We start from the raw sequence: 55,758 nt of genomic DNA, 5'->3' as shown, positions 1-55,758 counted from the left end.
GCCGCCCCGCTTTTGTGTGCCGGCGTCACCACCTACAACGCCCTGCGACACACCGACGCCCGGCCGGGCGACCTCGTCGCGGTCCAGGGCGTGGGCGGGCTGGGCCACCTCGGGATCCAGTACGCCCGTGCCGGCGGCTTCGAGACCGTGGCGATCTCGACGAGCCCCGACAAGGAGCCGGCAGCCCGCGAGTTCGGCGCCGACCACTTCGTCGACGCGAGCAGCGATGACCCCGGCGAGGCCCTCCGGGAGCTGGGCGGCGCGGACGTCGTCCTCGCCACGGCACCGAACGCCGACGCCATCGCCAGTGTCGTTCCGGGCCTCGACACGGACGGGGAGGTAGCCGTCGTCGGGGTGCCGGACGAGCCCGTCGAGGTCCCCGCCGGGCACCTCGTCGGGAGCCGCAGCGCCGTCCGCGGGTGGGCCTCGGGCCACGGCCGCGACTCCCAGGACGCCCTGGAGTTCAGCGCACTGCGTGACATCACCCCCGAGGTCGAGACCTTTCCCCTGGAGGAGGCGCGCGCTGCGTACGACCGGATGGACAGCGGCGAGGTGCGCTTCCGGTCGGTGATCCTGCCCTAAGAACTGTGGGGTCGGACCGTTTACGCGAGCCCGTCCGCGGCTACGAGCGCACTCGCGAGGATGGCCAGGTGCAACAGCTTCAGCCCGGCGAGTGCCAGTCCGGAGCGGTCCATGTCCTGCCTTTGCGGCGGAGGGCATTATATCCACGGCGCCGGGTCCGGGCCGACCGCCGCGGCTCAGAACTCCTCGACGTGCGGGCGCAGGTCGAGTTCGAGCGTCCACGAGGAGCGGTCCTGCTCGACCAGGTGCCAGTAGGAGTCGGCGATGGCGTCGGGGTCGAGCAGCTCGTCGGGGTCGGCGCCCGCCTCGAGCGCCGCCGGGGTAGCGATCCCGCCGTCGATGACGACGTGGGCGACGTGGACCCCCTCCGGGCCGAGTTCGCGGGCCAGCGACTCCGCCATCCCCCGGACGGCGAACTTCGCGGCGCTGAATCCCAGGGCACCCTCGCGCCCGCGGACCGCGGAGGTCGCGCCGGTGAAGATGACCGTCCCGCGGGTGCCCTCCGGCGGACCGTCCTCCTCGGTGTCGCGCATGTCCGCCAGCGCCTCCTGGGTGCAGTGGAGACTGCCGACGGGGCCGACCTCCAGGCTGTGCCGGAAGTCCGCGGGGTCGACGTCGGCGCCGTCCCAGGTGGCGCCGCTGGCGTGGTTGACGAGCACGTCGACGGGCCCGAAGGCCTCCCGGACAGTCGCGAAGGCGTCGGCGACGGCCTCGCGGTCGGTGATGTCGGCGGACGCGGCGACGGCGTCGCCGGGGTACTCGGTTCGGATGTCGGCCGCGAGCCCCTGGACGAACGACTCGGTGCGGGCGAGCAGCCCGACGTCACACCCCTCGGCGGCGAACCGGCGGGCCAGCGACGCGCCCAGACCGGGGCCGACGCCGGCGATGACGGCTGTGTGTGCCATGCCTTCCAACAGTCCCCCGAACTGAAAAGTGTGAGTTATTCTCGAACCACCAATCATTAAGACGGGGTGTCTCTACAGTTGGGGTGTATGCCGGAATGCCAGAACTGCGGTGCCTTTGTAACCGCCGACTACGCACGTGTTTTCACACCGAACGGCGTCGACAAGCCGCGGGTCTGCCCCCAGTGTGAGGACAAGATCCGCGACGGAGCCGACGTCCGACAGGCCCGGTCGACGCGACGCGGCTAGCTTACATCCCTTCTGGCGGCCGACAGCAGCGACTCCGCATCGGCGAGTAGCCCTTCAGCGCCCTCCTCCGTTCGTGCCTCGGCAGTCAGGCGCACGAGCGGCTGGGTGCCGCTGGCCCGGACGAGGGTCCACCCCTCCTCGCGCTCGACGCGCACGCCATCAAGCGTCGACACCGTCTCCTCGTCTTCCTCCCGCGTGACTCGCTCCCGAACCCTGTCCATCACCGCCGCCTTGTCCCCGACCTCGACCGACCGGCGGCGGATCGAGTAGGTTTCGACGGCCGCTGCACGCTCGGCCAGCGGCCGGTCGGCGGCCAGTTCGGCCAGCTTGCAGGCCGCCAGCGGGCCGTCGGGACACAGCGTCTCGTCCGGCCAGACCCAGGCCCCGCTGGGCTCGCCGCCGAAGGCCACGCCGGGCTCGCTGGCCGCGGCCGCGACGTGGACGTCCCCGACCGGCGTCCGCGTGACCCCGACGTCGGCCTCCTCGAGGTGGTCCGCGACCGCCAGGCTCGTGTCGACGGGCACCGCGACGGTCTCGCCGGCCTCGGCGGCGGCCCGGGCGAGTATCGCCAAGAGGACGTCACCCGAGAGGAAGTCACCGTCGGCGGTGACCGCACGCATGCGGTCGGCGTCGCCGTCGTGAGCGATGCCGAGGTCCGCGTCGGAATTGCGCACGAGGGTAGAAAGGGAGGTACAGTGCTCGGCGGTGGGTTCGCTGGGCCGGCCGGGAAAGGAGCCGTCGGGCTGGGCGTTCAGCGTCTCGACCTCGCAACCGAGGTCCTGGAGCGCCCGGGCAGTGACCCCGCCCGCCCCGTTGCCGACGTCGACGACCACGGAGAGGTCGCGGGCGGGGTCGACCGCCCCGACGAGTGCCTCGCGGTGGCGGTCGGTCGCGTTCGCGGCCGTCCGGCCGCCCAGCCCGTCCCAGGCCGCGAGGTCGGGTTCGCCGGCACGGACCCGCTCTGCGACCCGCTCGCGCATCGGCGCGTCGAAGGCCTGGCCGCTTCGCTGCCAGAGTTTGATCCCGTTGTCGGCCGGGGGATTGTGCGAAGCCGTGACCGCCGCGCCGGCGTCGGCGCCCTCCCAGGCGACGGCGCGGGCGACCGTCGGGGTCGCCGCCAGCCCCAGGTCCACGACGTCGGTTCCACACTCCCGCAGGCCGGCGGCCAGCGCGTCCGCGAGGAGCCGCCCGCTCTCGCGGGGGTCCCGGCCGACGACGACCCGGTCGGTCTCGGCGCCCAGCGCCCGGCCGACATCGAGTGCCAGCGCCGCCGTCACCTCCTCACCGACCGGCCCGCGGATGCCGCTCGTTCCGAACATACCCGCCCGGTCGGGTGCCACCCCCTTCGGTATGTCGTCTCTATCCCCGGCGGGCTCCACCGACGGCCGACCAAGGCTGAAGTCACCCGGGGGTGTACGGCGGGTATGGGAACCATCTTCGTCGCGTACGGGGGGCTGCCCGAGGAGCGAACCGCCGTGCTGGAGTTCGCGGCCGAACGCGCCGCTGCCAGCGGCGACGGCCTGTTCGTCTACCACGCCCGGGAAGTTGCGGACGAGCCCGCCCGGGACCTCGAGGCGGAGGTCCGTACGACGGTCGACCGGGTCGACCCCGACATCCCCCTGGAACTCGACCTGAACGTCGAGACCGACGACGCGGAGGCGGCCGACGTCTCGAAACAGACGCGGCTCACCGACGCCATCCTGGAGTCCGGTCGGGAGTTCGAGTACGTCGTCATGGGCGAGGTCGAACAGGGACGGATCGAGGAGCTCGTGCTCCCGAGCATGACCGAGGCCGTCCTCAACACGCACAGAGTTCCCGTCCTGCTCGTCCCCGTCTAGCCGAGGTCGGCCCGCTCGAACCGCCAGTATCCCAGCGCCAGCGGCACCAGCGTCCAGAACGCCAGCACGGCGAGCATGGCGGCGTCGCTCAGAAAGACGCTGTCGCTGGCTGCCGGTCCGCCGGGCAACAGCGACCCAACGACGCTGTCGTACAGCCGTCCGAACGCACTCGAGGGCGGGAACGACTCCAGGAAGAGAAACCAGTCCGGCTGGGCCCCGCCCTGCAAGGGGAGTTCGAGCAGGACCCGAACCGCGAGCAACAGCGGCGACCAGAGCACCACGGTCAGCACGAAGAAGGCGACCGCGAGCGCCACCGCGCGGGCCCGACTCCCGACCGATGCGGAGATACCGACCGCGATACCCACGAAGGAAACACCGAGCAGACAGGTCAACGCGGCCGTCCCGAGGACGACGTCGACCGGGACCGTCCCGTAGACGAGGAGGCTGGCGACCACCCCGAGCGCGAAGGCGAGCAGGATGCTCGCGACGACCAGCGCCGCGCGGGCGAGGAACTTCCCGAGGACGACGTCGCGCCGCGAGGGCGGGAGGCTGAGCAGGATCCGAAGCGTCCCCGACTCGCGTTCGCCCGCCACCGAGAGGTAGGCGGCGACCAGCGCGACGATAGGGACGACGGTTCCCACCGCCTGCGTGGTCGCCTCGAAGGCCAGCCGGGCCGAGAAGTTGCCCACCAGCCCCGGGATGGCGACGATCAGGACGACCAGGGCGGCGAGGACGCCGGCCACCCCCCAGACCAGGTACGCCCGGGCGGCGTTCTCGAAGTCCTTCCGGGCGACCGCGAGCCACCTCATCGTCGCTCCCCCGTATAGGCCGCGAACAGCTCTTCGAGGGAGGCTTCGCTGGTCGTGATGTCCCGGACCGTGGCGCCGGCCTCGCGGACCCGGTCGATGACTGCGACCTTCGCTGCGGGGTCGGTGCAGGTGGCGGTGACCGACGACTCGCCGAAGGAGACCCCGGAGACCCCCTCGAGTTCGGTCAGGTGGAGGTCGGTCGGGAGGGCGTCGACCTCGAGGGTGATCGTGGCGGCGGTGCCGACCTCCGCGCGGAGGCCGTCGATGGTGTCGACGGCCACGAGCGCGCCGTCGTCGATGATCCCCACCCGGTCACAGACCGCCTGGACCTGGTCGAGGATGTGCGAGGAAAAAAAGACCGTCGCGCCGCGGTCGACCTCCTCGCGGACGATGGCGCGCATCTCGCGGGCGCCGTTGGGGTCGAGCCCGTTGGTCGGCTCGTCGAGGACGAGCAGGTCGGGTTCGCCGACCAGCGCCATCCCCAGCGCGAGGCGCTGGCGCATCCCCTGGGAGTAGCCGCCGGCGTTGCGCCGGCCCGCCTCGGCGGAGAGTCCGACCCGCTCGAGTATCGCGTCGGGGTCGTCGTCGGCGTCTTTCAGGTCGACCGCGAGGTCGACGTGTGCCCGTCCGGAGAGGCGGTCGTAGAGGTCGAACCCCTCCGGAAGGACGCCGATGCGCTCGCGAACCGCGGTGCTCTCGGTCTGGGCGTCCCGACCCAGGACTGTGGCGGTGCCGGCGGTCGGCCGGACGAAATCCAGCAGGACGTCGATCGTCGTCGACTTGCCCGCGCCGTTGGGACCCAGGAAGCCGAACACCTCCCCTTCCTGTACTGTGAGGTCGAGGTCGTCGACGGCCGTGAGGCTGCCGAACCGTTTCGTGAGACTCTCCGTCCGTATCGCCGTCATGAGGGGACCATCTCGACCGACCCCTCGGTCCGGGTGGAAATAAAAGGTCGCCAGCAGCCTCGCCTGCCCGGAAAGCCGTCCTCACCCCGAACGGACGGCGGACTCAGGCCTCGATATCGACGGTGTGGGAGGACTGAACCCAGGCGTGCTCGTTGGTCCGGTCGTAGATGACTGTGTCGCCGTCGCCCGTCTCGATGGACGCGTACTGCTCGTCCCCCTCGGTCGCCTGCTCTGGTTCGCCGTTCATGTTGTATCTACGGGCTTTTGTCGCCCTTCTATTCAACATCAGCCGTATTACTGTATAAATGTATCGTTTATCGGCTTATTTTTGTTCATGTTTGTTCTATACTGACCGAGGACCCGGAGGGGCTCCGGGACCCCCGGTCCGGATAGGTCGGTCCCGGCGCGGCGTATCCCACCGCTGATTTGTACGACCCGGTTGTACGTCCGTCCATGACACGGAAGGCTGCACCCGTCACGCCGCCGGTCGTCTGTACCGTCGCCGGCAGCGACTCCGGCGGCGGCGCGGGGGTCCAGGCCGACCTCAAGACGGTCGAGGCCGGCGGCGGCTTCGGCACCAGCGTCGTCACGAGCGTCACCGCACAGAACACGACGGGCGTCGAGAGCACCCACGTCCTGCCGGTCGAGGAGGTCGACGCCCAGGCGACCGCAGTCTTCGAGGACTTCGACGTGGCAGCGGTCAAGACCGGGATGCTCGCCACCGCACCCGTCGTCGAACTCGTCGCGGAGCGGGTCGCCGGGCTGGACTGCCCGGCGGTCGTCGACCCGGTGATGGTCGCCGCCTCGGGCGACCGTCTGCTCGAGCCAGCGGCCGAGGACGCCTACGAGGAACTGGTCGCCGGGTCGACGCTCGTCACGCCCAACGTCGACGAGGCGGAGGTGCTCACGGGCAGGGAGGTGACCGACCCAGAGAGCGCTACCGCAGCCGGCGAGGACCTGGTCGGGATGGGAGCCGACGCCGCCCTCGTCAAGGGCGGCCACCTCGGCGGCGAGGACGTCGTCGACGTGCTCGTCACCGCCGACACCGTCGAGACGCTGCGGCACGCGCGCGTCGACACGACCGCGACCCACGGTTCGGGCTGTACGCTCTCCTCGGCCATCGCCACCCGGCTCGCCCACGGCGACGACCTGCCGGCGGCGGTCCGGTCGGGGGTGGACCTGCTCGCGCGGGCGGTCCGGTACAACGTCGACGTCGGCGGGGGGCCGGGCGCGGTCCACCACGCGGTCGCGCTCCGGGACCGCGCGGCCCGCCAGCCGACCGCCGAGCGCGTCGAGTGGGTCCTCCGGGACCTCATCGAGCGCGACGTCTCGCCGCTCGTTCCCGAGGTGGGTATGAACGTCGCCGGCGCGACTCCCTACGCCGAAACCGCGGGGGAGTGTGCGGCCGTCGAGGGACGGGTCACGCGGACGCTCGACGGCGTCGCCTCCCCCCGGGGGGTCCGCTTTGGCGCCTCGACCCACGTCGCCGGCGCGCTGCTCGCCGCCCGCGAGGCCGACGCCGACCTGCGCTTCGCCGCGAACTGCCGGTACGACGACGCTATCGCGACGGCGCTCTCCGACCTGGAGGGGGCGGTCGTCGAGTACGACCGGGAGGACCACGCGGACGGGGACGGGCGCGAAGACGGCGCCGCTCCGGTCGCCATCCGGCGCGGCGTCGAGGCCGCAGTCACCGGCGCCGACCGGAGTCCCGTCGCGGCCGTGGGAACGGGCGGCGCGAGGGAACCGCTGGTCACGCTGTTCGCGCCGGGCGCGGGAGCGCTGGTCGACCGGGTTACGACACTCCTCGACGCGGTCTAGCGGTCGAGGGCGAGCGCGCGGGCCACCGCGAGCACAGCAGCGACCGCCAGAACGACGCCGGCGACCCCGAAGCCGGGCGTGGCGCCGCCGGCCGTGGCGTCGCCGCCCGACCCGCCGGTCTCTTCACGCCCCCCGGCCGTCGTCTCACCGTCCCCGCCGGTGACGGTCACCGACCGGTCGCCGGCGGTGATCCGGTGGCTGCCCTCCGGGACCCGGACGCTCAGGGAGACGGTTCGCACGCCGCCGGCGTCCAGGCGGAGGGTGCGGCGGTCGACGACCTGGCTGTCGCGGGCGACGGTCAGAGCCGTCTCCCCGGGCCGGTCGGCACCGTTGCGGACGGTCGCGGTCACGGTCACCGACGCACCGGGCTCGACCCGCCCGCGGTCGACAGCGAGCTCCGACACGGTGAGGGCGGCCGGCCGGCGCACCTCGACGGTCCGGCGTGCCCCCTCGACCGCCAGCGCGTAGGTGCCGGGCTCTCCGAAGGAGGCCGCGACCGGCACCGCGGCGGTCCCGTCGGGGTCGAGCTCGCCGGTCGCGTAGTCGACGACCCGGCCGTCACGGGTCAGCGTCAGGTTGTACGGCCCTGTGCGGCCGCCGACGTTCGTCGCCGTCGCGTTCACGCCGACCGACTCGCCGGTCACGAGCCGGACCGTGCCCGAGGCCGACAGACTCCCGTTGCGGTAGGGACCGCGGACCGCGAGCCCGTCGATGGCGTACCGCATGCGCGCCGGGAGCGGGCCGAAGGCCTCGCCGTGCTCGGTGGCCGACCAGACCGCGGGGCGGTCGGTCGTCTCGGCGTACCGGCGGGCCCGCTCGGCCACGGCGTCGCCCCCGGTCCCGCGGACTATCCCGAGGAACTCGCGGCCGGAGGTGGCCGTCGAGCGCTCGTTGAGCCGGCGGAACACCGCCTGGAAGGTGCTCGCGCTGTCGGTCGCCAGCCGGGTCCGCCGGTCAAGGTCACCGACGACGAGCGCGCCGACGTGGTAGTTCGCCGTCGACCACGTCGCCGGGTTCGCGAGCACCGCCTCCGAGAAGCGGCTGTCGGTCCCGCGGCGGAGCAGGCCAGCGAACTCGCGGAAGCCGACCCGGTCCTGCCGGAGGGTCAGCCGGGCGGCGTAGTACTGGGCTGTCGCCTCCGCCAGCCAGGTCGTCTCCGCGGAGAGGTTGAACCGCTGGCGGGTGTGGACGTACTCGTGGAGCCAGGTGTTCTCGGGGGTGTCGACGCCCTCGTCGGCCGTAACGTAGAGGTCGCGGTCACCGCGCTGGAGCCCCTCGACCCCCCAGTCGACGGTCGTCGGCGCCGCGACCATCAGGACCTGCGGGTCCCGGTCGCCGACCCGAAGCGTGTCCGAGGCGGCGGTCACGCTGTCGAAGACCTCCTCCCTGGAGGGCGCCAGGTCGGCGGCGTCCGGGACGACCAGCCGGAACCGCTGGCCGTGTGCCGAGCGAGTGTACTCCTCGTGGGCGCCCAGAAAGACCATCGCCCGGCCGGCGACGCCGGGGCCGGCGGTGACGTTTCGCTGCTGGACGGTGATATCCGTATCGCCGCGGTAGGTGTAGCCGAAGGGGACGCCGTCGTTTCCGGCGACCGCCCAGTCGCCAGTGTCGACGAAGACGTACTGGCCGTCGGCGCCCTCGGGACCGGGCACCTCTCGGGTCTCGTTGACCGGGACGGTGAACGTCAGCGACGGCGTCTCGGTCGTCCCGTCCCACTCGTAGCTGGTGCCGGCAGCAGGCGTGAACCCGTCGGTTCGAGGGTTCACAGCGTCCGCCGGGACCCGCGGGCGGACCTCGGAGACGGCCTCCGGGATGTCGAACTCCCAGCGGACGTCGATGTATCCCGGGCGGTCGGGCATGAGCCGGAACTCCTGGGTGACGACGACGGTCTGACTCGTGTCGTCCGTCTGGGCCCCCCCGCCGGGAGCGGGGACGGTTCCAGCCGCCGGGGCGACGGCCGCCCCGAGCGCGAGGACGACGACGAGTGCCGCGGCGAGTTCGCGGACGGCCACCATGCGCTCGGGTACGGGGCCGGGAGGATAGGTCTACCGGCCGCGGGGAGCCGGGCCACGTCCACCCCGGACCCACAGCGTTTTAGCCGGGCAGGGTCCCAGGGGTGGGTATGACCGGGGAGGGTATCGTCGGGGAGTTCTTCTCGCTGAAGGAGGGGACCGACGCCGACCTGCTGGCGATGCAGTGTGGCGACTTCTACGAGTTCTTCGGCGAGGACGCCGAGACGGTCGCCGACGAACTCGACCTCAAAGTATCGGAAAAGTCCTCCCACGGCTCGTCGTACCCGATGGCCGGCGTGCCCGTCGACGACCTCACCCCCTACCTCCGGGCGCTGGTCGAGCGGGGTTACCGGGTCGCGGTCGCCGACCAGTACGAGACAGCGGGCGGCCACGCACGGGAGATAGAGCGGGTCGTCACGCCGGGCACCCTCCTCGAGACGACTGACGCCGACAGCCAGTACCTCGCGGCGGTCTGTCGCGACGGGGCGTACGGGCTGGCCTTCGCCGACGTCACGACCGGCCAGTTCCACGTCGCCACCGCGGCAGACGCCGACGGGGCCCTCTCGGAGCTGTACCGCTTCGCGCCCGTCGAGGTGCTGCCGGGGCCGGACCTGCGGGCCGAGGAGGGACTGCTCGGGCGGGTTCGCGAGCGGACGGACGCGACGGTCACGCTGCACGCCGCGGAGGCGTTCGCGCCCGGCCGGGCCCGCCACCGCGTCCGCGACCAGTTCGGCGCGGAGGCCGTCGAGAGCGTCGGGCTCGAGGCCGACGCCGCGGTCCGTGCCGCGGGTGCGGTGCTTTCCTACGTCGAGGAGACCGGCGCCGGCGTGCTCGCCTCGATGACCCGCCTGCAGTCTCACGCCGCCGGCCAGGGGGTGGCGCTGGACGCGACAACGCGGCGCAACCTCGAACTCGTCGAGACCATGCGCGGGGAGAGCGAGGGGAGTCTCTACGACACCGTCGACCACACCGTCACCAGCGCGGGCGGCCGGCTGCTGGCGGAGTGGCTCCAGCGCCCCCGGCGCTCGCGGGGCGTCCTCGAGACCCGCCAGGCCGCGGTGGCCGCCCTCGCCGAGGCCGCCATGGCCCGCGAGAACCTCCGCGAGTTGCTCGAGGGCGCGGCCGACCTCGAGCGGCTGGCCTCGCGGGCCGCCTCGGGCAGCGCCGACGGCCGCGCCCTCCGGTCGGTCGCCGCGACGCTCTCCGTGCTCGGCGAGGCCGTCGACCTCGTCGCCGGGACCGACCGCCTCGCCGGCTCGCCGCTCGCCGAGGTGCTCGACCGGCCCGACCGCCAAGCGGCCGCAGCCCTCGCCGCCGACCTCGACGCCGCGCTCGTCGCGGAGCCACCCGGAACGGTCACGCAGGGCGGGGTCATCGCCCGCGGCCACGACGCCGACCTCGACGAGGTGGTCGAGCGCCACGAGGCGGCCCTGGAGTGGGTCGACGGCCTCGCCGACCGGGAGAAACAGCGCCTCGGGGTCACCCACCTCTCCGTCGACCGCAACAAGACCGACGGCTACTACATCCAGGTCGGCAACAGCGAGACCGACGAGGTCCCCGAGGAGTACGACCGCGTCAAGAGCCTGAAAAACGCCGAGCGGTACACGACGGAGGAGTTAGAGGAGAAAGAGCGGGAGATCCTCAGACTCGAAGAGCGCCGGTACGAGCTGGAGCGGGAGCTGTTCGAGGAGCTGCGCGAGCGGGTCGCGGCGCGAGCGGAGTTGCTCCAGGGCGTCGGCCGGGCACTCGCCGAGGTGGACGTCCTGGCGGGCTTTGCGGCGCATGCCGTCCACAACGACTGGACCCGGCCCGAACTCGTCGACGGCCGCGAACTCGAGGTCGAGGCCGGGCGCCACCCCGTCGTCGAGCAAACCACCGACTTCGTCCCGAACGACCTCCGGATGGACGACGACCGGCGGTTCCTGGTCGTGACGGGGCCGAACATGAGCGGGAAGTCGACGTACATGCGCCAGGCCGCACTCATCACGCTGCTCGCGCAGGTTGGGAGTTTCGTCCCCGCCCGGAGCGCGCGAGTCGGGCTTGTCGACGGCATCTACACCCGCGTGGGCGCGCTCGACGAACTCGCCCAGGGCCGCTCGACGTTCATGATCGAGATGACGGAGCTCGCGAACATCCTCCACTCCGCGACCGAGGATTCACTCGTCATTCTGGACGAGGTAGGACGCGGCACGGCGACCTACGACGGCATCTCCATCGCCTGGAGCGCGACGGAGTACATCGCAAACGAGGTCAGGTGTCGGACCCTCTTCGCGACGCACTACCACGAACTGACGACGCTGGGCGAGGAGCTCCCGACCGTCGAGAACGTCCACGTCGCCGTCGACGGCGAGCCCGGGTCGCCATCGCCGAGCGGGACATCCTCCCGCTCCGGTGACGAGCGAGACGAGGACGTCACGTTCCTGCGGACGGTCCGCGACGGTGCGACGGACCGCTCCTACGGGATCCACGTCGCGGCCCTCGCGGGCGTTCCCGAACCGGTCGTCGAGCGCTCGCGGGACGTGCTCGACAGACTCAGGGAGAACGAGGCGGTCGAGGTCCAGGGCAGCGACACGGGCGGCGGGACGACACAGGCCGTCTTCGACCTCGGCTCGGGGCAGTTCGTCCGTGACGGGGACGAAAGCGCGGGCAGGGAACGGCCCGGGTCCGACGGGAGTCCACAGGCCACGACCGAGCGGACGGGGGAGGCGGCAATCGACCCCGAAGCGGAAGCCGTCCTCGAGGAACTCGGTGCGGTCGATGTCAACGAGACGCCGCCGGTCGAGCTGATGGCGAAAGTCCAGGAGTGGCAAGAACGGATGGACGGAAACTGAGCGGTGGAGGGGCCGGACCGCTCACCGGTACTCCCCCCGCCGGGCGGCTACTGGCACCGGGAGATCGGGGCTCCCGCCTCGAGGTTGTACGTGTCCGCCCCCGCGTTGTTCTCGAAGGTCACGCCGCCACAGCCCATCAGCCGCGCGTTCCCGTCTCTGACGGCGATGCCGTACTTCCCGCTCCCCCGGACCGTCGAGTTGCTGACGGTGACGGCGGCGGCGGTCTGGTCACCGTCGACGTAGAGGTTCGCCACGTCGTTGGCACCACCGCTCTCCGTCTCGCCGCTGCCCCCGTTCTCGATGACGACGTTGCGCAGGACGTTGTCGCTGCTCAGCGAGTTGGTGAAGAACAGCCCCTTCCAGAACCCGGTGATCTCCTCGGTCCCGCGGAAGGTGATCGGCTCGGCTTCGGCGGCATCGGCCGTCAGCCGCCCCTCGCCGCGAACCTGCATGCCGCGTCCCTGTTCGAACTCGACGGTCGTGCCGGGAGCGACCTCCACGGGGGCCTCGACGTGCACGTTGATGCGCGACCGGTAGGGCACGTCGAGTGCCGGCCAGGCGGCCGACTCTGCGACGGTCGTCCAGCCGGCACCGCTCGGCTCGCCGAGGAAGACGGCGCTCTCGTCGTTGTTCTCGAAGGCGGTGTTCGGGGCGATACCGCCGGCGAGGTTCGCGGGGATGTACAGCGGGGCTTCGTTGTCTTCGAACGAGACCCCCTGGAGGTCGAGGTGGGCCTCCGGCTGGGTCACGGTCAGCCCCATGCTGGCGTTGCTCCGGACCGTCGACTGGCGGACGGACAGCGTGGCGGTCTCGCCCCGGACGAACACGCCCGCCGGCGAGTAGTTGGGGTTCCAGGACGAGGCGCCGGCGTACTGGACAACAGTGTGTTCGAGGACGTTGTCGGTCGAGTTGGAATTCCCGATCCGGAGCCCCTTCCAGAAGCCTCTGCTCTCTTCGGTGCCCGTCAGTATCACGGGCTGGCCCTCGGTTCCGCTGGCCCGCAGCCGGCCCTCGGATTCGACCTCGAGGCCCTCGTTCTGCGTGAACTGGATGACGACGCCGGCCTCCAGCGTCAGGGTCCCGCGCTCGACTGTGAGCGTGTTCTCTGCCCGGTAGCACCCCGCCGAGACGGTCCCGCCGTCCTCGACGTCAGACGGCGAGAGGACTGTCGGAGACTCACAGGGGTTCGCGGGGGTCGTCGTGCGAGCGGTGGTCGTGGTCGCTCCAGGGGGCGTCGTCGTCGGTGTGTTCCCCGACCCGGTGGGCGTGCCGGTACTCTGCGAGCAGCCCGCGACGCCGCCGACGGCGACAGCCCCCGCCGTGGCGAGGATATCCCGCCGCGCGAAGCCCGGGTCGGCCTGCCCCTCGTTCCCAGATCCGTTTGACATGTTTGCTCGTTTGTTGTAAGTCGCATATGTAAATTTGGGTGTTAGTGTGTCTAGATTGGCGGAACCGGCGGGGCGGGGCTGGAGACATATAAATATATGTACACGAACCCCGGCCTCGCTACTCCCGCGCGTCGTCGGTGCCCCCAACGAGCTGGCCCTGGCTCTGTTCTTCGAGCTGCCTGTGGGCGTCGTTTATCAGCCGGAGGACCTGCGGGAGGACCTCGACCTCGATCTGGTCGTGGATCGTCGGCTCGACCGCCTCGACCTCCTCGAGTTTCTGTGCGTACTTGTCGGGTATCTCGATCTCGACTTTCATCGCTGGAGGTTGGTTCCGGTGGGTCGGTGAAAACGGTACCGTCGATTCAGCCCCGCTTCCGGTCGGTAGCCGGTCGTGGTCCGGAGCAGTCAGTGCTCACCGCGACACCCTGAGAAGGCGGACAGCGAGCAACGCGAACGCAGCGAGGCCGGCCGGGACGCCGAATCCGGGGCTTCCTCCGCCGGTCGTTCCCCCAACGGATGTGGCGGTCGCCGTCCCCCCGTCTGTCGTCGTCCGCGCCGGAGCCGGCGACGGGGTCGCCGTCGCGGTCGCCGCCGGGTCCCCGACAACGACGGTGTCAGCGCCGGCTGTGGTACTCCCGTTGGCGTACTCGACAGTCAACCGCGCCGTGTACCGGCCCTCGCTCCGGTACGTGTGGGCCACGACCTCGCCGCCGGCGTCGGTCCCTCCGTCGTCGTCGACGTCCCACCGGTACGCCGCGACGGTCTCGTCGTCCGCTCGGACGTCCGCGACCAGCGTCACCGTCTCGCCGGGTTGTGGGTTGACCGGGGCGTGCCAGAGGAGGGTGGCACCGGTCCCGGGCTGGCTCACCGTCTCGTCGGCCACGGCGACGGCCTCGGTGGTCGTCTCCGTCGACCCGTCCGGGAGCGTGGCCTGGAGCGTCACTGCGTGGTCGCCCGCAGTGGTGAACACGTGGCTGGCGAGCGCCCCCTGCGTCTCGTAGCTCCCGTCGTCGTCGACGTCCCACCGGTAGGTCACCGCCGGGTCCGTGGGGCCGCTCGCGACCAGCGTCACCGGCTCGCCCCGGAGCGGGACGGTCGGGGAGTGCCACCACGCGGCACTCAGCGTGAGGTCCCCTCTCGGTGTCGGCGTGGCCGTCGGCTGCGGGGTGGCCGTCTGTGTCCGTTCCTCGCCGTCCACGGTAACCTCACGGCTGGCCGAGGCGGTCGCCCCGTCGTCGTCGGTCACGGTCAGCGCGACCGTGTACTCACCGCGGTCCGGGAAGGCGTACTCGAAGTCCGGTCCCTCGGCGACCACCGACCCGTCAATCCGCCACTGGTATCCCCCCACGCTCCCGTCACTGTCGCTCGCAGTCGCCTCGAACGCGACCGTCTCCCCCGGGGCCGGCGCCAGCGGGTCGACGGCGAAGTCGGCGGTCGGCGGCTGGTTCGTGCCGGACTCGCTGACGGTGACGGTCTTGGTTGCAGTGGCGACGCCCCCGTCGTCGTCGGTCGCCGTCAGCCGCACCTCGTACTCGCCCGCCTCGGGGAGGGAGACCGTGAACTCGGAGCCGCCGGCGACCCGCTGGCCGTCGATCTGCCAGGTGTACTCGACGACCTCGCCGTCGGGGTCCGACGCGTCGGCGACGAACGTCGTTTCCGCACCCGGCGTGGGCTCCTGTGGGGTGACCGAGAAGTCCGCCGTCGGGAGCTGGTTCTCGCTGGTGCCGGCGACGGTGACGACCCTGCGGACGGTGTCGGCCCCGCCGTCGTCGTCGGTGACCGTCACCGCGACCTCGTACTCGCCGGGGCCCTCGAAGGTGTACTCGAACTCGGGGTAGACGCTGACCTGTCTCCCGTTAACCCGCCAGTCGTACTCCAGAAGGTCGTCGTCGGGGTCGGTCGCGTCCGCGCTGAACGCTACCGGTTCCCCGGCGACGGGCTCGGATGGGGAGTACGATACCTCTGCCGTCGGGGCCTGGTTCTCGCTGGTGCTAGCGACGGTGAGTTCCCCACAGACCGCCTGGTCGGTGTCCTCCGTCGGGAGGGCGACGGCCCTGACCCGTGGCTCGTAGGTGCCGACCTCCTGGTAGGTGACCGTCCGCGATGCGCGGTCGACGAGCTCGCCGAACTCGCCGGTCCCGAACACGTCGTACCGGTAGGCGCTGGCGTCCTGCGACGCCGCGGCGTCGAGCGTCACGGACTCGCCGGGCGCGATGCTGGTCGCCGAGAGCTCACACCGCGCGACGACGTCGACGCTCTCGACGGTGACCGTCCGGTTCACGGTCCCGGTCGCACCGTCGTCGTCGGTCACTCTCACTCCGACTGTGTAGTTCCCGGGACCGGGGAACGCGTACTCGAAGTCCGGCCCCTCGGCGACGGGCTCGCCGTCGACCAGCCAGGTGTAGGCCACGACTTCGCCGTCCGGGTCGGATGCCTCGGCAGTGAACGACACCGCCTGGTCGGGTGCGGGCTCGGTCGGCGAGTACGAGAGGTCGGCAGTGGGTTTCTGATTCTCGCTGGTGCTGGCGACGGTGAGCGTCCCGCAGGTCACCTGGTCGGTGGTTTCCGTCGTCGCGTTGATCGCCCTGACCCGTGGCTCGTAGGTGCCGACCTCCTGGTAGGTGACCGTCCGCGTCGCACGCTCGACGAAGTCGCCGAACTCGCCGGTTCCGAACGGGTCGTACCGGTAGACGTCGGCGTCCTGCGAGGCCGAGGCGTCGATGGTCGCGGACTCGCCGGGCGCGATACTGGTCGGGGAGAGTTCACACCGCGCAGTGACCGCCGCGAGGGTCCCTGCCCGGTCGACTGCAGCGAGCGTGGCTGGCGAGTCACCCCCTCCGACCGGTGTGTCAGCGGAGGCGGCTGCCGCCGAGGCCGGAACCAGCAGGACGGCGAGGAGGCAGACCGCGAACGCGGCAGTCAGTACGACACGGCGTCCGTCGGTCATAACGACTGGACTGAGCCGCCTTTCACCCGGACGGTCCCGTCGGGGTCGATCCGCAGCGCCTCCTGCTCGCTGGTGGTCGACCCGCTTCCCGACGGGCTCCGCATCGTCGAGAAGACCAGCCCCTGCTGGGTGGCCGTGAGCCGGTAGTTGACGCTGGTGCCGCTCCCGTCGGTGTGTCTCAGGAGCACCGTCCCCTCCGTGCCGTCGCCGCCGGCGACGACGTTCCCGTCTCCACCCTGCAGCTCCGCGGTCGTGCTCCCGCCGCTGTCGGTGGTCTTGACGACGCCGTCGGTCCCGTCGCCGCCGACGGTCGCCCGGGCGTGTTCGGCGTCGAGGTCGATCGGGACCGATAACTGATTGCCGGAGCTCTGCTTGGCCAGCCAGACCTGTCCGCTCCGGTCGAAGCCGCCGATGTAGGCCTTCGCCCTGTTCTGCCCGGCCTCAAGCGTGACCTCCGGGGCGTCCGTCCCGCTGTCCGGCGGCGTCCCGTAGAGGCGCAGTTCCCCCGTGCTGGCGTCGAGCGTCACCCGGTCGTTGTCGTTGCTGTCGGTGAGTGTGACCCGCCCGCTCCGGTTGCTCCCGCCGAGTGTCGCCTGAGCCTCCTCGCCGTCGAGGTCGATGGTCTTATGAAACTGGGCGGTGTTCCCGCTCCGGAAGAGTTCGAGCGAGCCGCTCTCGAAGTTGTTTCCGATGGCAGCACGCGCAGAGTTCCCGTACAGCCGGATCGTCTCTCTGGTATCGGGGGGGATGAGCGGCGCCACCGTGACAGTTCCCGGCTCCCCGGTGAACTGGGAGAGCGTCAAACCGGCGTTGTTCAGTCTGGCCTGCGTGTCCCCCGTCGCGTCCCTGACCTCGATCTCCGCGTTCCCCCCGTCGAGGTGCACGAAGTCGTTCTCACCGTCACCGAGCATGACCTCCCCGGTGCCGCCGTTGATCCACACCCGGTCTTCGCCGGGGGCGGTCCGGTTGCCGGTCTCCGCGCTGACCTGGATCCGCAGGTTCTCCTTTGCGTCGCGGATCTTCAGGTCGCCTTCCGGCGCCCGCCCGCCCCCGCCGCCGAGGGTCAGGTTCGCCCGGTCCGCGTTCAACCTGATGCTCGCAGGGTCCCCCTCCGATGCCGTGATCTCGAGGTCGCCCCGCTCCGTGCCGTTTGTTTCCTCCGGACCGCTGCCGCCAACGACGCTGATCCGGTCCTGTTCGAGTAAGATGTCGGGGTTGGCCATCGGTCTGTCTACAGGTCTAAAGCCGACGACAAGTAACCATGCACTAGCCACTTAGTGTCGGTTCAGATGCCGCGTTTTTCCAACCCCTCCGAGAGTGCAGTATCCGGAGTTTGAGGCCCGTTACGGCGTCTTGTTGTCGGTGAACGTCCCGTCGAACGTCCCGGAGCTGTTGAAGTACCTGTAGGCGTCGAGCCACTTGTCGTACTCCGGATACATGTTCTGTGGCTTCATGTAGCTCCGGGAGGGGGTGGCGTCGACTGTGTTGTGTTTGCCCATGTGTGGCCGGCCGTCGAAGTTCTTGACGAGCCTGTCCTCCAGTTTCTCCAGTTCCTTCTTCGCCTCGTCGATGTTGAGCATGTGGTCCAGAAAGCCCGTCCGGCCGTCGTGGGGGCTGTTTCTGGTGTTCTGGTTGAGCTTTTTCAGCTTCTGGAAGAAGATCTTCTTCGGTTTGGTGTAGACGCCGCCGACGGGACCCGGCGTGTCGTACACCGTGTTCACGTTGCTGAACTCGTTGGACAGCGTGTCCGGCAGAGGGATCGGCAGCTCCAGCATCGCAGTCTCCCGGCCGTACTCCGGGGAGAGGAAGTGCTCGCTGCCGGCGGTGAACCGGACCCCAAGGGGCGCGGGGAACAGCCGCGGGTTGTTCAGGGCGTAGTCGATGACGGCATCGACCGCCGGCTTGACGTCCGCTGCGGGCACGGCGACCTCCGCCGTGATGGTGTCGACAGGGGGTTCGGCCTTCGTCAGGTCATTGGGGTGGAGGTCCTGCTTCCGGCGCAACGCGATGTAGGAGGCCGTCTTGTCCTCGCCCGAACTCCGGCCGGGCCGGGCCTTGAACGGCGGGTCCGGCGCGACCAGGTCCCGGATGTCGAAGTTCACCAGCCTGGTCAACCCCGCCGAGAAGTTCAGATTCTTGAGGTCGTTCGCGTTGAAGTTCTTGTAGGCGTTCTGGAAGGCGTTGACGTACTGCGTGACCTCGTTTGCCGTGTTGAACCGCTCGGTCGGACTCCAGTTCCCGGCCGGCACCTTGTTGCGTTTCCGGACGAGACAGCGCGGGGAGGCCGCGTTCGAGGGCGACGTTCCGGTAAACACCTCCAGCTGTGGCTCGATGATGTTAACCAGAAACTGGTAGTGGCGGTTGTTCTTGGGCTTGGCCTCCTGGTAGGGGTTGAAGCTGCCCCACTGTTCGAAGCTGTTCGTCTCCTCGAGCCAGAAGGGGTCGCGCAGCTCCAGCGTGTAGGCGTAGACCAGCCCCATGCTTCCGTAGCCGACCACGACGGAGTGGAAGATATCGTCGTCCTGAACCAGTACCATGTCGTGAGTGCCCGCGTCCCGCGCGAACTTCTTCGGGTCGGTGACTCCCTCGGAGGGCTCGACCCGGAGCATGCGCACGTGTGACTCGCCGCTCTCGTACTGTGATTCGGGGATGGTGATGATCTCGACTGACCGGACCAGGTCCGCGAAGGTTCCGAGCCCGAGTCCGCTGCCGTGTGTCGAGGTGTTGATCGCCCCCGCGAGCGTCTGCCCGTCCCACGCGCCCATGTTCGGCAGGGCGAGCGGCTTCCGGCCGTTGACCCCGCCACCGGGGAGGATCTTCCGGTTGAGCTTCTTCAGGATCGTCCCCCCTCGCAGCCGGATCAGGTGGTCCCGGCTGGGCGGCTCGGGGTTGGGCTTCTTCCCCGAGTCCCAGAAATCGTCGCCCGGGTCCCGGAGCCAGGGGCGGGGCAGTTCTCCCTCGAGGCTCTTGATATCGGTGAACAGGTCCTTCGGCACCGCCGCCTCGGAGTGGGAGTGGCCGGAGCCGACCCCGCGGAACTCGCCGCTGGTCTTGCTGACGACGGTCCGGAGCAATTCCGTGTGGGCTGACCCCTGGGCCATGTTGACGTCCTTGGCGTTCGGTTGTTCGTAGTCGTCGAGCCAGTTCTGCCAGCCGCTCTGCCAGACCGGTACCTGGCTGGCAGCCTTCTGTGGCGTTCGCAGCTCGCGGACCGAGACCGGGTCGCGGTTGACGTCGTACTCGGTTGCCAGGTCGGCGACGCTGAACGTCCCGGCGCGCCAGACGTTCCCGCCGGCGTTCGTCCCCTGGGCGGGCGCGAGCCCGCGAACCGAGAGGAAGTCCGATTCGACCGGGAGATAGCTCCGCCTGGAGACTGGCGTGTGCTGGCTCGCGAGCCGTCCGTCCCTGCCCGTCGGCCGGACCTCGCTGCCGCGGCCGACCGCGCCCTCGACAACCGTCCGGTCGAGCGCGACGCCGGCCGCGACAGAGCGCAGGAAATCCCGGCGGTCGACCGGGGCACCGTCGCTCTCCCGACGGTCCTCGCGCTCCGGCTCGCCGTCCCGGTCGTCAGTCATGGCCGCCCTCCGGGAGGCCGGCCGTCGGAACGCCAGACCGTTGGCCCGGGCATCGAAGCGCCGTTCGAGCCGGCCGCCCCCTCCGCCGACGGTGGATACGTGTGCATGTCCTGGTGCAGGGCTTCCCGGCAATCCCACAAGTAACCCCCCGCTAATCACGTAGCGTGCCGGCGCGGGCCGTCGGCCTGGCGGTGCGAGCGCTCCCCTGCGAGGGGTTTTTCACGCACCCGCCGCCAGTGTGGGGCGTGCCCACCCGACTCACGTCCGTCGAAACCGTCCACGAGGAGGGGTCCTGGCTGTTCACCGTCACCGACGGCCGCGGCGAGGAGGTGGAGGTGACGCTTCTCCCCTGCGAGGACGGCGTCGCGGCCTGGGTGAACGGGTGTACCCACGAGGACCAGCCCCTCGACCGCGGGGGCGACGTCGGCGCGGTCATTCGCGGCGGCGGCCTCGTTTGCCCCAAGCACGGGTCGGTCTTCGACGTCTGTGAGGGGAGCTGTGAGAACGGCCCCGCGGCGGGAACCGAGCTGCTCGGCGTCGAGGTGAGCGTCAACCGCGGCGACGTGTTCCTGACCGACGACGCCTACGAGTTCGCGGGCGAGGGCCCCAGCGAGGACGGCGACGGCGGGCCGAGTTCGACCTCCCACCTGCGCTTTTGAGCGGGGGAACCCATTTCCGGCCGGCCCACCCACCCCCGCCATGGGCGAGCGTGCCTGCCAGCGCGACTACTGTCCGGCCTGTGACCTCCCGGTGACGGTCGTCGACGAGGAGTGTCCGGAGTGTGGGACCGCGCTCCCGGCCGCAGAATGAGCCGTTACGAGGGGTACGACGGGAGCCGGGCCGACCGCTCCGAGCCCTCGACGAAGGGGAGTTCGACGCGCTCGGCAGGAACGTCCGCGCCGTCGACGCGGACGGCGTCCGGCTCCGCGTCGAAGTCCACGAGCGCGAGCGCCGCCGGCCCGCCGTAGGTCGGCGCGTCGGCCGCCCGCGTCACCTCGCCGACGGCCTCGTCGCCCGCGAAGACTGCGGCCCCGTCCCCGGGGACGGCCTCGGGGGCGAGCCCGACCAGCCGGCGGCTGGGCCGGCCGCGGTTCTCGACCCGCGAGACGACCTCCTGGCCGACGTAACACCCCTTCTCGAAGTCCAGGGCGTTCCTGACCCCGAGGACGTTGGGGATCTCCCCACGGAGTTCCGGTTCGAACAGCGGCGTCCCGGCCTCGAGGGTGAGCGTCTCCCAGGTTCGCCGGCCGAACGGGACGGCGTTGAGCCCGCGGTTCTCGAGGGTGTCGAAGACGTCGCTTGCGTCCTCGGCCCCGCAGACGACGAGATACCCCTCTTCGCCGGTCGGGGCGTCGGTCCGGGCGACGGTGACGCCGGCGTCGCCCATCGGCCCCCGGACGAACGTCAGCGGGGCCTCGGGCGTCCCCTCGGTGAGGACGCTGGCGACCTTCTCGGTGGCCTTCGGGCCGTGGACCCCGAAGACGCCGAGGTCGTCGGTCACGACCTCGATCCCGACGTCCTGGATGAAGGTCTTCGAGCGCCACTCCTCAGCGAGGTCCGCGCCGACGCCCGGCGGGAGGAAGACGAGCAGGCGCTCGCTTGTGGTGAAGACGTACATGTCCGTCTCGACCCCGCCCTGGGGGTCGAGCAGGAGCGCGTAGACCCCCTCGCCGTCGGCTTCCGGAACCTGGTTCGAGACCGCGTCGTCCACGAAGCCGTGGCGGTCCTCCCCGGTCACCGCGAGGACGTCGAACGCGTGTTCGATGAACCCGACCCCGCGCCGGACGGCCAGGTGGGTCCGCTCCGGGCGGCCGTAGTCGGTGACGACACGCCGGCCGCCGCGCTCGGCGAAGGTCGCGCCGTGTGTCTCGTGGATGTCCGCGAGGGTCATTCACCTACTGGTGGGCGGGCCCGAGGGTTAAGCGTCCCGGGCGCGGGCGAGCGCGAGTCCGACGAGCACCGCGAGCGCGGTCAGCCCCACAGCGGCGCCGAATCCGGGGCCACCGCCGCCGGGAGTGGTGTCGATCTCAGTCGGTTCCGGAGTGTCGGTCGGGGCGTCGGTCGGGGCGGCGGTCGTCGGCGTGTCCTGTCCGTCGGGCTCGAAGCCCTCGATGGTGACCGAACTCGAGAGGCCGTCGGTCGAGACTGTCACCGTCTGGTTACCGGCCGACTCGACCGTCAGGTCGTAGACGCCCCGGTCGTCGGTCTGCCCGACCTCCGTGCCGTCGACGCTGACGGTCGCGCCGGCGACCGGTTGGCCGTACTCGTCGGTGGCGGTCAGCCGCGTCACTTCGCCGAGGACGACCCGCGTGGAAGTCGCCTCGACCGAGACTGCCTCCTCGCGCTGGACCGCGAGGGTCACCGACTCGTCGGACTCGCCGACCGACACCGTTCGCGTGACCGATTCGTAGCCGTCCTTGGTGGCGGTCACCTCGTAGTCGGTGTTGACGGCCACGGTCGTGCCGCGCTGGCCGTTGTTCCCGGTGGTCAGCGCGGCCACGCCCTCGATGTCGACGGTCGCGTCCGGGAGCGCCCGCGGCGGGTCGAAATGGTCGTCGACGACCCGGACGGTGAGTTGCCGGTCGGCCTCGCGCAGCGTGACCGTCCGGTTGACCTCGCCGGTGAGGTTGACGCCGGTCGAGTTGCTCAGGTAGCCGGGCTCGCTGACCCGCAGCCCGTAGCTGCCGCGCTCGACGGGACCGAGGACGGCCACGCCCTCGGCGTCGGTGTCGACGGACCGGGTGACCCCCTGTCCGGAGAGCCGGACCGTCGCCCCCTCGACCGGGCCGGCGCTGTCGGTCACGGTGACGCGTGTGGTCCCCGGCAGCGAGGCCTCGACCTCGAGTTCGCCGCCGTCGGCGCCGAAGAAGACCGCGGGCCTGTTGCGGAGGTACTCGTCGTCGGTGACGCGCACCTCGACGGTCGCGCCCTCGGGGACGTCGACGAGCACCTGCCCGTTCGCGCGCGTCGTCACGTTCTCGCTGCCCTCGCCGTCGTTCCACACAACCGTCAGGTCGACGTCGCCGACCCGATCGCCTGCCTGGTCGACGACGGTGACCGTGACGGTCGTCTGTTCCTGTGCTGTAGCGCCGCCGACGGCTGCAGGTGTAACGACCCCGACGAGAACGACGAGAACCACGGCCCGGACGAGCGACCGGTGCATACCGGAATGCTCGGTGCTTGTTCTTATATGGTTATCGGCAGCTTACCGGCGGATTACCGGATATACGCGGATGAAGACCGGGAGTCACCGGGGTTCGTCGACCGACTCCTCGACGACCCGGTCCAGTTCCGCCCGGTCGGCGGTCAGGTACGGGCCGGGGACGGTCCGGGCGAGCGCACCGGCAGCCACCCCGTAGCTCAGCGCGTCGGCCACGTCGGCCCCGTCGACCAGCCGCTGGAGGAGGGCTCCGACGAAGGCGGCGTGCCCGCCGGCCGGGTCGACCGTCTCCGTCTCCACGGCCGCCCGCTCGTGGACGACGTTCGTCCCCGGGGTGTCGTGCATGGCGAGCGCGCCGCGCTCCGAGCGAGTGATGACCACGAGCTCCAGGTCGAACTCGTCGGCCGCCGCCGTCACGAGTTCCCGGGCCCCGCCGCCCGCGTCGAGGACCGCTGCCGCGTCGTCCTCGCTGGCCACGAGCACGTCCACCGCGCCGGACAGCCGGTCCAGCGCCGCGCGGGCGTCGGCGGCCGAACACAGCCCCGGCTGGAGGTCCAAGTCGGTGGCGGCGGTGATGGCGGTCCCCCGGGTCGCCTCGAAGACGGCCGCGGCGGTGTCGGCGGCCTTCCCGGACAGCGCCAGCGTGCTGGCGCCGGTGAACACGGCGTCCGCGGCCCTGAGCTCGTCCATCGGCAGGTCGTCGGGCTCGACGGCGGCCATCGCGCCCCCCGAGCGGTCCTGCAGCGTCGTCCCCTCCCGGGGGCGGACGCCCGCCTCCTCGAAGCGCAACCCCTGGCGGCGTCCGTCGGTCCAGGCGACGGCGGTATCGACACCGTACCGCCGGAGCTCCGAGACGACCCGGCGACCGAGCGGCGTGTCGGGGAGCTTCGAGACCCAGACGCCCTCCCCGCCCATGGCGGCCGCCGCGGCCGCGGCGTTGCTCTCGGTCCCGTCGGCGTACACGCGCATCTCCCGCGCGGTGTGGAGCTGCCCGCCGTCGGCGGGCGCGAACCGCAGCGGCGTCTCCCCGAACGTCAGCAGGGTCATACGCCCCCGATCGACCCCCGGGAGCCTTATACTGTCGGCCGGTGTTTCGCGTCGATATTCCGACCCCTCAGCCGCCGTGGCCGGGATAGTCGCGCTCGAAGCGGGCCTCGAGTTCCCCGTCGTCGATCTCGACAACCACCGGTCGGCCGTGCGGACAGGCGTAGGGGTTCTCGCAGGCGTCGAGCCGTTCGAGCAGGTCGACGACCGACCCCTCCGTCAGCGACGTGTTGCCCGTCACGGAGGGATAGCAGGCCAGGTCCGCCAGCAGGCCGTCGGCGACGGCCTCGACGGTGTCCGCGGGGTCCCGCCCGCCCGCAAGGTCCGCCAGCAGGTCCGGGAGCAGGTCGGGACCGTCCCCGTCGAGCAGGGCGGGCACCGACCGGAGCGTGACGGTCCGGTCGCCGGCGACCTCCACCCGAAACCCCAGCCGCGCCAGCGCGTCGCCGTGTGCCTCGGCGGCCGCCCGCTCGGCCGCGGTCACCTCGACGTCGACCGGCTCGGCCAGCGCCTGGACCTCCGGGCCGTCGGCGAAGGCCTCGCGGAGGCGCTCGTAGTTGACCCGCTCGTCGGCGGCGTGCTGGTCGACCAGGACCAGCCCGTCGGGCGTCTCGGCGACGACGTAGGTCTCGCGGAACTGCCCGAGCACCCGCATCGGCGGCAGCCGGTCGAACTCCCGGGCGTCGTCGCCGGTCGCACCCCACTCCTCGCCGGTGTCGCCGGTACCGTCCGCGCCGCCGAGCCGGCGCTGGTCGTGGGCCGGCTCGAACTTCCGGTCGGGAGGGACGTCCGGGTCTTCGGTACCGGCGCTGGCGCTCGCACCGTCCGCCGGGTCGCTGTCCGGCGCCGTGGACGGCCCGGCCGGGCGCCGGACGTCGGCCGCCGCGCTGTGGTCGGTGTCCGATTCCGTCCGCCCGGTGCTGGCCGGCCGCTCCCCGTCGTCGCCGGTCCCGCCGGCTTCGTCGGCGCCGTCCGTCGCCGTCCCGGTCCCGTCGTCGCCGGGACGGACGTCGGTCTGCTCGGGCGCGGAGCGGCCACGCGGGGCCCGCGAGCGGACCAGCCCCTCCGAGAGCAACGTCTCCCTGACCGCGTGGCGGACCTGCTCGCGGACGCCCGCCTCGTCGGCGAAGCGGACCTCCAGCTTCCGGGGGTGGACGTTGACGTCCACGGTTGCGGGGTCGACCGACAGCGAGAGCACCGCGAAGGGGTAGCGGTCCCCCGCGAGCTGGTTGCCGTACCCCTCGACGACGGCGTCCCGGACCGCCGAGGCGGTGACGTAGCGGCCGTTGACGAACGTCGAGAGGTAGTCCCGGCTGGCTCGCGTCGTCTCGGGATGGCTGACCAGCCCCGACACCGCCTCGAGCGGGCCGTCGGGGAGCGTGGAGTCAGCGCCGGCGTCGGTCCCCGCCTCGGCCCCGCGTTCGCCCTCGACAGGGATCATCGCCGCCGCGACCTCGCGGCCGTAGACGGCCATTACGGCCGTCCGGCGGTCTCCCTGGCCGGTCGTGGCGAAGGTTTCCCGGCCGTCGTGGGACAGCGAGACCGCGACGTCGGGGTTCGCGAGCGCGTAGCCCGTCACCACCCTGTTGACGTGGCCGAACTCCGTCGACGGCTGTTTGAGGTACTTCCGGCGGGCGGGCACATTGTAAAAGAGGTCCTCGACCTCGACGGCCGTGCCGGCGGGACAGCCCGCCGGCTCGACGCTCGCGACCTCGCCGCCCTCGACGACGAGTTCGGTGCCGCGGTCGGCGTCGGTGGCGTCCGGGTCACGCGGGCGCGTGGTGACGGTCATCCGCGAGACCGCACCGATGGCGTGCAGCGCCTCACCGCGGAAGCCCAGCGTCCCGACGCCGCTCTCGAGGTCGTCGATGTCGCCGATCTTGCTGGTGGTGTGTTCCTCGACCGCGCGCCGGGCCTCCGGCTCGGTCATACCGACGCCGTCGTCGCGCACGCGGACCCCCTCGGTGCCGCCGGCCTCGACGGCCACCTCGACCCGGGAGGCGTCGGCGTCGAGCGCGTTCTCGACCAGCTCCTTGACGGCGCTTGCTGGCCGCTCGACCACCTCGCCGGCCGCGATCCGCTCGACGGTCCGGGCGTCGAGCTGCTGGATCCTCATCGGGGAGTGGTTGGAGCGCGGGCCTGAAAGGGTCTTGCGGGTCAGGGCCGCGGTGGCGGCGCCGGGACCGTCACCCCGAGAGTACGTCGCCGAACAGAAGCGGCGCGGTCAGAAGCGCCAGCGGGACGAGGATCCACACCTGGCCCGCGAGGACGTCGTACTGGCCGAGGGTCTCCGCGACCGGCGCCCCCTCGAGATAGCCGACGAGGAACTCGAAGCCGACGGTCAGCACCGTCCAGGCGACGCCGACCGCCAGCAGTTCGAGCCGGGTGTACGCGACGGCCGTGGTCGTGAAGTACGCGAAGGAGACGAGCAGGATCGCCGCCACGAGCATAGCGGTGCTGAGGACGTGGCCACCGTACTCGCCGGCCCGCGGGATGAGCGCCAGCTCCCGGAAGACGCCGTTAGCGACCGCGAGGACCGCCATCAGCACCCAGAGCCCGAGCGGGTGCAGGAGTTTCGGCGCCGGGAGCGAGCCGCCGAGGGCCGCGAGCGTGGTGTCAGGCATGGCGGAGTTTCGTATCACGCAGTAATAATGTTGAGGGGGAGCGTTGCACGGGGGATACAAAAGCGAGCGGCGACAACGGCCGGCATGGCTCCCTCGCACGTCCTCGTCCCGATGGACGGGTCGCCGCTGTCCGACGACGCCCTCGAGCACGCGCTGGAGACGTTCGACTGCCGGGTGACCGTCCTCAACGTCGTGACCTCCCTGGACGAAGGGATGAGCGAGAGCGGGCTGATAGAGACCGACGAGGACCGGCTCGCGGCGGCACGCGAGCGGGCCGAGCGGGTCGTCGAGGACGCCCGCGAGCGGGCCGAAGCGGCCGGCCAGACGGTCGAAACGGCCGTCGAGACCGGCGAACCGGCCGAGACGGTCCTCGAGTTCGTCGAGGACCACGACGTCGACCACGTGGTGATGGGTGGTCACGGCGGCGAGCGGGGGCGGGTCGCGCGCCGCCTGCTCGGCACCACCGCGACGGCCGTCGTCGGCGAGGCGCCGGTCAGCGTGACCGTCGTTCGGTGACTCGGACAGCCTGCTGGCACGCTCTGTCGATACGACCGGACACAGTCGTGCGGTGTGACGGCAGTCCGGCTCTGTTGGAATCCCTAGCACCAGGGAGGAGTGGCGTGCTGAATACGCAGGGTGTATGCAGAAGAGAACACAACTCACCGCTCAGTAGGTCTGGATGTGGGCGACGGTGTCCTCATACTCACTTCCGTCTAACTCCTGCAAGAGATCCCCATCGGCGGTGTAGGCTGTCGCATCTCGTTCGACGGCGAGTGCGACGTAGGCAGCGTCGTAGGCCGTGATGTCAACGGCGGTCGTGACCTCCGCGATGGGGCCGACTGACCCGAACGAGACGAGTTCGATACCGTAGTTGTCGAGCGAGGTTGCGGCCTCGTGGAGCCGCTCGCCATCGTAGTGGCCGCTGTAGTTGAGTGCATTGACCGCCTCGAAGGGCATGAGCGCCGGTGCGCACAGGTCGTGTTTGCCGTTGAGGAAATCGTCACGGAGTGCTCGAGCCTGTTCGTGATACTGTTCGGGAATGTACCACTTGACGACAGTGCTGGTGTCGACGACGACGTCGGCCATCAGGGTCGCTCCCCGCTGTATCGGGTATCACGGAACTCGCGGATCTGTTCTGCAGTGTTCGTCGTCGCCACGTCGTCGGCGTCGATGGCACTGCTCAATCGCTCGCTGGTTGCAACCGCGTGGGCGATGTTCCGCGATTCCAGACTCTGTAGTTCCTCCTTGATGTGGTCACGGAGCACCGCACTCCAGTTTACCTCGTCGTGTTCCTCCATCCGTGCTTTCACCTCGTCGGGGACACGGAAACTGACACTTCCCATGATGTATTACATGTACTACTGTAGTATAAGTCATACGCCGTGTCCGAAGCTGGCTCTACCACAAGTTCAGTCAGCCGACAGACCAGCGACGGCGTACCGGGTCACAGTACGCCGGGATGCTGACTACGCGCCCTCTGTCTTGATACAGCGAGAGAACCCCGCTGTTCACGGCGCGGAGGATGTCGCTATTCCACCAGAGCGAACAGCCCGTTCACTGGACGCCCAGCACCGTCGAGAACGCGGTGTGGACGCCGTAGCCGATGGCGACAGAGGTTACCAGCGTGAGCACCCAGAAGGTGACGGTGACGCCGATCTTCCGGCGGGAGACCCCCGCCGAACCCGCGGCCAGCCCGCCGCCGATGACCCCCGAGATGATGATGTTGTTGAAGGAGATCGGGATGCTCAGCGCGATGGCGGCCTGCGCGATGATAAAGCCCGGGACGAGCGCGGCGATCGAGCGCCGGACGCCGAGCTGGGCGTACTCCCGCGAGGTCGCCTGGAGCAGCCGGGGGGCACCCATCCAGGCGCCGGCGAGGATCCCGACCGCGCCCAGCGAGAGCAACAGCAGGACGTCCAGCCGGAGCTGTTCGACGAAGAGGTTCTGCAGCGGCCCCGTCGCGAGCCCGACCTGGCTGCCGCCGCTGGAGAAGGCCACGATCCCGCCCAGGACGACCAGGAAGGTGCGGATGCCGCGGTCGACCGAGGCCTGCGTGCGCCGGCGGATCGCGACGAAGCCCAGAAGCGCGAGCGCGGCGGTCGCGAGGACCCGTGCCAGGTCCAGTCCCCCGACGGCGGGGAGGCCGGCCACCATCGAGACGTACCCCGCCAGGGAGTTCTGGGCGGCGCCCGGGGGCGCGGGGATGACGCCGAGCTGGATGTTGGCGACGATCCCAGCGACGACGCCCGCGAGCAGCGGCACGCCGACCGTCTCGGGGACGTTCTCGCCCCGCAGCAGCTTCGCCGTGCCGTAGGCCATCCCGCCCGAGACCGGCGGGACGAGGACCCAGAACAGCCCCAGGCGCTGGTAGGTGGCCGTCGCCGGGTCGCCGCCCAGCGAGAGCCCGACGCCGACCATCGCGCCCGTCGTCGCGAACGCCGCCGGAACCGGGTAGCCCGAGTAGACGCCGAAGGCCATGAACATGGCTGCGGTGAGCAGCCCCGCCGTCGCGGCGAGAGGGGTGATCCCGACGGTGTTGATCAGGTCGGCGCCCACGGTCTCGGAGATGGCCCCGCCCTGCGTGACCGCGCCCAGCGCCGCGAGCACGCCGACGACGAAGGCCGCCTGCATCGTCGAGATGGCGTTGGCGCCGATCGCGGGCGCGAAGGGCGGGGAGTTACTGTTCGCCCCCAGTGCCCAGGCCATCCCCAGGCAGGCGAGCGTCGCGAGCCCGACCAGCCCCCAGAAGGCGACCGCCACGTCAGCCCGGCCTCCGGGGAACGGACGGCCGGCACGGCACTGGCGGCCGGGGTGTAGCGGGCGGGCGTCGGCGACCGGGAGCCGTCTGCATACGTCCCCTTCCGGGACCGGCCTCAAAAGCGTTCGCGGGCGGTCGGCGCGTGCCGGGTGCGCTCCGGGCTGGACCGACCACGGGTCCGGACCCGGCCGTTTCATGTGTGCGGGGGTGCCACGCGTGAGCATGCCATCGACAGATTCGGTCCTGCTCGAGATGGACGGCGGCGTCGCCACGATCACGCTCAACGAACCCGACCGGCGCAACGCCCTCTCCGCGGCGGTCCAGTCGGGGATCCGCGAGGCGCTCGAGGAGATCGAGGGTCGCGAGGACGCCCGCGTCGTCGTCTTCGAGGGCGCCGGCGAGGCCTTCTGTGCCGGCGGCGACATCGAGAAGATGCAGGCGTGGCTCGAGGACGACACCCCACCGGCGGAGCGCGCCCGCGAGATCGAGGCGGGAATGTCCCTGATGAAGCGGGTGGACGAGTTCCCGCTGTACACGATAGCCAAGATCGACGGCCCCGCGGTGGGCGCCGGCGCGGTGCTCTCGCTGGCCTGTGACATCCAGGTCGCCAGCGACCGGTCGGTCGTCGGCTTCGTCTTCCGGAACGTCGGCCTCGCGGTCGACAACGGTGCCTCCTACTTCCTCCCGCGCGTCGTGGGGGACAACGTCGCCAAGGAGCTGGCCGCGACGGGCGAACTCGTCGGTGCCGAGCGCGCCGAGGAGCTCGGCCTGGTCAACCACGTCTACCCGGCCGCGGAGTTCGAGAGCGAGGCCGACGCGCTCGTCGAGGAGGTCGCGACCGGGCCGACGGTCGCGCTCCGGCACACCAAGCGGCTCATCGACCGCGGCCACGACGCCGACCTGGAGGACGCGCTCGCCGACGAGGCCATCGCACAGGCCGCCGTGATGGAGACCGACGACCACCGCGAGGGCGTCGAGGCGTTCCTGGAGAAACGCGAGCCGGAGTTCGAGGGGCGGTGAGGCGGGTCGCGCTGTGACGGGACGCACGCCGGGCGAGCCTCCGCGTGCGGGTCGCCGGCCGTTCACTCCCCGTCGGCCGGCCCGGGTCCCCGGCGGGCCTCGACCACATCGAAGTCGTCGTCGAGCACGATGTCGAGCGTCTCGCTGTCGACGGTGACTGTGACTTCGAGGCGGAGCGGGTCGAGGCTCCGGACGGTCTCCTCGTAGGCCAGCTCGGGCGGCGTCTGCCAGAGAGCGATCGACCGGTAGTCGATACCCGCGTCGTGCAGCAGGGAGACGACGGCCGGGTGGTCGAGGACGAAGACCGCTGCCGAGGTGTGCGAGATACTACCACACGACTGACATACGTGGACAACCGCGACCGAGCCCTCGGACGGGCCGTCGGTCAGGGAGTCGGCGACGCGTGCCCCGACCGGACCGTCACAGAGATTACAGAAGCCACGGACCAGCCGCTGCATCTCCGTCAGCGTGAACTGCTGGAGGAGGTCGGGGTTCGCCCCGACGTCCTGCGTCCCGACGACGACCGGCGGCACGTGCATGACGGTCCGGAGGTCACAGGTGTCACAGGCGACGGTGACGTGGCCGTCCTCGTAGCTCGCCTCGAGCGTCCCGGTGCAGTCCGACACCGTACACGCGCCCATCTCCGCGGCCTCAAGGTCGGCGTCGGTGTCGGTGTACACCCCGGAGACGGCCGCTCCGACGACCTGGGCACCCGCGTGCGTCAGCACGTAGCCGCCCTCGCGGTGCTGGACGAACTCCGGGACGAGCTTGTCGAGGTGGTAGTTGAACTGGCCCGAATCCGCGACCCCCACTCGCTCCCTGAGCGTCGAGAACGCCACCGGATCCGACCGCGGCCCGTCGACCTCCTCCGGGTTCGCGGTGTGTTCGTCCCACAGCGCCCGGAGGATGGCGATCCGGGTCTCGTTGGCGACGACGCCGAAGACCTCGTCGAGGTCGGCGCCGAGGCTCGGTTCGTGCATACCACGCTATGCTTTCGCCCGACCAATCAGGCTGTCGACGGTCCGCCGGCGCCGACACGCAGGTCGCGGCTGCTCGGCTCGGGAGTCCCGTGGCTACTCGGCGCGGGACTCCCGGGGCTGGCCGTCCAGGGAATAAAGTCAAGTCACTCACACGTCTCGGGCCAGACATGGAGACCGAAGACACCACAAGCCGGGAGGGACGCACTCACGACTTCGCTCGCCCGCTCCCGGAGTACGTCGACTGGGTCGCGGCCGTACTCGTCGCTCTCGGCGGGCTCGGCCTGGCCATCGGGGGCAGCGCGCTGTCGTTCGTCGTCGACCGCGGGCTGCTCGAGGAGGGGGTCCGGTCGGGCCAGGTTACTGTCGTCTTCCTCGAGAGGGAACTGACCGATGCGGAGGCGCTCGCGGTGGCCGAAGCCGTCGTGGACTGGACCGGGATCGGGCTGCTCGTCACCGGCATCGGGCTGGTGGCCTTCGCGGTCGGCTACGTCGTCGTGCGCCACCGCGCCCACGGGCGGGCGACCCCCGACCAGCCCCCGGACTCGAGCCGGGCCTACGCGGTCGCCGGCGCGGTCGCGACGGGAGTGCTCTCTTTCGTCCCGCTCTCGCCGCTGCTCGGCGGCGGGCTCGCGGGCTACCTCGAACACTACGACGGCGGCCGGTCGGTTCGGGTCGGCGCGCTCGCCGGCTTCCTGGCGATGGTGCCGGGCGTGTCGATCCTGCTCTTCGTCGCCGTCGGGCTGTTCACGGGCATGTCTGCAGTCCCGGCCGCGGGCCTGGAAGTGGTCGTCCTCCTGGCGATGGTGCTCGTGGTGCTGTTCGTCGCCGCCTACGGGGCCGGCCTCGGCGCGCTGGGCGGGTACATCGGCCGGCGCCTGGCCGAGAGCGACGGGTAGTCCGGAGTCTGAATGGGGGCTCGCTCGTCACGTCCGTTCCTCGCAGAGTGGGTTCGGGCGGTTTCGAACCGGATGGAGACGGTCGGCCTCGCTTCACTCGGCCGCTGCGACTCCCGGGGTGGCGAAACCGCGGCCCACCCGCTCGTCACGTCCGTTCCTCGCAGAGTGGGTTCGGGCGGTTTCGAACCGCCGACCTCGGCCTTGTAAAGGCCGCGTCATAGCCAGCTAGACCACGAACCCGCACCCGAACCAAGTCCGCCCGAGCGAATAATCCTTGCCCTTCGGAGGCCCGCTCTTCGGAAGGCTTAGGCCCTGGCTGTCCCACCTGCCGGCATGGACACCCGCCAGGCCGTGAGCGCGACCCTCTTTCTCGCCGCGGGTGTGGTTCTGCTGCTGACGCTCTTTCCCGGCCTGCTCGTCGGCGACCCCGGCCCCTACGAACGGACCACGGTGACGGCCTACAGCGCGAACGGCACCGAACTCGCGACCGTCGACGTCCGGGTCGCGGACACGCAGACGAAACGGCGGGTCGGGCTCAGCGAGACGGACTCGCTGGCCCCGGACGAGGGGATGCTGTTCGTCCACGAGACCGAAGCCGTCCACCCCTTCGTGATGTCCGGCCCGCGGGAGGACATGTCCTTCCCGCTGGACATCGTCTTCGTCGACTCCAACGGCACCGTGACCACCATCCACCACGCCGCCGTCGACGCCTCCGGCCGGTTCGAGGGTCGGGCGAAGTACGTGCTGGAGGTGAATCGGGGGTGGGCCAACCGCACCGGCCTCGAGACCGGTGACACCGTCGAGGTACCGCCCGACCTGCAGGCACGGTAACACGCTTTCGCGGCCGTCCCGGAGCACCACGCCCGCGGCACCGACACGAGTGTCGCGCTCGTGACACCGACGGTAAGTGGCTGCCGCTGTTACGGCCCGCATGGCCGATGGTCGGGCCGGCAGGTGGAGCCGGCGGGAGGTGCTCGCGGGAGTCGCGGTCGGCGCGAGCGCCGTCGCCGGCTGTGCGGACAGCCCCGGGAGCCGGGCGCCGGCGGAAACCGGACCCGACCCCCCGGACTCGACCGCGACGCCCACCAGGGAGCCGACGGACCGGAACAGCGAGACTGAGACGGAGACGGCGACAGAGACGGAGGCCGACGACGGCTACGAGCGGACCACGGTAACGGCCTACGACGCGAACGGCACCGAGCTCGCGACCGTCGACGTCCGGGTCGCGGACACGAGCGCCAAGCGCTACACCGGCCTCAGCGACACCGACGCACTCCCCCCCGACGAGGGGATGTGGTTCGTCCACCCCGAGGAGGGTCGGCAAGCCTACGTGATGCGGGGAATGTCGTTCCCGCTCGACATCGTCTTCGTGGACGCGAACGGCACCGTCACTCGGATCTTCCACGCCGATGTCGCGGAGACCGGCGCCCCCTACAGGGCACGGGCGAAGTACGTGCTGGAGGTGAATCGGGGGTGGGCCAACCGCACCGGCCTCGAAACGGGCGACCGGGTCGAGCCGGCCTGAACGCCGTCGTACGGGCGCGAGCCGCGTCGCCGTGGCCCGGATCCCGACGTGTTTTTGCGTCCGGAGAGCGATATGGCGGTGTGGATATCGACGCCGGCCCGGATTCGGACGCCTTCGAGGAGGAGCGGGAGGCCGTCAACCGGCCGATGTGGCGGCTGTTCACCGAGTACGGCGGCGACCGGAAGGGCTACTTCGCGGTCGGCCTGGTCAGCAGCATCCTCGCGCGGGTGCTCGACCTGCTGCCGCCGCTGTTGCTCGCGGTCGCCATCGACTCCGTCTTCCGCAACGAAACCGGCTTCAGCATCTTCCTGGTGCCCGAGTCGTGGCTGCCGACGACGCAGTCGGGCCAGCTGTGGCTCACTGCCGGGATCATCGGCGCGGCCTTCCTCGGCGCGGCGGTCTTCCACTACACCCGCAACTGGGGGTGGAACCGCTTCGCTCAGGGGGTTCAGCACGACATCCGGACGGACACCTACGACAAGATGCAGCGGCTGAACATGGACTTCTTCGCCGACAAGCAGACCGGCGAGCTGATGTCGGTGCTCTCGAACGACGTCAACAGGCTCGAGAAGTTCCTCAACGACGGGATGAACTCCGTCTCCCGGCTGGTGGTGATGGTGCTGGGTATCGCGGTCATCCTCTTCGCGATGAACTGGCAGCTCGCGCTGGTGGCCCTGCTCCCGGTGCCGCTGATCGCCATCTTCACCCGGAAGTTCATCCAGATCATCCAGCCCAAGTACGCCGAGGTCCGGTCGACGGTCGGCTCGCTGAACTCCCGGCTTGAGAACAACCTCGGCGGCATCACCGTCATCAAGAGCTCGAACACCGAGCCCTACGAGTCCGAGCGGGTCGACGACGTCTCGCAGGACTACTACGACGCCAACTGGGACGCCATCCGCACCCGGATCACCTTCTTCCCCGGACTGCGCCTGCTCGCCGGACTGGGCTTCGTCGCCACCTTCCTGGTCGGCGGGCTGTGGGTCTTCGAGGGCCGGGTCAGCGAGGGGCAGTTCGTCGCCTTCATCCTCTACACCCAGCGCTTTATCTGGCCGATGGCGCAGTTCGGCCAGGTCATCAACATGTACCAGCGGGCCTACGCCTCCGCCGAGCGCGTGTTCGGCCTGATGGAGACTCCCAGCCGGATCGCCGAAGGACCCGACGCGACCGAACTCGAGGTCGAGGACGGACACGTCGAGTACGAGGACGTCACCTTCGGCTACGACCCCGAGGAACCGATCCTCGAGGACGTCAGCTTCGAGGTCGAGGGCGGCGATACGGTCGCGCTCGTCGGGCCGACAGGCGCGGGCAAGTCGACGGCAATCAAACTCCTGCTCCGGCTCTACGACGTCGACGAGGGCACGGTCCGGGTCGACGGCACCGACGTCCGGGAGGTGTCGGTACCCAGCCTCCGGAAGGCGATGGGCTACGTCGGGCAGGAGACCTACCTCTTCTACGGCACGGTCAGGGACAACATCGCCTACGGGCTGCCCGACGCCGACGACGATGACATCGTGGCCGCGGCGAAGGCCGCCGAGGCCCACGACTTCGTCACGAACCTGCCGGACGGCTACGACACGATGGTCGGCGAACGAGGCGTGAAGCTCTCCGGCGGGCAGCGCCAGCGAGTGGCCATCGCCCGCGCCATCCTCCAGGACCCGGAGATCCTCCTGCTCGACGAGGCCACCTCCGACGTCGACACGGAGACCGAACTCCTGATCCAGAAAAGCCTCGACCGGCTGACCGCCGACCGCACCACGCTGGTGATCGCCCACCGGCTCTCGACGGTCAAGGACGCCGACCAGATCGTCGTCATCGAGGACGGCCGCGTCGTCGAGCGGGGGACCCACGGGGACCTGCTCGCGGAGGACGGCCTCTACGCCAACCTCTGGGCGGTCCAGGCCGGCGAGATCGACGACCTCCCCGAGGAGTTCGTCGAGCGCGCCAGCCGCCGCCAGGCCGAGGCCACGCCCGACGCCGACGACTGACGCGGAGCCTGCACATTCTTTGGGGCCGCCGCGGTAGGGCGGGTATGCACCTCGCGGAGACGACGTGGACCGACGCCGAGAAGGACGCGGACGTGGCGCTGCTCCCGGTCGGCAGCACCGAGCAACACGGCCCCCACGCCCCCCTCGGAACGGACACGCTGGCCGCCGAGGCCGTGGCCGCCCGCGGGGCCGACGCCTACGACGGCGAGGCCGTCGTCGCGCCCGCCGTCCCCGTCGGGGTCAGCGAGGAACACCGCCACTTCGCGGGCACGCTGTGGGTCAGCCCCGACACCTTCCGGGCGTACGTCCGCGAGACCGTCGAGAGCCTCGCGCACCACGGCTGGGACCGCGTCGTGGTGGTCAACGGCCACGGGGGCAACGTCGACGCCCTCCGGGAGGTCGCCGCCCGGCTGACCCGCGACGGCGTCGCCTACACCGCCCCGTTCACCTGGTTCGACGCCGTCGACACCGACCTCGGAATGGGTCACGCCGGACCCATGGAGACGAGCCTCCTGCTCGCGACCCGGCCCGAGCTCGTCCGCGAGGGGCGGCTGGAGGAGGCGGCCGCCGGCGGTGCGGCCCGGTGGGGGGAGTGGGAGGCGGGCGTGAATCTCGCCTACGACAGCGCCGAGTTCTCCGGGAACGGCGTCGTCGGCGACCCCCGGGAGGCGAGCGAGCAGCAGGGGGCGGCCCTTCTGGACGCCGCCGGCGAGGGACTCGCGGCACTCATGGGTGTCGTGGTAGACCGCGAGTGGGAGCAGAAGGGAGAGTAGCGGGAAGCGGGGTCAGGCTTCCGCCTCGGCCTCGTCGGCGTCGCTTTCGGCGTCGGCCCCGTCATCGGCGCCCTCCTCGAGGGAGCTTTTGAGCTGGGGGAGCGTGCTGGTGAGGTCGGTGACCTGCTCGCGGGCGTCCTCGATGTCCTCGACCAGCTCCTCGACGGCCTCGATGTCGGCGGCGAGGTCGTCGGCGTCCTCGAAGGCGTCGGCCCGCTCGCCCATCGTGTACCACTTCTTGGCGTCCCGGAGGTGGTCGCGGGCGTCGCCGACGTCGAGGGCGGTCTTGAGCCCGTTGAGCGCGCCCAGCGTGTTGTCGGCGTCGGTCTCCCAGACGTCGTCCGCGGCCGGCAGCGCCCCGCGGGCCGCCGAAAGCGACTCCTCCACGTCCTCGCGCATCTCCGATGCCGCTTCGCCGAAGAGGTCGTCGTCGTCGAGCGTCGACTGTGACATACCCGGACTTCGCCCGCTGTGGGGTTAAATCCGCGCCCGAAACTGAAAGTGAAACCGAACGACACCGCCCCGCCGGCACAGCGGCGCCGGCGTCACGCCCGCTTTCGCACCGAGCGGACCTCCATCAGCGGGTAGCCGTCGGCCATCGCCATCCCGGCGACCACCTCGACCCCCTCGCAGGCGATGTGGATCTCGGCCTCGAAGAAGCGGCCGGTGAGCTCGGTGTACTCCGCCGGCCCCTCCGCGACCGCCTCCGCCAGCGCGTCCTCGCGGACGTCGACGGTGACGGACTCGCAGTGGGGCTGGTTCTCGATGGCCTCCTCCATCGCCGCGGCCAGCGAGGGGGCGCTCGCGGGGCTGACGGGCGTGCCCGCGAACTGGTGGTACAGCGAGCCGAACTTGATGCCGGCCTCGAAGCAGGCGACCTGCGGGTCCGTGGGGTCCGCGCCGTCGGCGGTGTCGCTCATGCTCCCGTCTCTCCCGGCGGACACAACTGCCCGTCGGTCCCGGCAAAGCCAGGGGCCCGAAGGAGGCCGCCCGGGCGTCGGCTGCGGAAAACCGCTGGCTACTTATCGGCGGTGGACGTGGGTACACCCGAATGGACGAGCCGGTTCTGCTCACGGGCGCGGGCGGCCACGTCGGGCGGGCGATCCTCGAGGGGCTCGGCGACGCCTACGACTGGCGGTTGCTGTACCACAACCCCCCGGCCGAGGAGCCCGACCACCCCTACTGGACCGGCGAGGTCGAGGACCCGGCCGACGTCGCCCCCGCCGCCGAGGGCGTCGGCGCCATCATCCACCTCGCGGGCGACCCCCGACCCAGCGCCCCCTGGGACAGCGTCCTCGCGAACAACATCGACGGCACTCACACCGTCTACGAGGTGGCCGTCGAGGAGGGCGTCGAGAAGGTGGTCTACGCCTCCTCGAACCACGCCGTCGGCGCCTTCGAGACCGACGAGCGCACCCCGGAGATGTACCGCGCCGACGACGGCTTCCTGCTCGACGGCACCGAACTCCCCCGGCCGGGCAACAAGTACGGCATCTCGAAGGTCGCGGGGGAGGTCATCGGCCGCTACTTCCACGACAGCCACGACCTCTCGGTCTGTAACATCCGCATCGGCAACCTCAACGAGGACCACCCGCCCGTGGACTACGAGCGCGGCCAGGCGATGTGGCTCTCGATGCGGGACTGCGCGCACATCCACGAGCGCGCGCTCGAGGCCGAGTACGGCTACGAGATCGTCTACGGCATCTCGGACAACGACCGGAAGTACTACAGCCTGGAGCGCGCGAAGGAGGCCCTCGGCTACGAGCCACGGGACAACTCCGCCCACTGGGACGGCACCGAGTACGTCGGCCCGCGGGACTGAGCCGCCGCTTTTCGCCGGCGGGCAGCGGTCGGGCTGCGCCGCCCCGCAGGTCAGACCTCGTAGGCCGCCACGCTCCCGCCGCAGGCCGGACACGCGGGTCGGTCCCGCCGCAGGTTCGTCCCGCACCGTCGACACTCGTAGTGGACTGACCCCCCACTCGTGGGGAGCAGGTCGAGCACCCCCATTCGGATCACCCGGGAACTGCTACCGGGCTCCCTGGTAAAGTTTGGCACCGCCTACGCTACGTCACGGACAGCTATTTCCCCCCGTCCCGCGAGTCGCCGGCATGGACACCGAAGACGAGGTCAGGCAGTTCGTCCACGACTACGGCGAGGTCTTCTCGACCGCCGACCCCGAGGCCATCGCCGCCCACTTCCACGAGCCGGCGATGCTCGTCGGCGGGCGGGTCCGCGTGCTGGAGACCCGCCAGGACGTGCAGGCACTGTTTACCGCGGTGCTGGACGGGCTGGTAGAGCGGGGCTACGACCGCTCGGCGGCCGACGAGGTCGCGGTCGAGGCGGTCGGCGAGGACCGCGCACGGGCGCGGGTCCAGTGGGTTCGCTACACCGCCGACGGGGTGCTCGAGCGGCTCACCACGACCCACGTCTTCCGGCGGACGGACGACGGCTGGAAGATGGTCGTCCTCATGCCCCACGGCTGACGGCCGGGCGCGGCCGCTGGACCGCGGTGGAGCGCCGGGGGATTCGCTACCCGTCGCTCCGGTCGACCTGCTGGACGTCCAGCGCGTCGTCGACGACGAGCGTGCAGTCGTCGCCGTCGACGGTGTAGGTCACGGCCGCCCGGAGGGGGTCGCGCTCGCGGATTCGGGCGCGGTCCGGGTCCCAGGCGACCAGTTCCCACTGCGTGCGCTCGCGGATGTCGACCCCGCGGTCGTAGTGGAAGCTGACGACGGCCGGGTGGTCGGCCAGCGCCGTGCCGAGGTCGGCCGTGGGTTCGGTCCCGCAGCGCCGACACCGGTAGGTGACCAGCGGGAACTCGTCGTACCACTCGGGATAGTCCGCGAGGTCGGCCGGGTCGTCGACGAGGCGCGCTCCGGGGACGACCGACGAGTCGAGCCGTCCCTCGCAGTACCAGCAGAAGCCGTTGGCGAGCTGGCTGTAGATCGTCCGGAAGTAGCGGTCCGCGACCGCCGGTACCTCCTCGCGGTCGTAGCTGGCGAAGACACCGGGCGGAACGTCGGTCGTCGCGTGCAGCGCACACGAATCACACTCGACAGTGACCCGCTCGTCCTCGTAACGCAGCCGACGGTCGCCGCCACAGGACGGGCAGGCCTCAGACGGTTCGAGTGGGTCGAACGAGCCCGTCATCGTGTACGCTCCGCCGTCGACCGCGCCGTTTATCTTGCGGCCGGCGAGCGTGAGCGCGTAGCCGGCCTCGGTCTCGGCGACGAAGCGGCCGGCGAGCTTGTCGAGGTGGTAGTTGAACTGTCCGGAGTCAGCCATTCCGACCGCCTCCCGGAGCTCCGAGAATGCCATCGCCTCGTCAGCCTCCCACAGCGCCCGGAGGATGGCGATGCGGGTCTCGTCGGCCAGGGCGGCGAAGGCGTCCTCAGGGTCGGCCGTCTCGATGGGCTCGATACCGCTCATACCCGCGGTGTCCGTCGACAGCGGTATATGCGTACCGAACAGGGAGGGGACGGGCGTGGAGGCGGAGAGCCTGGAGGGCCGCGGCGTCAGGGGGAGTCAGGGCGGCAGCGGGGGCGTGGAGGGAGGGGACACCGGGAGTCAGTCGGCGGCGCGGGCGTCCGGGTCGACGCCGCGGTCCGCGTCGGCACCGACACCGGCGGCGGTGCGGCCGGGGGCCCGGGACCGCACCACGGTCCGCGCCAGGGAGACGACGACGGCGGCCAGCCCAGCAACGGCCAGGCCGGCACCGACGACGACGGGGGCGGTCAGCAGACCGAGCCCGACGGCGAGGACAGCCAGATAGCCGACGAGGCCGGCGGGCGTCGATCGACGGTCGTTCGGGCGATTCGACGGGCGAACAGTCGGGGAGCGTGTCTGGCTCATCGTATCTGTACGAAGACCCCCCATCACCATAAGTATAATCTGAAGAACATTTCTGTAGACGGAGTTACTGAAATTCTCTTCACCTGGACGCGTCTGCCGTGGTGGCGACGCGGGCGCCGGTCGGCGGGCGTTCAGTAGCCGTCGGCGGTCGGGCTGTAGTCCCGCACCGACACGTCTTCGAGGACGAGCGCGTCGGACTCGACGGCTCCCTTCGGCGGCCGGTAGCTGCCGGCGGCGAGCGTGGCGTCGACGAGCGCCTGCGTCTCGGCGCGGACCGCCATCGCGTCGGCGACGGCGCCGACCGGATGCGTGGCACAGTAGACGCCCTCGATCTCCCAGGAGTGGTCCTCGTAGCAGGACAGCGCGACCGTCACCGGGTCGCCGGCCCCGAGTTCCGCTCCGCAGGTCCGGCAGCCGACCGCCGCGGCGCCGAAGTCCTGCTTGACCGCGAGGCTCTCGACGACCAGCCCGGTGAAGGCCTCGGCGAGCGCCTCCTCGGCGAGCGGCGGCATCGCCCGGGAGTAGGGGCGTCTCCCGTTTATACCACGCGGTGCGGGCGCCGCCCACCGACTGCCCGACCGGTCGTCGCCGCTGCGTCGACCGTCGCTGCCCCGCCGGGCTCACTCGAAGAGACCGGAGACGTCATCCTCCCGGCTGCGGCGCCGGGCGACGTGCTCGGAGAGGCGCTGGAAGATGATCCCCCGGTTGTCGGCGTCGCGGACGAAGTCGAACACGAGCGGCACGAAGGGGCTGCCGGTCGCCCCGCCCTCGGCGTCGGCGCGGGCGTACGCGGCGGCGCGCTCGACAGTCTCCTCGTCGTAGCCCTCCTCCTCGGCGAGCACCGCGGCGGCGACGCAGGTCGCCTCCAGGTCCAGGTCCTCGGGCGTGAGTCGCTGGCCGCCGTGGCGAAGCGAAAGCGGGTCCCGGTCGTCGAGGAGGGCGGGGTCGGCCGCGAGGGCTGCGAGGAACTCGCGGACCTCGGCGACGTTGACCCCGCGGTAGTCGTCGGACAGGTCCGCGAGGTACTCCCGGGCGCTTTCCGCGAGGCCGGTCGCCCCCGAGTCGTTGCCCTCCGTCGCGTGGTAGACGGCCGCGGTGAACTGGATCAGGCCGTGGAGAAAGCGCTCGTCGGCGGTGCCCGACTCAAGGTCGAGCCAGTGGTCCTCCCAGGCGTCGTGGGCGGCGTGGTACCCCCCGGCGTTGTAGATGGCGACGCCGGCCCGGAGGTGTGCGTCCATACCCGGCCTCGGGGCGGCGCGGGCAAAAGTCCCACTCCGGGTCGACCGCTCTCGCTCCTGGCTCCAGAGCCGGGAGGGCCAAAGAGCCGTTTGGGTGAGCGTCACCGTTATTCACCGCGCGGCACAAGCAGGGCCAACACGCCGCCCTGAACATGGCAGAGGACACAGAGTTCGGGACGGAGACGTCCCGGGAGTACGTCCGCGTGCTGCTGGTCGCCTGCTGTCTGCTCGCGGTGGTCGTCGCCGGGACGGTCGTGCCGGCGCTGTCGACCGGCGAGGGCGACGGCGTCGCCGGGAGCCCCATCGAATCGACGTTGCCCGACGGCGCGGTCGCCGGCGGGGGCGCGGAGCTTCCGGACGGGGGCTCCGGCGGGCCCGACGCGGGCGACGGTGCCAGTAGCCTCGGGGCACTGAGCCCCGGCTCCTTCGCCGGCGTCGGCGGCCCCGTCAACGAGAACGCCTTCCGCTCGCAGGACGCGACGACCCACTTCACCGTCCGCAGCGCCGAGCCGGCCTACTGGCGGACCGGCGCCTACGGCGAGTACGCCGGCTCCGGCTGGCGCCGCGCGGGCGGGACCACCCCTTACGAGGGGCCGGTGCCGGGAACCAGCGCGAACGGAAGCCTGACGACCTACGAGGTGACGCTGAACCGGTCGGCGACGGCGCTGCCGACGGTCTGGCGGCCCCGGACCGTCGAGGGCGTCGACGACCTCGCCGTCACCGACCGCCGGGCACTCCTGCCGGCCGACCGCCTCGACCCGGGGACGACCTTCACCGGCACCAGCGACCGCCCGCTCCGCGACCCGGCGGTACTCCGGTCGACCGGGCGTGACTACCCCGACGACATCGAGGAACGCTACACCGCCCTCCCCGACAGCGTCCCCGACCGGGTCGGGGAGTTCACCGACGACCTCACCGCCGACGCCGACAGCCCCTACGAGACCGCACAGACCGTCGAAGCGTGGCTGGAGGAAAACAAGGAGTACTCGCTGAACGTCTCCCGCCGGAGCGAGAACATCGCCGACACCTTCATCTTCGAGATGGAGCGGGGCTACTGCGAGTACTACGCCACCTCGATGGTCGTGATGCTGCGCTCACAGGGAGTGCCCGCCCGTTACGTCGTGGGTTACTCGACGGGCCAGCAGGTCGCCGAGAACACCTACCAGGTCCGCAGCCTCAACGCCCACGCCTGGGTCGAGGTCTACTTCGAGGACGTCGGCTGGGTGAAGTTCGACCCCACGCCCGGCGGCGCCCGGCTCCAGAGCGAGCGGTCGGCCGTCGAGGACCAACAGCCCGGCACCGACTACGACCCCAGGGAGGAAGGGAGCCCCGGAGAGACGTTCACGCCCGGCGGCATCGAGGTCGACCCCGACCCACTCGAGCCCGAGGGGCCGACCCGCCGGACCGACAGCGGGGTGCGGGTCGCGCTGGACCGCCAGCCCGTCCCCGGCGCGACCGTCGAGGTGACCCTCACCGAAAACGCCTCGGCGGTCTCGGGGGCGCGGGTGCTGTTCAACGGCGAGGTCGTCGGTGTCACCGACGCGAACGGCTCGCTCATCGCGACCGTCCCCTACACCGAGCGCCTGGAGGTCGAGGTCGAGACGCCGGACCGGAACGTGGTCTTCGTCGACCAGCCGCCGAACGCGACCAACGCGACGGCCGACGGCGGAACCGGCGGGGACGGAACGGCCGCCATCGGGACCCCTGCCGCGCTCGGCGCCGGCCCGTCGGGCACGCCCGGGCAGCCCCTGTTCACGGTCGGACCGGGGCTGAACGCGGTCACCTACCCCGTCGAGACGAACGCCACGGTCCGCGTCACCGGCCAGCCCCGCGCCGGCGGGACCGTCACCGTGGTCGCCACGGTCGGCCGGTTCCCCGTCCGTGACGCGGTGGTCCGCGTCGGCGGCGAGGCCGTCACGCGGAGCGAAGTCAACCAGACCGCCGCGGGCGATGACGTGACTCTCGTCGGCGGCGAGACCGTCGTGCGGACCGACGTCGACGGCCGCGCGGAGGTGCCCCTGCCCGAGGAGCCCGGCAACGTCACCGTCGCAGTCGAGCGCGGGCCGGTGAGCGGCGAGACGACAGTCCGCGTGCCGGCGCTGTCCGTCGACGTCGAACCGACCGCGCCGCTGGCGCTCCCGCTGACCGAGGCGACGGTCACCGCTCGGTTGGGTGGCCAGCCACTCGCCGACGCACCGGTCTCCGTCGGCGGGGAGCGGGTCGCCACCACCGACGAGAACGGGACCGCAACCGTGACCCTCCCGGTCTCGGGCAGCGCCACGGTGACCGTCAGCGACGGGCCGCTGACCGCCGACGGGACCGTCGACGACCTGCTTCTCAATCTCCTGCTCGTCGTGGTCGGGCTGGCGGCCGCGGTCGGCGGGCTCGTCCTGGGCGCCGGACGGCTCGGTCACGGGCCGCGCGGCCTGCTGGCGCTCGCCGGGCGGCTACCCGCCCTGGCGGTCAGGTACGCCCAGCTCGCGCTCGTGCTGGTGGCGACCCAGGGCGGGGACCTGCTCCGGGCCGGACTCGCCAGCCTCCGGCACGCGCTGGGAGCGCTGGCCGACCTCCTCGGGGGCCGGGCGAGCGCAGCCGACCTCCGGGCACGACTGCGGACGTGGTACCGGGAGCGGCGGCCGGGGCAGGCGCCCCACAGTGGCGCCGTGGCCGCGGGCGGCGCGAACGGGGATCGGGTGACCGTCCGGGCGGCCTGGCGGCGGCTGGTCGATGGACTCAGCGTCCGGCGCCCGGAGACGAAGACGCCCGGCGAGCTCGCCGCCCACGCGGTCGAGCGCGACGGGCTCCCGGCCGACGCCGTCCGCACGCTCCGGGACACCTTCCGGGAGGTGGAGTACGGCGCCCGGGCCGCCGACGACCGGCTCGGTCGGGTCCAGTCTGCGCTGGCGGCGGTCGAGCGGGCGAGCGACCCGGACGCCGACGCGACGGCGGGCACCGGCAGCCGTGGCGCGGCCGGCGACGGGACGGCCGCGGACGGCGGGACGACGGCAGGCGAGCCGGACGGGACCGCCGGCGGGAGTGAGGCAGCCGCGGACGCGGCCGGGGAGGGAGAGTAATGCGGCCCCGGAGCCTGCTCGGACTGCTCGGCGCGGCGCTGGCACTCGCTGGCGCGGTGGCCGTCTTTCTGCCGGGGGCCCTGCTGTCGGTCGGGCCGGTCCGGCGGGCCGTCGAGGCGGCCGGCGGCGTCGAACCGACCGCCGCGGTGCTGCTGGCGAGCGGCGTGACGGGGCTGTATCTCGCCGTCGCGGCGCGCTCGGGCGGGTCGGGACGGGCCGCGTCGCCCGAGGACCCGGCCGACCGCCGGTTCGCAGCCGCCGCGGAGACGCCGCCGGAAGCCGTGACCGCCGACCGCCGCCGGCTGGCGGGGGCCGACCTCGACGCGGTCGTCGACCGGGCGAGCGCGACTGGGGGGGCCGCACTCCAGGAGGCCCGCGGAGCGCTCGCCCGGACGGCGGCGGACGCCTACGCCGAGTACGCGGGTCTCGACCGCGAGCGGGCGCGCGAGGCCGTCCGCGCGGGCACCTGGACCCGCGACCCCGTCGCCGCCGCGTTCCTGGCAGGCGAGGGCGGACCCGAGCCCGGACTCGGCGCCCGGGTCCGGCTGTGGCTGGTTCCCGAGCGCGAGCGGGCGCGCCGCGTCGAGCGGACCGTCCGGGCCATCGAACGCCTGGGGGGGCGGGCGTGAGCCGGGTTCGCGTCCGCCGGTGGACGGTCGGGCTGGTGGCCACCCTGACACTGCTGAGTGTCGGCCTGCTCTACGCCTCGTCGACGCTGCTGGCCGGGGCGGCGGTCCCGCTGGCCTACGTCCTCTACGGGTCGCTGTCGGGCCTCCCCGAGGGGGCGAGCGTGCGCACGGCCCGAACGTTCGACCGGTCGGACCCGGCGCCGGGCGAGGCTGTCGGCGTCGAACTGACCGTCACGAACACCGGCGAGCGGGTGCTGCCCGACGTGCGGGTCATCGACGGTGTTCCCGACGAACTGGCGGTCACAGCGGGGTCGCCGCGGGGCTGTGTCGCGCTCCCGCCGGGCGGGTCGACGACCCTCACCTACGAGGTCGTCGCCAAACGCGGCGCGTACGACTTCGCCGAGCCAGCCGTGCGGCTGCGGTCGACCGCGGGCAGCGAGCGGGCCACCGCGGAGGTGGCCGCCGAGGGCGACCGCCGTCTCGTGGGAACCAACGCGGTCCGCGAGCTCCCGGTCGACGACGCCGCGCTCCCGCGGGCGGGAACGCTCCCGACGGACGCCGGGGGCAGCGGCCTGGAGTTTCACGCCACCAGGGAGTACCGTCCCGGCGACTCGATGACCCGCGTGGACTGGCGCCACTACGCGAAGACCGGCGAGTTCGTCACCGTCCAGTACCGCGAGGAACGGGCCGCCCGGACGGTGCTGGTCGTCGACGCCCGGCCGGTCGGGCGGGTGACCGGCGCGCCCGGCTACCCGACCGGGGCCGAACTCGCCGCCTACGCCGGCCAGCGCCTCTACGACGCCCTCGAGACCGCAGGGGTCGTCCCCAGCGTCACCGCGGTCGGCCTCGAAACGGAGGGGATGGACGGGCTGGTCGGCCCCGACGGGCTACCCTGGGTCGACAGCGACGACCGCAACCGGACGGCTCACGCCGAGCGACTGTTCCGGGCCGCCGGGCAGGTCGGGGAGCGCGGAACCGCCGAGGAACCCCCCACGACAGTCGTCGCCGACGGGGCTGGCGGGGCGAGCGGCACGACCGGACAACCTGTGGCCGGCGCGGCGGATAACGCCGGGCCCGACGACCCTCCCGACCCCGACGACGAACTCACGAACCGGCTGCTGGCCCGGCTTCCCCCGAACGCCCAGGTCGTCGTCTGCACACCCCTGGTCGACGGCTGGCCGGTCGAGTTCTGTCGGACACTCTCCGCCCGGGAGTATCCGCAGGTAGTCCTCAGCCCGGACGTCACCGGCGGCCGGACGGTCGGCCAGCGCGTCGGCAGCCTCCGGCGGGGCCTTCGCCTGCGGACGCTCGAACGGACCGGCGCGACGGTCGCCGGCTGGGACCTCGGACAGCCGATCGACCACGCACTCCGGCGTTCGCTTCCCCACCTGCTCCGATGACCACGGCACCCGACCCCCGGAACCACGGCGTCGCTCGCCGCCAGGAAGAGCACCAGCTCCCGACGCGGACCAGCGTGGCGATCGTCCTCCTGGGGACGGTCGGGCTGGTCGCCGTGCTGCTCGGTCGCGTCGGCCCTGCGCTCGTTCCTGCCCTCGTAGGTATCGGAGGGGCGCTGTCGCTCGCCGGTGGCTTCTGGGCGGTCTCCAGCGAGCGATTCCGGACGGTCGGCCAGGTCGCCGGCGGGCTGCTCGCCTTCCCGGTGGGTGTCGGGTTCGTCGTCGGAACCGTCGGGACGGCACTCGTGCTCGTGGAGGTGTACTTCCCGGTTCCGGATGCGGGACTGATCGCCGTCAACGCACTGCTTCTGGTCAGCCGGCTCGGTATCGTCGTCGGCTGCGTGCTCGCGACCCTCGGGGCCGTGCTCGGCATCCGGAGCGTCGTCGACCCGGCGACGCTGTCGCGGTACTACTGGACGGTCCTGAGAACCGGGACGGTCCCGCTCGCCGTCACGGCCACCGCGGCCGGCGGGGCGGTCCTCTCTGAGTTGCGCCCCGGAGCCGCCGGCGTCACGCCCGCAGGAGTGGCCGCCGGGCTACTCGGGTGGCTGGCCGCACCCGGCCCGGGCCTGCACGTCGCCAGCTTCTTCCTGGCGGTCTCGGTGGCGGCGATGGCGGTCAGGGCGGCCGTCGACTCCCTGCCGGTCGCCGAGCTGGTCGCCGACAGCGGCGCCGGCGAGCCAGGGGCCCGCCGGGTCAGGACGGTCAGACAGTGGCTGCTGTACGCCGGGGTCGCCACCCTCGGGCTGGCGCTCGCCGGCCTGTACGTCGACGTCCAGTTCCGCACGCCCGCCCGGCTGGCAGCGGCGGTCGGTCCCGGTATCGCCGCCCCGCTCGCCGGGCTGACCGGCGCGGCCGTCCTGCGGGCGCCCCTGGTCGCGGTCGGGCTCGCCGCAGCCGTCGCGGTGTCGGTCACGTGGGCGCTCCGGCGGGTCGCCCGGATGTCGCTGACGGCCGCGGCCAGGCGGGCCGGTCCCGTCCTCGTCGGGGGCGTGCTCGCGCTCGGTGCGCTGGCTCTCGCCGGCCCGGCCTTCGACCGGCTGGTGGCCGCGGTCGCCGGGCGGCTCCCCTCCGTGTTCGCCACCGAGTTCCGCGAGGTCGCCGGGTCGGTGGAGGTCTTCTACGGCCCCGGGACGGTCGTGCTCGGGGCGATGACCGCCTGCCTCGTCGTCGCCGGCCTGCTCGTCCTCGCTGCCCGGCTGTTGCTGTGGCTGGGGTACCTCTCCCGCCGGCGGGCGGGGTTTGCGCTCGCGAGCGCCGGCCTCTTTCTCGCGACCGTCTTCGCGGGCACGCTCGAGACGCCGGCGCCGCTGGTCTTCGGCGGGCTGGTGGTGAGCCTGCTGGTCTGGGACGCCGGCGAGTACGGCACGACGCTCGGCGAGGAGGTCGGCCGGCGGGCCCGAACCCGTAGCGGCGAACTCGTCCACGTGGGCGCGACGCTGGCAGTGGGCCTTGCCGGCGCCGGCGCGGCGCTGGCGGCGCGGGCGCTGCTCGCCAGTCGGTCGGTCGACCCCTCGCCGGCCGTGACCGCCGGCCTCGTGGCCGCCCTCGCCGGCGCTCTCCTGCTCGTCGCCGCGCTCCGGTGACTACCGGTCGGTATCCTGCCGCGCGCCGTCGCCGCCGGGGGCGCGCTCGCGACTCCCTGGCTCCCCGCGGCCCGGCTGGCCGCCGCGTGCTCCGGACTGGTCCCGGGCCGACCGGGTCCCGTCGCCGCGCTGTCGCGGTTCGCCGCGGCCGCCGGCGCCCGTCGGCTGCCGGGACTGGTCGGCGGAGCGGCCCCCGGACCCGGGGACGGGGACGCCGTCGAGCACGTCCGCGAGCACCGTCTGCCGGTTTGCGCCCCGGACGCTGGCGTCGGCAGTCAGCACCAGCCGGTGGGTGAACACCGGCTCGACCACCCGCTTGATGTCGTCCGGGACGACGTAGTCCCGGCCGTCGATGACCGCCCGGGCGCGGGCGGCCTCGAACAGCCGCTGGATGCCCCGCGGGGAGACGCCGACCTCGACGCGGTCGTCCGCGCGGGTCGCCCGCCCGAGTTCGACCACGTAGTCCCGCAGCCGGCCGTCCACGTCGACTGACTCGGGGACCCGCTGGAGCGCGGGCACCTCCTCGCTACCGAGGACCGGCTCCGCGGAGGGGGCCTGCGTCGTCCGGTCGGCCCGGCGGTCGATCAGCTCGCGCTCGCCGGCGAAGTCGGGGTAGCCCATCGCCGTCTTCACCATGAAGCGGTCACGCTGGGCCTCCGGCAGCCCGAAGGTCCCCTCCTGCTCGACGGGGTTCTGCGTGGCGATGACGAAAAAGGGGTCGGGCAGGTCGTGTGTCTCGCCGTCGACGGTGACCTGTCCCTCACCCATCGCCTCCAGCAGGGCCGCCTGGGTCTTCGGGGGCGCGCGGTTGATCTCGTCGGCCAGGACGACGTTGGCGAAGACGGGACCGGGCGAGAACTCGAACTCGCCGGTGGCCTCGCTGTAGACCGTCGAGCCCGTGATGTCCGCGGGCAGGAGGTCGGGCGTGAACTGGATCCGGTGAAAGGAGAGGTCGAGCGTCCGGGCGAACGAGCGGGCGGTCAGCGTCTTGCCGGTGCCGGGGACGTCCTCGAGCAGTACGTGTCCGCGGGCCAGAATACCCGTCAGTACCGTCTCGAGGAAAGCGGTGTCCGCGACGACGGTCCCGCCGACGGCGTCGAGCACCCGACGGCAGGCCGCTCCGGCATCCTCGTGTTCCATACTCGTGCCCGGGGCCCCGCGGTGAAAAGTCCTGCCCGCGGCGGCAGTCCGGCGAGCCGATTTCGGCCGCTGAGCGGCTGAAACGCGTTCGAGAGGCTGATCCGTGTGTACAATCGCCGTTTGAGTCTACGCCGCCTATTAGCCGGTGTGAGATAACGGGGCATGCATGGGACTGTCGAGGCATCTCGTGGTCGCCGGGCTCGTCGCCGTCCTCGTGGTGGCCGGTGCGGGCGCCGCGCTGGTCGGGCCGGAACCGCCGCGGGCGACGTCCGACGCCGAGTGGTCGACGCCCGGCGCTGGGAACGGGACAGCGACCGGGGTCAGCTACTTCGACGGCGAGGCGGAGTTCAGGGAGTACGTCCAGGCCAGCCAGCGCCTCGGCTCCGGCGGCGCGCCCGTCGCGCGCGCCAGCGGCGCAGCCGGCGGTGGCGACGGCGGAGGCGGGGATGCGGTCGCCGAACAGGACGCGACGGTCGAGACGACCGGGGGGACTGCCACGGCGGCCGACACCGGAGGGGGCGGCGCCGACACCCGCGTCGGGACGACCAACGTCCAGGTCGCCGGCGTCGACGAGCCGGACCTGGTCAAGACCGACGGCGAGCACTTCTTCTACGCGCCCCGGGAGCGCTACCGCGTGGTTCGGACGACCGCAGTTTCGGGCGACGGCGTCGCCAGACCCGAACCCCGCAAGCAGCCCAACACGACGGTCATCGACATCGGCGACCCGGCGGCACCCGAGGTCGCCGCGGAGATCAACGAGAGCGGGCAACTGCTCCAGACCGGCGACAGCCTGGTCGTCCTCGCTCCCGACGAGCTCGTCGGCTACGACATCAGCGACGCGAGCGCGCCCGAGCGGGTCTGGTCGCACCCGCTGAACGGCTCGCTGGTGGCCGCGCGGCTGGCCGACGACCGGCTCTACGTCGTCACGGCGAACGCGGTCGACCCCGCCGACCCCTGCCCCGTCGAGCCGCTCGGCGGCGCCGCTCCGGTGACGTGTACCGACATCGCCCACCCCGAGACGCAGATCCGGGCCGACGCCACCTACACCGTGGCCGCGATGGACCCCGCGACCGGTGCCGTCTCGAACGCGACGGGCCTGGTCGGCACCCGGGCGAACACCGTCGTCTACGCCGACGGCGAGGACCTCTATCTGACCTACACCGAACGGACCGACCGGACGGCGGTCCTGACCGACTACCTGCTGGCCTCCGACGTGCTCCCCGGGCCGGTGAAAGCCGAGGTGGCGATGATCCGCGACACCCAACCCCGCGACGAGCAGTGGCGCGCGGTCGCCGAGCGGGTCAGGGAGTACGCCGAGCGCTCCGACCGCGAGGAGCGGGCGGTCTACCGCGAGCTCAGCGACGGGCTGCGGGAGTATCTGGGCGAGCGCAAGCGCACCCTCACCCGGACCGGCGTCGTGCGGGTCGAACTCGGCGGACGGCTCGAGGTTGCCGCCCACGGGAGCGTCCCCGGCGAGCCGCTGAACCAGTTCTCGCTGTCGGCCCACAACGGCACCCTCCGGGTCGCCACCACCATCCCGGGCTACGGCAGCGCCGAGAGCGAGAACGACCTCTACACGCTCGAGGCCGAGTCGCTCGACCGGCAGGGCTCGGTGACGGGCATGGGCGAGGGTCAGCGCGTCTACGCCGTCCGCTACGTCGGCGAGACCGCCTACGTCGTCACCTTCCGGCAGGTCGACCCGCTGCACGTCGTCGACCTCTCCGACCCGGAGGAGCCCGTCGAGCGCGGCACGCTGGAGCTGCCGGGCTTCTCGACGTATCTCCACCCCATCGACGACGACCACGTGCTGGGGGTCGGCGAGGAGGACGGCCGCGTCAAGGCGGTCCTGTTCGACGTCTCCGACCCGACCGACCCCGTCGTCGACGACAACCTCCGGCTGGAGGCGGGCTGGTCGGCCGTCGCCGGCAGCCACCACGCCTTCACCATCGACCGCAGACACGAGGTGTTCGTCCTCCCGGCCGGCCAGCAGGCGCTTGCCGTCGACTACACGGACAGCAGCCTCGACGTCGAGCGCCGGGTCGAGACTGCGGAGCCCGTGACCCGCGCCCGCTACGTCGGCGACCACCTCTACGTCTTCGCCGGGCGGACCGTGACCGTCCTCGACGAGCGCGGCTGGGATATCGTGGAGAAGCTGCCGGTCTGAGGCGAGGACGCGCCCGACCGGCGTTCCCGACCGCCCGAAACCGTCAGGGGCAACTATCCGGACGACGGAGCGGCAAACGTGGCCGCCGAACGTCGCGACCGCGCCCTGCTCGCTGGCGTCGTCTTCACCGTCCTGTTCGCGCAGGTGGCGCTGTATCCCGACATCCCAGCGCTCGTGAGCGCGCTGGGCGGGACGCCCGCCTCCTGGGGCGGAAACGTCGACGCCGTCCTCAGCGCCGGCAAGTGGTTCCTGACCGCCGAGTTCCTCGGCTTCGTCCTTTTCGCGGGTCTCTGGGGGGCCGCCAGCGACGCCGCCGGACGGCGCCGGCGCTTCGTCGTCGCCGGCGCCCTGCTCGGCGCCGCTGGCTATCTCGCTGTCGCGCTCGTCCCGGGGTTCGGGCTGCCGTACGCGACGGTGCTCGGCCTCCGGTTCCTGCAGGGGGCGGCGACCATCGGTGCCTTCTCGCTTGCGGTCACCACGCTGATGGACCTCCCCGGGGGTCACGGCCGGAACATGGGCGCCGCGGGCATCGCCATCGGCGCCGGCACCGCGCTGGGCGCGCCGGTCGGCGGCCAGCTGTACGCGCTGGGTCCGTTCGTCCCCCTCTACGCGGCGAGCGCCCTGCTTGTCGTCGCCGCGAGCGTGGCCGCGCTGGTCGAGGAGCGGGCACCCGAGAGCAGCCGGGGCGGCGTCCGCGCCGCCGTGAGCGTCCTCCGGGAGCGCCCCTCGCTGGCCGTCCCCTTCGCCTTCGGCTTCGTCGACCGCCTGACTGCCGGCTTTTTCGCCCTCGTGGGCACCGTCTACTTCCGCTCCGAGCTCGGCCTCGACGCCGCGGGGACCGGACTCCTGCTCGGTGCCTTCTTCGCTCCCTTCGCGTTGTTACAGTACCCCTTCGGCCGGCTGTCGGACCGGGTCGGCCGGGTCGTCCCGGTCGCGGTCGGCTCGCTGTTCTACGGCGTCGCCATCGTCTGTGTCTTCCTCGCGCCCTCCGTTCCGCTGACCGCGGCAGTGATGGTCGCCGTCGGCGTGCTCGGGGCGCTGGTGGCGCCGGCGACGATGGCGCTGGTGACCGACCTGGCCGGCGACGCCCGCGGGACGGCGATGGGCGGGTTCAACGTCTTCGGGAGTCTGGGCTTTCTCGCCGGGGTGGTCGGCGGGGCCACTGTCGCCGCGAGGGCGGGCTTCGGCGCGGCCTTCCTCGCCGTCGGCCTCTCGGAAGTCGCCATCGCCGTCCTCGCGCTTCCGGCGCTGCTCCGGCTCGGGCCCGACCGTGTGCGGGCCGAGCGGGCCTGAGGTTACAGCAGTCGCCGGACCGCCTCCTCGAAGTCGGCGGGGACGCGCTCGCGCAGCGCGCCGGCGTCGGTCTCGCCGTCGGCGTTGACCAGGTAGGTCCGGCCGGGGTCGTCGCCGTAGACCCGCTGGAAGTCGTAGACGAAGCCGTAGACGTCGGTATCGTCGGGAACCTCCTCGCTCCCGCAAAGGAAGGCGACCTGGCGGTCGACGTTGTACTCGACGAGCTGGTCGACCAGCCCCGCCTCCCGGTCGGAGTCGACGCGCTCGTCGGCCAGCCCGTCCTCGACGACCGGGACGAGCGCGTCGACCCACTTCGCCACGCCCGGCGGGGTCTCGTCGTCCCCTCCGTCGCCGCCGTCTCCCTCGCTACCCTCGTCGCGGACGGCCTCCAGCGCGGCCGTCACCGCGCCACAGCCGGTGTGGCCGACGACGACCGCCGTCCGCGTGCCCGTGTAGGCGATGGGGTACAGGACGGAGCCGTCGACGACCCGCTCGCCCCCGTGGCGGTCCCAGACCTGGTTGCCGATGGTGCTCGGCGCGAACAGCCAGCCCGGCTCCTCGACGTCCCACATCCCCTCCTGGGACACCCGCGAGTCCGGACAGCAGACCGAGACGGCCGTCGGTTCCTGACCGTCCTGGACGTCCGCGAAGTGTCCCTCGGGCAGCGATTCGACGTGACGGGCGTTGCGCTCGAGCAACTCCTGTAGCGTGTCCATATTCCGGGTCAGGGGGCCCCGTACTTTGGCGTACCTGTCTGTCGTCACGGTGGCGCCGGACGCACCGTCGCGAAGCCGGGGAGACACCGACCGGCACGGCATCAAAACGCCCATGACGCCCGGCCGCGAGGGTACGCCACACGAGGTGGCTGCCGTGACCAACCAATACAGGGACGACTACCCCGAAAAGACGCTGTACCTTCCGGGTCCGACCGAGGTCCGCGAGGACGTCATCGACGCGATGGCCGAGCCGATGTTCGGCCACCGGATGGACCGGATGACCGACCTCTACACGACCATCGTGGAGGACACCAAGGAGTTTCTGGACACCGACCAGGACGTCATCGTGCTCACCGCCTCGGGCACCGAGTTCTGGGAGGCGACCACCCTCAACCTCGTCGACGAGCGGATGCTCGTCCCCACCAGCGGCGCGTTCAGCGAGCGCCAGGCGAACGTCGCCGAGCGCCTCGGCAAGACCGTCGACCGCGTCGAGTACGAGTGGGGCGAGGCTGTCAAGCCCGACGACATCCGGGACGCCCTGGAGTCCGGTGAGGACTACGACGCCGTCGGCATGGTGATGAACGAGACTTCCACCGGAGTCCGCAACCCCGTCGAGGAGGTCGGGGACCTGCTCGGCGACTACCCGGACACCTACTTCGTCGTCGACGCCATCTCCTGTCTCGGCGGCGACTACGTCGACGTCGAGGGCCACAACATCGACTGTATCTTCACCTCCACTCAGAAGGCCTTCGCGATGCCACCCGGCCTCGCCGTGTGTACGGTCAGCGACGCCGCCTACGAGCGCGAGCTGGGGAAGGAGTCCGCCTCCTGGTACGGCGGCTTCCAGCGGAATCTGGACTACTACGACCGGAAGGGCCAGACACACTCCACGCCCGCCATCCCGCTGATGCTCGCCTACCGAAAGCAGATGAAACACATGCTCGAGGAGGGCCACCAGGCACGGGACCAGCGCCACCGGGAGATGGCCGAGTACACCCGCGAGTGGGCCCGCGAGCACTTCGGCCTCTACCCCGAGGAGGGGTACGAGTCCCAGGCCGTGACCTGCGTCGAGAACACCCGCGGCATCGACGTGGCCGGGACCGTCGAGGCCGTCTCCGAGGAGTACGACATGGTCTTCTCCAGCGGGTACGGCGATATCAGCGAGGAGAGCTTCCGGATCGGCCACATGGGCGAACACACCGTCGAGAGTATCCGCGAACTCACCGACGCCATCGAGGACGTCGCCGGGCTGTAGTCGCCTGCGCCGTCGGCGGGTCCCTGCGCCCGCTCTTGCCCGGGAGCCGCCCCCGGTGACTATAGTCGTGGGCGCCGACCTGCCGGCCATGGCCGAGACGATCCAGACCGAGCGACACCCGGGGGACGACCGCATCGAGGTGGTCCGGCTGGACGCGCCCGAGCGCAGCAACGTCATCGACCTGCGGATGCTGCACGAACTGACCGAGGCCGTGGTCGCCGCCGACCGCGACGACGGCGTCCGGGGTATCGTGCTCGGGGCGACCGGCGACGCTTTCTGTGCCGGCGCCTCGCTCCAGGAGCTGTCCGACCTCGAGTTCGAGGAGGGCGCGCGCTGGCTGACGGCCTACTTCGACGTGCTGGACATCCTGCGCGACACGGGTAAACCGGTGGTCGCGGGCGTCGAGGGGACCTGCGTCGCGGGCGGGAACGAACTCGCCTCGGCGTGTGACCTCATCGTCGCCGCCGAGAGCGCCGAGTTCGGCCAGCCGGAGGTCGGTGTGGGTTCGACCGCCGCCGGCGGGGGCGTCCAGCTGCTCCCGCTGATGGTCGGCGAGAAGCGCGCCCGCGACCTCCTGTTGACCGGACGGCTGCTGACCGCCGAGGAGGCGAAGGCCATCGGGCTGATAAACCGCGTCGTCGAGGACGGCAGCGCGGAGGCCCGGGCAGTAGAACTGGTCGAGACCATCATCGACGACAAGAGCCCCCAGGCCTACCGGACGATCAAGGCCGTG

51 protein-coding genes, 1 tRNA gene and 1 pseudogene (2 of these 53 only partly in view) are annotated in these 55,758 nt (G+C 71.6%); 23 read left to right on the top strand and 30 right to left on the bottom strand.

Annotation, left to right across the window (positions count from 1 at the left end):
* Positions 1 to 582: the 3' portion of an alcohol dehydrogenase gene (locus GN153_RS16070; protein ID WP_159904583.1), read on the top strand. It extends 447 nt beyond the left edge of the window; 582 of the gene's 1,029 nt are visible here — the last part of the coding sequence; the start codon falls outside the window, past its left edge; the stop codon is at positions 580 to 582.
* A 176-nt stretch (positions 583 to 758) separates the two neighbouring features.
* On the opposite strand, the gene GN153_RS16065 is transcribed toward GN153_RS16070, so the two are convergent.
* A complete protein-coding gene (locus GN153_RS16065) occupies positions 759 to 1,487 on the bottom strand; it encodes an SDR family NAD(P)-dependent oxidoreductase (RefSeq protein ID WP_159904581.1) in 729 nt (242 codons plus the stop codon).
* 87 nt (positions 1,488 to 1,574) lie between these two features.
* Between GN153_RS16065 and GN153_RS17945 the strand changes: the two genes are divergently transcribed.
* Positions 1,575 to 1,733: a DUF7563 family protein gene (locus tag GN153_RS17945; RefSeq protein ID WP_449271940.1), complete on the top strand. Its 159-nt coding sequence runs from the start codon at positions 1,575 to 1,577 to the stop codon at positions 1,731 to 1,733.
* Here the strand turns inward: GN153_RS17945 and glmM are convergent.
* Positions 1,730 to 3,052 carry a phosphoglucosamine mutase gene (gene glmM / locus GN153_RS16060; RefSeq protein ID WP_159904579.1) on the bottom strand — a complete coding sequence of 441 codons (1,323 nt, stop codon included), beginning with the start codon at positions 3,050 to 3,052 and terminating at the stop codon, positions 1,730 to 1,732. The genes GN153_RS17945 and glmM overlap by 4 nt on opposite strands.
* Before the next feature lie 105 nt (positions 3,053 to 3,157).
* Between glmM and GN153_RS16055 the strand changes: the two genes are divergently transcribed.
* A complete protein-coding gene (locus tag GN153_RS16055; protein WP_159904577.1) occupies positions 3,158 to 3,571 on the top strand; it encodes a universal stress protein in 414 nt (137 codons plus the stop codon).
* Here GN153_RS16055 and GN153_RS16050 read toward each other — a convergent pair.
* From GN153_RS16050 to GN153_RS17595, 3 genes are all read right to left on the bottom strand, one after another.
* Entirely contained in the window at positions 3,568 to 4,380 is an 813-nt protein-coding gene (locus tag GN153_RS16050) for an ABC transporter permease subunit (RefSeq protein WP_159904575.1), read from the bottom strand. The genes GN153_RS16055 and GN153_RS16050 overlap by 4 nt on opposite strands.
* A complete protein-coding gene (locus GN153_RS16045; RefSeq protein WP_159904573.1) occupies positions 4,377 to 5,285 on the bottom strand; it encodes an ABC transporter ATP-binding protein in 909 nt (302 codons plus the stop codon). Before GN153_RS16045 ends, GN153_RS16050 begins: the two co-directional genes overlap by 4 nt.
* Positions 5,286 to 5,388: 103 nt before the next feature.
* Positions 5,389 to 5,532, bottom strand: coding sequence for a DUF7331 family protein (locus GN153_RS17595; RefSeq protein ID WP_201287934.1), 144 nt, complete (start codon positions 5,530 to 5,532; stop codon positions 5,389 to 5,391).
* 206 nt (positions 5,533 to 5,738) lie between these two features.
* Between GN153_RS17595 and thiD the strand changes: the two genes are divergently transcribed.
* A complete protein-coding gene (gene thiD / locus GN153_RS16040; RefSeq protein WP_159904571.1) occupies positions 5,739 to 7,103 on the top strand; it encodes a bifunctional hydroxymethylpyrimidine kinase/phosphomethylpyrimidine kinase in 1,365 nt (454 codons plus the stop codon).
* On the opposite strand, the gene GN153_RS16035 is transcribed toward thiD, so the two are convergent.
* Positions 7,100 to 9,118: a COG1470 family protein gene (locus GN153_RS16035; RefSeq protein WP_159904569.1), complete on the bottom strand. Its 2,019-nt coding sequence runs from the start codon at positions 9,116 to 9,118 to the stop codon at positions 7,100 to 7,102. The genes thiD and GN153_RS16035 overlap by 4 nt on opposite strands.
* A 107-nt stretch (positions 9,119 to 9,225) precedes the next feature.
* On the opposite strand from GN153_RS16035, the gene mutS reads away from it, so the two are divergent.
* Positions 9,226 to 11,946, top strand: a complete 2,721-nt coding sequence (mutS, locus tag GN153_RS16030) for a DNA mismatch repair protein MutS (RefSeq protein WP_159904567.1) — start codon at positions 9,226 to 9,228, stop codon at positions 11,944 to 11,946.
* A gap of 47 nt (positions 11,947 to 11,993) precedes the next feature.
* Here mutS and GN153_RS16025 read toward each other — a convergent pair whose 3' ends face one another.
* From GN153_RS16025 to GN153_RS16005, 5 genes are all read right to left on the bottom strand, one after another.
* Positions 11,994 to 13,334: a hypothetical protein gene (locus GN153_RS16025; protein WP_159904565.1), complete on the bottom strand. Its 1,341-nt coding sequence runs from the start codon at positions 13,332 to 13,334 to the stop codon at positions 11,994 to 11,996.
* A gap of 118 nt (positions 13,335 to 13,452) precedes the next feature.
* Positions 13,453 to 13,650, bottom strand: coding sequence for a hypothetical protein (locus GN153_RS16020; protein WP_159904563.1), 198 nt, complete (start codon positions 13,648 to 13,650; stop codon positions 13,453 to 13,455).
* 96 nt (positions 13,651 to 13,746) lie between these two features.
* The gene (locus tag GN153_RS16015; protein WP_159904561.1) at positions 13,747 to 16,281 is read right to left on the bottom strand and encodes a PKD domain-containing protein; all 2,535 of its coding nucleotides are present in this window, start codon (positions 16,279 to 16,281) and stop codon (positions 13,747 to 13,749) included.
* Positions 16,278 to 17,504: a hypothetical protein gene (locus GN153_RS16010; protein WP_159904559.1), complete on the bottom strand. Its 1,227-nt coding sequence runs from the start codon at positions 17,502 to 17,504 to the stop codon at positions 16,278 to 16,280. Before GN153_RS16010 ends, GN153_RS16015 begins: the two co-directional genes overlap by 4 nt.
* Before the next feature lie 120 nt (positions 17,505 to 17,624).
* Positions 17,625 to 19,856, bottom strand: a complete 2,232-nt coding sequence (locus tag GN153_RS16005; RefSeq protein ID WP_159904557.1) for a hypothetical protein — start codon at positions 19,854 to 19,856, stop codon at positions 17,625 to 17,627.
* A 245-nt stretch (positions 19,857 to 20,101) separates the two neighbouring features.
* Here GN153_RS16005 and GN153_RS16000 point away from each other — a divergent pair, with 245 nt between their 5' ends.
* Complete coding sequence (locus tag GN153_RS16000; RefSeq protein ID WP_201287933.1) at positions 20,102 to 20,515, top strand: Rieske (2Fe-2S) protein; 414 nt, start codon at positions 20,102 to 20,104, stop codon at positions 20,513 to 20,515.
* Positions 20,516 to 20,670: 155 nt separating this feature from the next.
* Here the strand turns inward: GN153_RS16000 and ygfZ are convergent, their stop codons facing one another.
* The 5 genes from ygfZ to GN153_RS15975 form a co-directional block, all read right to left on the bottom strand.
* Positions 20,671 to 21,747: a CAF17-like 4Fe-4S cluster assembly/insertion protein YgfZ gene (gene ygfZ, locus GN153_RS15995; protein WP_159904555.1), complete on the bottom strand. Its 1,077-nt coding sequence runs from the start codon at positions 21,745 to 21,747 to the stop codon at positions 20,671 to 20,673.
* Between the two features lie 27 nt (positions 21,748 to 21,774).
* Positions 21,775 to 23,019, bottom strand: coding sequence for a carboxypeptidase regulatory-like domain-containing protein (locus GN153_RS15990; protein ID WP_159904553.1), 1,245 nt, complete (start codon positions 23,017 to 23,019; stop codon positions 21,775 to 21,777).
* Between the two features lie 84 nt (positions 23,020 to 23,103).
* Positions 23,104 to 24,063, bottom strand: a complete 960-nt coding sequence (locus GN153_RS15985) for a sugar kinase (RefSeq protein WP_159904551.1) — start codon at positions 24,061 to 24,063, stop codon at positions 23,104 to 23,106.
* A 67-nt stretch (positions 24,064 to 24,130) separates the two neighbouring features.
* Positions 24,131 to 26,176, bottom strand: coding sequence for a DNA mismatch repair endonuclease MutL (mutL, locus tag GN153_RS15980; protein WP_159904549.1), 2,046 nt, complete (start codon positions 26,174 to 26,176; stop codon positions 24,131 to 24,133).
* Between the two features lie 70 nt (positions 26,177 to 26,246).
* Positions 26,247 to 26,684 (bottom strand): hypothetical protein, encoded by a 438-nt coding sequence (locus GN153_RS15975; protein WP_159904547.1) that lies wholly within the window; start codon positions 26,682 to 26,684, stop codon positions 26,247 to 26,249.
* 84 nt (positions 26,685 to 26,768) lie between these two features.
* Between GN153_RS15975 and GN153_RS15970 the strand changes: the two genes are divergently transcribed.
* A complete protein-coding gene (locus GN153_RS15970) occupies positions 26,769 to 27,200 on the top strand; it encodes a universal stress protein (protein WP_159904545.1) in 432 nt (143 codons plus the stop codon).
* Between the two features lie 150 nt (positions 27,201 to 27,350).
* Here GN153_RS15970 and GN153_RS15965 read toward each other — a convergent pair whose 3' ends face one another.
* The 3 genes from GN153_RS15965 to GN153_RS15955 form a co-directional block, all read right to left on the bottom strand.
* On the bottom strand, positions 27,351 to 27,770 hold the full coding sequence (locus GN153_RS15965) for a type II toxin-antitoxin system VapC family toxin (RefSeq protein WP_159904543.1): 420 nt from the start codon (positions 27,768 to 27,770) through the stop codon (positions 27,351 to 27,353).
* Complete coding sequence (locus tag GN153_RS15960) at positions 27,770 to 28,027, bottom strand: hypothetical protein (protein ID WP_159904541.1); 258 nt, start codon at positions 28,025 to 28,027, stop codon at positions 27,770 to 27,772. Before GN153_RS15960 ends, GN153_RS15965 begins: the two co-directional genes overlap by 1 nt.
* A gap of 211 nt (positions 28,028 to 28,238) precedes the next feature.
* Positions 28,239 to 29,390, bottom strand: coding sequence for an inorganic phosphate transporter (locus GN153_RS15955; protein WP_159905061.1), 1,152 nt, complete (start codon positions 29,388 to 29,390; stop codon positions 28,239 to 28,241).
* Positions 29,391 to 29,664: 274 nt separating this feature from the next.
* On the opposite strand from GN153_RS15955, the gene GN153_RS15950 reads away from it, so the two are divergent.
* Positions 29,665 to 30,462 (top strand): enoyl-CoA hydratase/isomerase family protein, encoded by a 798-nt coding sequence (locus tag GN153_RS15950; RefSeq protein WP_159904539.1) that lies wholly within the window; start codon positions 29,665 to 29,667, stop codon positions 30,460 to 30,462.
* A gap of 62 nt (positions 30,463 to 30,524) precedes the next feature.
* On the opposite strand, the gene GN153_RS15945 is transcribed toward GN153_RS15950, so the two are convergent.
* On the bottom strand, positions 30,525 to 31,442 hold the full coding sequence (locus tag GN153_RS15945) for a DUF7351 domain-containing protein (RefSeq protein WP_159904537.1): 918 nt from the start codon (positions 31,440 to 31,442) through the stop codon (positions 30,525 to 30,527).
* Positions 31,443 to 31,609: 167 nt separating this feature from the next.
* Here GN153_RS15945 and GN153_RS15940 point away from each other — a divergent pair, with 167 nt between their 5' ends.
* The gene (locus tag GN153_RS15940) at positions 31,610 to 32,338 is read left to right on the top strand and encodes a DUF5518 domain-containing protein (protein WP_159904535.1); all 729 of its coding nucleotides are present in this window, start codon (positions 31,610 to 31,612) and stop codon (positions 32,336 to 32,338) included.
* Between the two features lie 166 nt (positions 32,339 to 32,504).
* Here GN153_RS15940 and GN153_RS15935 read toward each other — a convergent pair.
* A tRNA-Val gene (locus GN153_RS15935) sits at positions 32,505 to 32,578 on the bottom strand.
* A gap of 93 nt (positions 32,579 to 32,671) precedes the next feature.
* On the opposite strand from GN153_RS15935, the gene GN153_RS15930 reads away from it, so the two are divergent.
* From GN153_RS15930 to GN153_RS15915, 4 genes are all read left to right on the top strand, one after another.
* Entirely contained in the window at positions 32,672 to 33,169 is a 498-nt protein-coding gene (locus GN153_RS15930; RefSeq protein WP_159904533.1) for a DUF192 domain-containing protein, read from the top strand.
* 100 nt (positions 33,170 to 33,269) lie between these two features.
* Positions 33,270 to 33,863 (top strand): DUF192 domain-containing protein, encoded by a 594-nt coding sequence (locus GN153_RS15925; protein ID WP_159904531.1) that lies wholly within the window; start codon positions 33,270 to 33,272, stop codon positions 33,861 to 33,863.
* A gap of 80 nt (positions 33,864 to 33,943) precedes the next feature.
* Positions 33,944 to 35,848 carry an ABC transporter ATP-binding protein gene (locus tag GN153_RS15920; RefSeq protein ID WP_159904529.1) on the top strand — a complete coding sequence of 635 codons (1,905 nt, stop codon included), beginning with the start codon at positions 33,944 to 33,946 and terminating at the stop codon, positions 35,846 to 35,848.
* 44 nt (positions 35,849 to 35,892) lie between these two features.
* A complete protein-coding gene (locus GN153_RS15915; protein ID WP_159904527.1) occupies positions 35,893 to 36,621 on the top strand; it encodes a creatininase family protein in 729 nt (242 codons plus the stop codon).
* A gap of 12 nt (positions 36,622 to 36,633) precedes the next feature.
* Here the strand turns inward: GN153_RS15915 and GN153_RS15910 are convergent, their stop codons facing one another.
* Both GN153_RS15910 and GN153_RS15905 read right to left on the bottom strand, forming a co-directional pair.
* The gene (locus GN153_RS15910; protein WP_159904525.1) at positions 36,634 to 37,074 is read right to left on the bottom strand and encodes a DUF5790 family protein; all 441 of its coding nucleotides are present in this window, start codon (positions 37,072 to 37,074) and stop codon (positions 36,634 to 36,636) included.
* 92 nt (positions 37,075 to 37,166) lie between these two features.
* Positions 37,167 to 37,541: a dihydroneopterin aldolase family protein gene (locus GN153_RS15905; RefSeq protein WP_159904523.1), complete on the bottom strand. Its 375-nt coding sequence runs from the start codon at positions 37,539 to 37,541 to the stop codon at positions 37,167 to 37,169.
* 131 nt (positions 37,542 to 37,672) lie between these two features.
* Here GN153_RS15905 and azf point away from each other — a divergent pair, with 131 nt between their 5' ends.
* Positions 37,673 to 38,443, top strand: a complete 771-nt coding sequence (azf, locus tag GN153_RS15900) for an NAD-dependent glucose-6-phosphate dehydrogenase Azf (RefSeq protein ID WP_159904521.1) — start codon at positions 37,673 to 37,675, stop codon at positions 38,441 to 38,443.
* 50 nt (positions 38,444 to 38,493) lie between these two features.
* Here the strand turns inward: azf and GN153_RS15895 are convergent, their stop codons facing one another.
* Complete coding sequence (locus GN153_RS15895; RefSeq protein ID WP_159904519.1) at positions 38,494 to 38,637, bottom strand: hypothetical protein; 144 nt, start codon at positions 38,635 to 38,637, stop codon at positions 38,494 to 38,496.
* 92 nt (positions 38,638 to 38,729) lie between these two features.
* Between GN153_RS15895 and GN153_RS15890 the strand changes: the two genes are divergently transcribed.
* Positions 38,730 to 39,104 (top strand): DUF6841 family protein, encoded by a 375-nt coding sequence (locus GN153_RS15890; protein ID WP_159904517.1) that lies wholly within the window; start codon positions 38,730 to 38,732, stop codon positions 39,102 to 39,104.
* 46 nt (positions 39,105 to 39,150) lie between these two features.
* On the opposite strand, the gene GN153_RS15885 is transcribed toward GN153_RS15890, so the two are convergent.
* The 4 genes from GN153_RS15885 to GN153_RS15870 form a co-directional block, all read right to left on the bottom strand.
* The gene (locus GN153_RS15885) at positions 39,151 to 40,050 is read right to left on the bottom strand and encodes an ArsR/SmtB family transcription factor (protein WP_159904515.1); all 900 of its coding nucleotides are present in this window, start codon (positions 40,048 to 40,050) and stop codon (positions 39,151 to 39,153) included.
* Positions 40,051 to 40,188: 138 nt separating this feature from the next.
* Positions 40,189 to 40,473 (bottom strand): hypothetical protein, encoded by a 285-nt coding sequence (locus GN153_RS15880; RefSeq protein ID WP_159904513.1) that lies wholly within the window; start codon positions 40,471 to 40,473, stop codon positions 40,189 to 40,191.
* A gap of 131 nt (positions 40,474 to 40,604) precedes the next feature.
* Positions 40,605 to 40,985: a hypothetical protein gene (locus tag GN153_RS15875; protein WP_159904511.1), complete on the bottom strand. Its 381-nt coding sequence runs from the start codon at positions 40,983 to 40,985 to the stop codon at positions 40,605 to 40,607.
* 108 nt (positions 40,986 to 41,093) lie between these two features.
* Positions 41,094 to 41,711, bottom strand: a complete 618-nt coding sequence (locus GN153_RS15870) for a DUF309 domain-containing protein (protein WP_159904509.1) — start codon at positions 41,709 to 41,711, stop codon at positions 41,094 to 41,096.
* A gap of 152 nt (positions 41,712 to 41,863) precedes the next feature.
* On the opposite strand from GN153_RS15870, the gene GN153_RS15865 reads away from it, so the two are divergent.
* Genes GN153_RS15865 through GN153_RS15850 form a run of 4 tightly spaced genes read left to right on the top strand, consistent with a single transcriptional unit; the run spans position 41,864 to position 48,457 of the window.
* Positions 41,864 to 44,785, top strand: a complete 2,922-nt coding sequence (locus GN153_RS15865; protein ID WP_159904507.1) for a transglutaminaseTgpA domain-containing protein — start codon at positions 41,864 to 41,866, stop codon at positions 44,783 to 44,785.
* Positions 44,785 to 45,414, top strand: a complete 630-nt coding sequence (locus GN153_RS15860) for a DUF7269 family protein (protein ID WP_159904505.1) — start codon at positions 44,785 to 44,787, stop codon at positions 45,412 to 45,414. Before GN153_RS15865 ends, GN153_RS15860 begins: the two co-directional genes overlap by 1 nt.
* Positions 45,411 to 46,814: a DUF58 domain-containing protein gene (locus GN153_RS15855; protein ID WP_159904504.1), complete on the top strand. Its 1,404-nt coding sequence runs from the start codon at positions 45,411 to 45,413 to the stop codon at positions 46,812 to 46,814. The genes GN153_RS15860 and GN153_RS15855 overlap by 4 nt, the downstream gene beginning before the upstream one ends.
* The gene (locus GN153_RS15850) at positions 46,811 to 48,457 is read left to right on the top strand and encodes a DUF7519 family protein (protein WP_159904503.1); all 1,647 of its coding nucleotides are present in this window, start codon (positions 46,811 to 46,813) and stop codon (positions 48,455 to 48,457) included. Before GN153_RS15855 ends, GN153_RS15850 begins: the two co-directional genes overlap by 4 nt.
* Positions 48,458 to 48,658: 201 nt before the next feature.
* Here GN153_RS15850 and GN153_RS15845 read toward each other — a convergent pair.
* Positions 48,659 to 49,597, bottom strand: a pseudogene (locus tag GN153_RS15845) (AAA family ATPase); the annotation flags it as partial.
* A gap of 166 nt (positions 49,598 to 49,763) precedes the next feature.
* On the opposite strand from GN153_RS15845, the gene GN153_RS15840 reads away from it, so the two are divergent.
* Both GN153_RS15840 and GN153_RS15835 read left to right on the top strand, forming a co-directional pair.
* Positions 49,764 to 51,761: a beta-propeller domain-containing protein gene (locus tag GN153_RS15840; RefSeq protein ID WP_159904501.1), complete on the top strand. Its 1,998-nt coding sequence runs from the start codon at positions 49,764 to 49,766 to the stop codon at positions 51,759 to 51,761.
* 78 nt (positions 51,762 to 51,839) lie between these two features.
* The gene (locus GN153_RS15835) at positions 51,840 to 53,054 is read left to right on the top strand and encodes an MFS transporter (protein ID WP_159904500.1); all 1,215 of its coding nucleotides are present in this window, start codon (positions 51,840 to 51,842) and stop codon (positions 53,052 to 53,054) included.
* A 2-nt stretch (positions 53,055 to 53,056) separates the two neighbouring features.
* On the opposite strand, the gene GN153_RS15830 is transcribed toward GN153_RS15835, so the two are convergent.
* Positions 53,057 to 53,782, bottom strand: a complete 726-nt coding sequence (locus tag GN153_RS15830) for a carbonic anhydrase (protein WP_159905059.1) — start codon at positions 53,780 to 53,782, stop codon at positions 53,057 to 53,059.
* Positions 53,783 to 53,924: 142 nt separating this feature from the next.
* Here GN153_RS15830 and GN153_RS15825 point away from each other — a divergent pair, with 142 nt between their 5' ends.
* Both GN153_RS15825 and GN153_RS15820 read left to right on the top strand, forming a co-directional pair.
* Positions 53,925 to 55,025 (top strand): pyridoxal-phosphate-dependent aminotransferase family protein, encoded by a 1,101-nt coding sequence (locus GN153_RS15825; protein ID WP_394350946.1) that lies wholly within the window; start codon positions 53,925 to 53,927, stop codon positions 55,023 to 55,025.
* A 55-nt stretch (positions 55,026 to 55,080) separates the two neighbouring features.
* A protein-coding gene (locus tag GN153_RS15820) for an enoyl-CoA hydratase/isomerase family protein (RefSeq protein ID WP_159904498.1) crosses the window boundary here: on the top strand, positions 55,081 to 55,758 show its 5' portion. It continues 189 nt past the right edge of the window; 678 of the gene's 867 nt are visible here — the first part of the coding sequence; the start codon lies at positions 55,081 to 55,083; the stop codon falls past the right edge of the window.

Source organism: Salinirussus salinus, assembly GCF_009831455.1.
GTDB lineage: Archaea > Halobacteriota > Halobacteria > Halobacteriales > Haloarculaceae > Salinirussus > Salinirussus salinus.
This window is presented reverse-complemented; position numbering and strand designations above follow the sequence as displayed.

Coding starts and splice junctions, on each gene's coding strand:
- GN153_RS16065 (WP_159904581.1), bottom strand. CDS start 1,487: ATGGCACACACAGCCGTCATCGCCGGCGTCGGCCCCGGTCTGGGCGCG.
- GN153_RS17945 (WP_449271940.1), top strand. CDS start 1,575: ATGCCGGAATGCCAGAACTGCGGTGCCTTTGTAACCGCCGACTACGCA.
- glmM (WP_159904579.1), bottom strand. CDS start 3,052: ATGTTCGGAACGAGCGGCATCCGCGGGCCGGTCGGTGAGGAGGTGACG.
- GN153_RS16055 (WP_159904577.1), top strand. CDS start 3,158: ATGGGAACCATCTTCGTCGCGTACGGGGGGCTGCCCGAGGAGCGAACC.
- GN153_RS16050 (WP_159904575.1), bottom strand. CDS start 4,380: ATGAGGTGGCTCGCGGTCGCCCGGAAGGACTTCGAGAACGCCGCCCGG.
- GN153_RS16045 (WP_159904573.1), bottom strand. CDS start 5,285: ATGACGGCGATACGGACGGAGAGTCTCACGAAACGGTTCGGCAGCCTC.
- GN153_RS17595 (WP_201287934.1), bottom strand. CDS start 5,532: ATGAACGGCGAACCAGAGCAGGCGACCGAGGGGGACGAGCAGTACGCG.
- thiD (WP_159904571.1), top strand. CDS start 5,739: ATGACACGGAAGGCTGCACCCGTCACGCCGCCGGTCGTCTGTACCGTC.
- GN153_RS16035 (WP_159904569.1), bottom strand. CDS start 9,118: ATGGTGGCCGTCCGCGAACTCGCCGCGGCACTCGTCGTCGTCCTCGCG.
- mutS (WP_159904567.1), top strand. CDS start 9,226: ATGACCGGGGAGGGTATCGTCGGGGAGTTCTTCTCGCTGAAGGAGGGG.
- GN153_RS16025 (WP_159904565.1), bottom strand. CDS start 13,334: ATGTCAAACGGATCTGGGAACGAGGGGCAGGCCGACCCGGGCTTCGCG.
- GN153_RS16020 (WP_159904563.1), bottom strand. CDS start 13,650: ATGAAAGTCGAGATCGAGATACCCGACAAGTACGCACAGAAACTCGAG.
- GN153_RS16015 (WP_159904561.1), bottom strand. CDS start 16,281: ATGACCGACGGACGCCGTGTCGTACTGACTGCCGCGTTCGCGGTCTGC.
- GN153_RS16010 (WP_159904559.1), bottom strand. CDS start 17,504: ATGGCCAACCCCGACATCTTACTCGAACAGGACCGGATCAGCGTCGTT.
- GN153_RS16005 (WP_159904557.1), bottom strand. CDS start 19,856: ATGACTGACGACCGGGACGGCGAGCCGGAGCGCGAGGACCGTCGGGAG.
- ygfZ (WP_159904555.1), bottom strand. CDS start 21,747: ATGACCCTCGCGGACATCCACGAGACACACGGCGCGACCTTCGCCGAG.
- GN153_RS15990 (WP_159904553.1), bottom strand. CDS start 23,019: ATGCACCGGTCGCTCGTCCGGGCCGTGGTTCTCGTCGTTCTCGTCGGG.
- GN153_RS15985 (WP_159904551.1), bottom strand. CDS start 24,063: ATGACCCTGCTGACGTTCGGGGAGACGCCGCTGCGGTTCGCGCCCGCC.
- mutL (WP_159904549.1), bottom strand. CDS start 26,176: ATGAGGATCCAGCAGCTCGACGCCCGGACCGTCGAGCGGATCGCGGCC.
- GN153_RS15975 (WP_159904547.1), bottom strand. CDS start 26,684: ATGCCTGACACCACGCTCGCGGCCCTCGGCGGCTCGCTCCCGGCGCCG.
- GN153_RS15970 (WP_159904545.1), top strand. CDS start 26,769: ATGGCTCCCTCGCACGTCCTCGTCCCGATGGACGGGTCGCCGCTGTCC.
- GN153_RS15965 (WP_159904543.1), bottom strand. CDS start 27,770: ATGGCCGACGTCGTCGTCGACACCAGCACTGTCGTCAAGTGGTACATT.
- GN153_RS15960 (WP_159904541.1), bottom strand. CDS start 28,027: ATGGGAAGTGTCAGTTTCCGTGTCCCCGACGAGGTGAAAGCACGGATG.
- GN153_RS15955 (WP_159905061.1), bottom strand. CDS start 29,390: ATGGCCTGGGCACTGGGGGCGAACAGTAACTCCCCGCCCTTCGCGCCC.
- GN153_RS15950 (WP_159904539.1), top strand. CDS start 29,665: ATGCCATCGACAGATTCGGTCCTGCTCGAGATGGACGGCGGCGTCGCC.
- GN153_RS15945 (WP_159904537.1), bottom strand. CDS start 31,442: ATGCACGAACCGAGCCTCGGCGCCGACCTCGACGAGGTCTTCGGCGTC.
- GN153_RS15940 (WP_159904535.1), top strand. CDS start 31,610: ATGGAGACCGAAGACACCACAAGCCGGGAGGGACGCACTCACGACTTC.
- GN153_RS15930 (WP_159904533.1), top strand. CDS start 32,672: ATGGACACCCGCCAGGCCGTGAGCGCGACCCTCTTTCTCGCCGCGGGT.
- GN153_RS15925 (WP_159904531.1), top strand. CDS start 33,270: ATGGCCGATGGTCGGGCCGGCAGGTGGAGCCGGCGGGAGGTGCTCGCG.
- GN153_RS15915 (WP_159904527.1), top strand. CDS start 35,893: ATGCACCTCGCGGAGACGACGTGGACCGACGCCGAGAAGGACGCGGAC.
- GN153_RS15910 (WP_159904525.1), bottom strand. CDS start 37,074: ATGTCACAGTCGACGCTCGACGACGACGACCTCTTCGGCGAAGCGGCA.
- GN153_RS15905 (WP_159904523.1), bottom strand. CDS start 37,541: ATGAGCGACACCGCCGACGGCGCGGACCCCACGGACCCGCAGGTCGCC.
- azf (WP_159904521.1), top strand. CDS start 37,673: ATGGACGAGCCGGTTCTGCTCACGGGCGCGGGCGGCCACGTCGGGCGG.
- GN153_RS15890 (WP_159904517.1), top strand. CDS start 38,730: ATGGACACCGAAGACGAGGTCAGGCAGTTCGTCCACGACTACGGCGAG.
- GN153_RS15885 (WP_159904515.1), bottom strand. CDS start 40,050: ATGAGCGGTATCGAGCCCATCGAGACGGCCGACCCTGAGGACGCCTTC.
- GN153_RS15880 (WP_159904513.1), bottom strand. CDS start 40,473: ATGAGCCAGACACGCTCCCCGACTGTTCGCCCGTCGAATCGCCCGAAC.
- GN153_RS15875 (WP_159904511.1), bottom strand. CDS start 40,985: ATGCCGCCGCTCGCCGAGGAGGCGCTCGCCGAGGCCTTCACCGGGCTG.
- GN153_RS15870 (WP_159904509.1), bottom strand. CDS start 41,711: ATGGACGCACACCTCCGGGCCGGCGTCGCCATCTACAACGCCGGGGGG.
- GN153_RS15865 (WP_159904507.1), top strand. CDS start 41,864: ATGGCAGAGGACACAGAGTTCGGGACGGAGACGTCCCGGGAGTACGTC.
- GN153_RS15860 (WP_159904505.1), top strand. CDS start 44,785: ATGCGGCCCCGGAGCCTGCTCGGACTGCTCGGCGCGGCGCTGGCACTC.
- GN153_RS15850 (WP_159904503.1), top strand. CDS start 46,811: ATGACCACGGCACCCGACCCCCGGAACCACGGCGTCGCTCGCCGCCAG.
- GN153_RS15840 (WP_159904501.1), top strand. CDS start 49,764: ATGGGACTGTCGAGGCATCTCGTGGTCGCCGGGCTCGTCGCCGTCCTC.